The organism is Psychrobacter sp. HII-4, assembly GCF_904846595.1.
Classification (GTDB): Bacteria; Pseudomonadota; Gammaproteobacteria; order Pseudomonadales; family Moraxellaceae; genus Psychrobacter; species Psychrobacter celer.
Genome location: NZ_CAJHBJ010000021.1, coordinates 1 through 45,511, shown reverse-complemented (window position 1 = coordinate 45,511; position 45,511 = coordinate 1). Strand labels below are relative to the sequence as shown.

31 protein-coding genes and 2 tRNA genes are annotated in these 45,511 nt (G+C 37.6%); 22 read left to right on the top strand and 11 right to left on the bottom strand.

What is annotated here, in order from left to right; all coding sequences use genetic code 11:
• Positions 1-218: 218 nt before the first annotated feature.
• Positions 219-1,874: a cardiolipin synthase gene (locus tag JMX98_RS09995; RefSeq protein ID WP_227680126.1), complete on the bottom strand. Its 1,656-nt coding sequence runs from the start codon at positions 1,872-1,874 to the stop codon at positions 219-221.
• Between the two features lie 211 nt (positions 1,875-2,085).
• On the opposite strand from JMX98_RS09995, the gene JMX98_RS09990 reads away from it, so the two are divergent.
• A tRNA-Val gene (locus JMX98_RS09990) sits at positions 2,086-2,161 on the top strand.
• A gap of 50 nt (positions 2,162-2,211) precedes the next feature.
• Positions 2,212-2,288: transfer RNA gene (locus tag JMX98_RS09985), tRNA-Asp, on the top strand.
• Positions 2,289-2,580: 292 nt separating this feature from the next.
• On the opposite strand, the gene JMX98_RS09980 is transcribed toward JMX98_RS09985, so the two are convergent.
• Entirely contained in the window at positions 2,581-3,888 is a 1,308-nt protein-coding gene (locus JMX98_RS09980) for a 5-methylcytosine restriction system specificity protein McrC (protein WP_201586284.1), read from the bottom strand.
• Positions 3,881-5,827, bottom strand: coding sequence for an McrB family protein (locus tag JMX98_RS09975; RefSeq protein WP_201586283.1), 1,947 nt, complete (start codon positions 5,825-5,827; stop codon positions 3,881-3,883). The genes JMX98_RS09980 and JMX98_RS09975 overlap by 8 nt, the downstream gene beginning before the upstream one ends.
• A 212-nt stretch (positions 5,828-6,039) precedes the next feature.
• Between JMX98_RS09975 and JMX98_RS09970 the strand changes: the two genes are divergently transcribed.
• The 5 genes from JMX98_RS09970 (at position 6,040) to JMX98_RS09950 (ending at position 18,585) form a co-directional block, all read left to right on the top strand.
• Positions 6,040-8,874: a DEAD/DEAH box helicase family protein gene (locus JMX98_RS09970; protein WP_201586282.1), complete on the top strand. Its 2,835-nt coding sequence runs from the start codon at positions 6,040-6,042 to the stop codon at positions 8,872-8,874.
• On the top strand, positions 8,871-10,487 hold the full coding sequence (locus JMX98_RS09965) for a restriction endonuclease subunit S (RefSeq protein ID WP_201586281.1): 1,617 nt from the start codon (positions 8,871-8,873) through the stop codon (positions 10,485-10,487). The genes JMX98_RS09970 and JMX98_RS09965 overlap by 4 nt, the downstream gene beginning before the upstream one ends.
• A gap of 67 nt (positions 10,488-10,554) precedes the next feature.
• Entirely contained in the window at positions 10,555-12,081 is a 1,527-nt protein-coding gene (locus JMX98_RS09960) for a class I SAM-dependent DNA methyltransferase (protein ID WP_201586280.1), read from the top strand.
• A gap of 49 nt (positions 12,082-12,130) precedes the next feature.
• Positions 12,131-17,185 (top strand): AAA domain-containing protein, encoded by a 5,055-nt coding sequence (locus JMX98_RS09955; RefSeq protein ID WP_201586279.1) that lies wholly within the window; start codon positions 12,131-12,133, stop codon positions 17,183-17,185.
• Positions 17,185-18,585: a hypothetical protein gene (locus JMX98_RS09950; RefSeq protein WP_201586278.1), complete on the top strand. Its 1,401-nt coding sequence runs from the start codon at positions 17,185-17,187 to the stop codon at positions 18,583-18,585. Before JMX98_RS09955 ends, JMX98_RS09950 begins: the two co-directional genes overlap by 1 nt.
• 101 nt (positions 18,586-18,686) lie before the next feature.
• Here JMX98_RS09950 and JMX98_RS09945 read toward each other — a convergent pair whose 3' ends face one another.
• The 4 genes from JMX98_RS09945 to JMX98_RS09930 all read right to left on the bottom strand — a co-directional run bounded on the left by JMX98_RS09945 (position 18,687) and on the right by JMX98_RS09930 (position 25,041).
• Positions 18,687-19,076, bottom strand: coding sequence for a hypothetical protein (locus tag JMX98_RS09945; protein ID WP_201586276.1), 390 nt, complete (start codon positions 19,074-19,076; stop codon positions 18,687-18,689).
• Between the two features lie 74 nt (positions 19,077-19,150).
• Entirely contained in the window at positions 19,151-23,833 is a 4,683-nt protein-coding gene (locus JMX98_RS09940) for a hypothetical protein (protein ID WP_201586275.1), read from the bottom strand.
• Between the two features lie 492 nt (positions 23,834-24,325).
• Complete coding sequence (locus JMX98_RS09935; RefSeq protein WP_100749156.1) at positions 24,326-24,604, bottom strand: hypothetical protein; 279 nt, start codon at positions 24,602-24,604, stop codon at positions 24,326-24,328.
• 227 nt (positions 24,605-24,831) lie between these two features.
• On the bottom strand, positions 24,832-25,041 hold the full coding sequence (locus JMX98_RS09930; protein ID WP_020442990.1) for a helix-turn-helix domain-containing protein: 210 nt from the start codon (positions 25,039-25,041) through the stop codon (positions 24,832-24,834).
• A gap of 136 nt (positions 25,042-25,177) precedes the next feature.
• Between JMX98_RS09930 and JMX98_RS09925 the strand changes: the two genes are divergently transcribed.
• From JMX98_RS09925 to JMX98_RS09905, 5 genes are all read left to right on the top strand, one after another.
• The gene (locus JMX98_RS09925) at positions 25,178-25,393 is read left to right on the top strand and encodes a hypothetical protein (RefSeq protein ID WP_100749155.1); all 216 of its coding nucleotides are present in this window, start codon (positions 25,178-25,180) and stop codon (positions 25,391-25,393) included.
• Positions 25,394-25,395: 2 nt separating this feature from the next.
• Complete coding sequence (locus tag JMX98_RS09920) at positions 25,396-26,571, top strand: site-specific integrase (protein WP_201586274.1); 1,176 nt, start codon at positions 25,396-25,398, stop codon at positions 26,569-26,571.
• 118 nt (positions 26,572-26,689) lie between these two features.
• A complete protein-coding gene (locus JMX98_RS09915) occupies positions 26,690-29,245 on the top strand; it encodes a hypothetical protein (RefSeq protein WP_201586272.1) in 2,556 nt (851 codons plus the stop codon).
• A gap of 2 nt (positions 29,246-29,247) precedes the next feature.
• On the top strand, positions 29,248-32,340 hold the full coding sequence (locus JMX98_RS09910; RefSeq protein ID WP_201586270.1) for a tyrosine-type recombinase/integrase: 3,093 nt from the start codon (positions 29,248-29,250) through the stop codon (positions 32,338-32,340).
• Complete coding sequence (locus tag JMX98_RS09905; protein ID WP_201586268.1) at positions 32,337-32,963, top strand: hypothetical protein; 627 nt, start codon at positions 32,337-32,339, stop codon at positions 32,961-32,963. Before JMX98_RS09910 ends, JMX98_RS09905 begins: the two co-directional genes overlap by 4 nt.
• Before the next feature lie 189 nt (positions 32,964-33,152).
• On the opposite strand, the gene JMX98_RS09900 is transcribed toward JMX98_RS09905, so the two are convergent.
• Entirely contained in the window at positions 33,153-34,052 is a 900-nt protein-coding gene (locus JMX98_RS09900) for a DMT family transporter (protein ID WP_201586265.1), read from the bottom strand.
• A gap of 96 nt (positions 34,053-34,148) precedes the next feature.
• A complete protein-coding gene (locus tag JMX98_RS09895) occupies positions 34,149-34,904 on the bottom strand; it encodes an AraC family transcriptional regulator (protein WP_201586262.1) in 756 nt (251 codons plus the stop codon).
• 273 nt (positions 34,905-35,177) lie between these two features.
• Between JMX98_RS09895 and JMX98_RS09890 the strand changes: the two genes are divergently transcribed.
• From JMX98_RS09890 to JMX98_RS09845, 10 genes are all read left to right on the top strand, one after another.
• Entirely contained in the window at positions 35,178-36,533 is a 1,356-nt protein-coding gene (locus JMX98_RS09890; protein ID WP_201586260.1) for a serpin family protein, read from the top strand.
• A 15-nt stretch (positions 36,534-36,548) separates the two neighbouring features.
• Positions 36,549-37,067, top strand: coding sequence for a hypothetical protein (locus tag JMX98_RS09885; RefSeq protein WP_201586258.1), 519 nt, complete (start codon positions 36,549-36,551; stop codon positions 37,065-37,067).
• A 34-nt stretch (positions 37,068-37,101) separates the two neighbouring features.
• Positions 37,102-37,635, top strand: a complete 534-nt coding sequence (locus tag JMX98_RS09880; RefSeq protein WP_201586256.1) for a hypothetical protein — start codon at positions 37,102-37,104, stop codon at positions 37,633-37,635.
• A gap of 73 nt (positions 37,636-37,708) precedes the next feature.
• A complete protein-coding gene (locus JMX98_RS09875) occupies positions 37,709-38,185 on the top strand; it encodes a hypothetical protein (RefSeq protein WP_201510200.1) in 477 nt (158 codons plus the stop codon).
• A 61-nt stretch (positions 38,186-38,246) separates the two neighbouring features.
• Positions 38,247-39,461: an SEL1-like repeat protein gene (locus tag JMX98_RS09870; RefSeq protein WP_201586254.1), complete on the top strand. Its 1,215-nt coding sequence runs from the start codon at positions 38,247-38,249 to the stop codon at positions 39,459-39,461.
• A gap of 692 nt (positions 39,462-40,153) precedes the next feature.
• Positions 40,154-41,548, top strand: coding sequence for a serpin family protein (locus JMX98_RS09865; protein ID WP_201586252.1), 1,395 nt, complete (start codon positions 40,154-40,156; stop codon positions 41,546-41,548).
• 48 nt (positions 41,549-41,596) lie between these two features.
• Positions 41,597-42,067: a DUF4825 domain-containing protein gene (locus tag JMX98_RS09860; RefSeq protein ID WP_201586250.1), complete on the top strand. Its 471-nt coding sequence runs from the start codon at positions 41,597-41,599 to the stop codon at positions 42,065-42,067.
• Between the two features lie 112 nt (positions 42,068-42,179).
• On the top strand, positions 42,180-43,526 hold the full coding sequence (locus JMX98_RS09855; RefSeq protein WP_201586247.1) for a serpin family protein: 1,347 nt from the start codon (positions 42,180-42,182) through the stop codon (positions 43,524-43,526).
• Between the two features lie 26 nt (positions 43,527-43,552).
• Positions 43,553-44,026, top strand: a complete 474-nt coding sequence (locus JMX98_RS09850; protein WP_144296572.1) for a hypothetical protein — start codon at positions 43,553-43,555, stop codon at positions 44,024-44,026.
• Between the two features lie 33 nt (positions 44,027-44,059).
• The gene (locus tag JMX98_RS09845) at positions 44,060-44,737 is read left to right on the top strand and encodes a hypothetical protein (protein WP_227680125.1); all 678 of its coding nucleotides are present in this window, start codon (positions 44,060-44,062) and stop codon (positions 44,735-44,737) included.
• 44 nt (positions 44,738-44,781) lie between these two features.
• Here JMX98_RS09845 and JMX98_RS09840 read toward each other — a convergent pair whose 3' ends face one another.
• Positions 44,782-44,988 carry a hypothetical protein gene (locus tag JMX98_RS09840; RefSeq protein ID WP_144296573.1) on the bottom strand — a complete coding sequence of 69 codons (207 nt, stop codon included), beginning with the start codon at positions 44,986-44,988 and terminating at the stop codon, positions 44,782-44,784.
• Positions 44,989-45,172: 184 nt separating this feature from the next.
• The coding region (locus JMX98_RS09835) for a transposase (RefSeq protein ID WP_227680124.1) at positions 45,173-45,511 on the bottom strand (339 nt) is incomplete at its 5' end.

Sequence of the window (45,511 nt, the reverse complement as noted above, 5' to 3'; positions counted from 1 at the left end):
ATGCTAAAATTGCCCCATACTGCGTTACAAATCTCGCTAAGGCATCTGCATTATCGTCGCTTTGTGCCTTGTCTGGAACAATTTTAGCGATCAGCAGTGCCTATTTGCGAATGTTCAACACGCCCTAGTCAAAAATCGGTAACACAGCGCATTTATCGACCAGCTCACTTACTAAGCGGCAGCGAGCGCCTGCTTACCTTATCCTAAAACACCACAGGCTACAATAACGGACTAAACAGACGCACCACGTTATCAAACAGTCGCTCCGCACCATGCCGCTGCTGCCACGCCTCAAGACTCACATAGCGACAGCTTTGTAAATACACCTCTTGACAGTCTGCCACCTGTGCGACCATCTCTGGCGTATAAATCGCCAAGCTGACCTCCATGTTTAAATAAAAGCTGCGCATATCAATATTTACCGTCCCAAAGAGACAATAGTCATCATCGACGACCACCGTTTTGGTATGCAACAGCCCGCCTGTAAACAAAGCTATGTTGACCCCCGCCTCTAGCAGCTCTTGATAATACGCTTGTGAGGCGTGCTGCACCAAAAACGAATCGACCTTTTCCGGTACAATCAGCGTCACCTCGACCCCGCGCTTTGCGGCGATGGTCAGCGCTCCTGATAGCGCCTCATCAGGCACAAAGTACGGCGTGGTAATGCGAATACGTTTATTGGCGCGATGAATGACCGTCACCAAAGTGTTATAAATCACATGCGCTGTGACTTGCGGTGCTGAGGGTATGAGCTGCGCCAACACGCCTTTTACGATTGGTTTTTTGGGTATCACAATCGACGTCGAGCCAATATCTGGCTGCTCGTGATAATCAATGTGATCGCTCAATACTTTTACGCGACTGTTTAAGTCGTTGATGGTCGGATCCATCACATAGAGCTTTCGCGTATAGTTATTGACTCGCTGATTGAGCGCATCTAGGTTTTCGTTGTTTTCGGCGCCGATATCGGTCGCCACCACTTTTGCCATCGCCGTCGCGATACTAATCGGTTGCTGACTGGTCGCCCGAATCGCCACATCAATCCATTGACCGACGTTTTTGTTTTGTTTAAAAAACCTTGGGTCCACCAGATTAAAGCTACCGATATAGCCAATATACTCATCAATCACCACAATCTTGCGATGATTGCGCAAATCAGAGCGCTTAAAGAGCGTCTTAAATAAGCCCACAGGAAGCGACTGATGGACAAACACCCCCGCCCGCTCAAGCGTACGATGCGCGCTACTATTAAAAAAGCTAAAACTGCCCACACTATCGGCCAACAGATGACACTCTACCCCGCGCCGCGCCGCCGCAGCCAGCGCCTCTATCAGCTCTAGTACCTGCCCCTTTGGATAGACAATATAAAACTCCATCAAAACAGTCCGCTGAGCGGCATTGATATCATCGATTAAGCTGTTAAAGATCGCGCTCGGCTCTGTCAACAGCTGCATATTGTGACCTGGAAACACGCCAAACCCTGTCCAGCGCGTTCCTATCTGACTGACACCGCGATAGTTGGGCGGTAGCAGCTCTTGACCTTGATCAAACACCAAATGCTCACGCCGTGCCATATCATTCATCAATAGACTGGCTTGATCCACCCGCTCACGATAACGGCGGCCAATCATCGGCTCACCCAACAAAATATAGGCGATAAAACCAAACACCGGCAATGTATAAAGAACCGCAACCCAAGCGATAGACACGCCGATATTACGCTGCACAGATACGATACGCAGCGTCATTACTATCATCAGCACAATATGCAATACCAGACCCAACCCGGCAAAATCGCCCCAAGACCAAGTCGTAAAGTACTGTTCAATAGTAAAAGTATCTATGCTCGCCTCCAACCATTCAGATAAAATCAATGACCTTTATAAAACATTCAGTAGTATAGTCGCTTTTAATCTTCAAACAACAGATAACTATCATAAGTGTTTTACAGAAAACACTGTTGTTTTTTTAGATTTTATGACAATAAATCAACTGCTTAAAAATATATTTTCGATTATTTGCTAAAATAATCGAAATATCGTTTGACAGCCATATCTAAATCTATATAATACACACCCACAGAGCGGGTGATTAGCTCAGTTGGTAGAGCGTCTGCCTTACACGCAGAATGTCGGCGGTTCGAATCCGTCATCACCCACCACTTTTTAGCAAGTGGACCTTTTATAAAGGCAAGATGCTAAAACGACCTAAGCAGCGGTAGTTCAGTTGGTTAGAATACCGGCCTGTCACGCCGGGGGTCGCGGGTTCGAGTCCCGTCCGCTGCGCCACTTTTAAAACTTAGTTTTAATACAAAAGTTTCAACCTCAAGCATTAGATTGTTTGGGGTTTTTTTGTGTCTGAAATTCCGCTTAAAACCTTTATCCGTAAGGGTTGGTTATTCTGTCTTTATTAACTCCTAAGAAGCAATCTACTCTTTAATAATGTATTCTCTATAAGTCTGCGTGCATGTACTTTACCTTTTGAAAATCGGTGACCAAGTACTCAGTGACCAAACGGTGACCATTTTGTGACCAAGATTGTGAAAAGTTGGTTGTGGTAAACGATCCCGTTTGACAGAGTTTATTCAACTGTTTGATTTTTGAGAACAGGAACAGAGATTGGCACCTTATAGAACTTAGTAAAGCCTTCAATCGATTTACCAGCGGTTAAACTGTTTGGTAGCTTATCGCCCTCATCTTGATCAGTGTAGATAACGACACAACTGACAACACTTGATGACTGCTCCTCTACCGTATGATAGCCTAGCTTATCTAATATACCCACGTCTCTTGCATAACCGCTTATCTGTCTAATATCTTCAATGATATAGCTTAAATTCTTGTCTTGTTGATAAGTAGGTCTGTATTTCGCATCTATAATAAGTGGTTGCATGTCATCTATCAGCAAATAGTCTGGATTCCCGTAGCTACCTTTCGCTTGAAAAAGTATCTTATCCCCATATTTATCTTTAAGAAGTCCCAAGATGTATAATTCGAAGAGCTTTGACATATCAATCCAGAACGGCGGTACTGATATCTTTTCGACGGTATGATGGTTGACTTCAATGACATGATAACCAAAGCGCTTAAGAATGATCTTAGAGAGCTTTAGCGCTTCCTGATACTCTTTATAAAAAGAGTTACGCTTGACTGCTTTAAGCTCATGTAAATTGACTTCATCACTGATATTTTCAAAAGCAGGTGTGCAATAGTCGATTAAACACTTCATTGGTCCAAGGTATTCGGGGTATTGAGATAAATAACGTCTAACAAAGCTTAGCGTATGCTTTAAAACTCTATTCTCAATGCTATCAAAGCCAAACTCTTCATAACTACAAAAGGTATTCGTAACTCTATTTCGAACTATGTTTTTTTTGATATTTTGAGCAGTTAAGACTTTACCTTTAATTCTGCTATTAAGATTACGCTCGACTTTATAATAGGATTGCTTTAAGCCTTTCTTTACCAAGGTTTTTAGAGTTTGAAGAAACTGCATGACCAGTAGTGGCGTTAATAAGTCCATCTGCTGATCAATTTCGATAAAAGGTTCATTTAGCTTAATGTGGTATAGGTCTTTGGTATTCTTAGCAATGTCACCGTGCGTAAGACATGATTGAAGCATACCTAGATAGTCAACTTCTTGCAGCCCTTTGTTAATTTTCGGTGCGACATAGATGGCTTGTTGGTTCTTTACAAGCCAGTCTGCACCAATAAAGTATGACATTTTGAGCGAAAGGCTTTCTCTACCATAAACAACTTGAACGCAACTCTCATTTTTTATATTGTCTTGAAAAAATATATCTGAAACCTCTACACCTTCACAATCAAAGTCTATCTGATTGTGTTCGCGTATAGTTTCTAAGTGGTTTGATCTTATTAGCTTAGACATTTAGGTTTTCGACTACCTCTCTAGCACTATCTAATAAAATACCGTCTTTTATGTACTCATGAAGAATGGGCTTGATCTCATACTTAAGCTTTTGTTTAAGCTCAACATCGAATTCATCTTCAGTCATTTTCTCATCAGATGGGATGAAGTAACTATGACCTATTTGAACATCATTAGCGTCAAAATCCGATGATAAGTAAGAACTACTATCAAACAGCTCTGATACTCGTTCAAAGAGCGTTCTAGCTTTTTCAAACATAATTACTTCTTTCGATGGCAGTACATCATAAAATGCAAAGCGCCTACGAATAGCATAGTCAATATGACCGACTGAGCGATCAGCTGTATTCATAGTGCCGATGATATATAGATTTCTCGGTAAGGTAATATTTCGTCCAACATTTTGCGATTTCATATCTTCAGCGTCTTTGTCTAACAGCTCGTACATTGATTCAACAGGTTTGCCACGGTATTCAAGTGTATAAATTAATTCACCCAATACAGAAGGTAGGTTAGCGCGATTAATCTCGTCAATTATAAGAACGTATTTACTATTAGGGTTTTCAAGAGCTTCTTTTGCAAACTCAGCAAGAATCTTATTCTCAACCTTATAACTTATAACTCCTTCGTGACTACTAGCAACGATACCCCTTACAAAGTCTTCATAGGTATAGGCAGGATGGAATTGAATGACTTTATATTTTCCACGAGTCATAACTTCATCAGTCTCTGATAAATTCTCGCCCTCTTTTAAATTGAAGTTATTCCAAATCAGACCTGCAAACTCATTAACTGTTATGTCTTTGTTAAATTTCTCTTTTTTATCATGATAAATGGAATATAATTTCTGATTTTTTTCGATCAAGCTCATTTTTCGGTTATATACGCCAAATAGCTTTAGTGCGTTGTTTAATGAGTTTTCACTATTTATAGGAAAATATCTGTCAGGATAGTAGCTATTTAGCACTTTTAGCGTAAAGCTTTTGCCCAATAATGCTATTGATGCCTCTAAGTCAGTTTCTTGAACTAGTTTGAACAGATGATCTGCAATAATTCCCATTGCTGTTTCTGCATCTACGTCGTCACCAACCTTTTTGTTAATAACGTAATCTTCTTTATCCTTACTCCAGTATATTGGATAATTGTTAGAGCTACCTGGAGAGAAGCGTCCTAATTCATGTAACTTGACTTCAAGCCACCAACAAAAAGAGTCATTCTCGCCCGTCCCAATCGCAAACTCATTTAACGTCATACCTTTTAATGAATCAGCAGGAAAAGTATTTTGAAATTCTGTGAGTAGCTTTTTGTATAAAGTGCGATGTGATTGAATATCGTTAGCTGAGGAATCAAAATTTTGTATTAGTCTATCTAAGATATCTTGTGGCTTACCTTTTTGTTCTGTATGCGTTAAATCTTCGGCAACCAGTTTAGCCAGTCTTGTTTTACCGGTGCCTGGTGGACCTTGTAATATGACTTGATGCTTATATTTCAGGAGTTTAGACACTTCGTTTATCTGACTTTCACTCATAACTTTCTCATACCATTTTTTAATTGAGTCATTAGTTCGTACACTATCATTAAAAGCCATATTACATCTTGTTAGAGCTGCTGTCGGAGCTATATAATAACCATACTCTTCACTATACCAATCTAATATTTCAACTTTTCGTCTTCGTTGAAACCAAGCTAAATCCCGATCAATATTCTCCTCAAACTCACAGTCGCCGACGACTTTAGTTAAAGCTATTATTGTACCTCCTCTTTTTATAGCAACAACATCTCCAATTTTCATTTGTTTAGCAAATTTGCGTTCTTGTATCTTATCCTCGTCTGGGTCTTCCCAAATCCCAATCCCAATCAACTTGGTTTTTTTTAAGATATCTTTTTCCTGTCCTAAGCTAGAGTTATCAGGGTGCAACTGCATATGCCAAAAATTCATTCTATCACCTTATTTTTATCGAATAGTTAAACGTTTTTGCCTATTTACGGGTTTAATGGCTAAAATATTTGTTTACAAAACAATATTTGGCATAGTATCACTAACTCTTAGCGTTGAATAATACTTATTCCAACACTTGTTGGTCTTAGCTTTATCAACATTTTTCAGCTATATTAGACTATTTAAATTCAACATTAAGATTGAACGTGAATATGACAACAAATCAGCGTCCAGAAGACATCGCCCGAGACAATATTGATCGCCAACTTAAACAAGCTGGCTGGTTGGTACAGAAACTCAAGGACTATAATCCTAATGCCGGTCTAGGGGTTGCGGTTAGGGAGTATCCAACTAGCACGGGCCCTGCTGATTATGTGCTATTCATAGATAGAGAAGCTGTCGGTATCATTGAGGCAAAAGCTGAAGACTATGGGCAGAAGATAACGACGGTTGAAGAACAAAGCGCGCGCTATGCCACTAGCGACTTTAAGCATATTGATGAAGCAGATATTGCTTTTCTGTATGAGTCTACTGGTGTTATTACTCGCTTTACCAATCAAAATGATCCCAATCCGCGCTCACGAGAAGTCTTCAACTTTCATCGCCCAAAGACGCTAGAAAAATGGTTTGCCGAGGGCAAGAATACCTTACGTAAGAAACTAAAATCTATTCCTCCGTTAAATCCAGACAACTTACCAGCGTCAGAGCTTGACCTACGTGATTGTCAAGAGCGTGCTATTGTCAATATAGAAAAGTCACTTGCTGAGGCTCGCCCGCGTGCATTGATTCAGATGGCGACAGGTGCGGGTAAAACTTATACCGCTATCAGTATTATGTACCGTTTGCTCAAATATACTGGTAAGCGCCGTATTTTGTTTTTAGTAGATACTATCAACTTAGGTGAGCAAGCTGAACAAGAGATGATCGTATTCTCGCCTCATGATGACAATCGTAAGTTTACAGAACTGTATAACGCGCAAATCATTACCTCGCCGCATGTCCCGTCAGGTGTTCAAGTTTATATCTGCACCATTCAGCGCATGTACTCTATCCTCAAAGGTGAGCCGCTAGACCAAGCATTGGAGCAAGAAGGTCTAGAGGAGTACGAGAAACATATCAAAGAGCCATTGCCTGTAGTTTACAATAGCGCCATTCCTCCTGAGTTTTTTGACTTTATATTTATCGATGAGTGTCATCGCTCTATCTATAACCTGTGGCGCCAAGTACTCGATTACTATGATTCGTTTTTGATTGGTCTGACAGCAACTCCTGATAGTCGTACCTTTGGCTTTTTTAACCAAAACGTCGTTAGTGAATATACCCACGAAGAAGCAGTCGCTGATGGGGTCAATGTAGGCAATGAAGTTTACTTGATAGAGACCAAAATCACTAAGGAAGGCGCAAAACTGACGGCTAAAGAGCTGATAGAACACAGAGAAAAAGTCACTCGTAAAAAACGCTGGCAGGCACAAGACAGCGATGAAGCGTACTCTTCTAAGCAGCTAGATAAAGATATTGTCAATCCCAGCCAAATTCGTACAGTTATAAAAAGCTTCAGAGACAGCTTACCTACCATCTTTCCTGCACGTAACGAAGTGCCTAAAACGCTAATCTTTGCCAAAACTGATAGTCACGCTGACGATATCATCAATATTGTCCGAGAGGAGTTCGGTAAAGGCAACGATTTTTGCAAAAAAATTACTTATAAAGCAGGTCAAGATAGAGTCGATGATGAAGGTGAAATCACTGAAGAAGGTGAAGCGGCCAAAACCGTACTGGCTAACTTCCGTAATAGCTATAATCCTCGTATTGCAGTCACGGTGACCATGATAGCCACAGGTACAGATGTAAAACCGCTTGAATGTCTGCTCTTTATGCGTGACGTCAAAAGTCGTAATTTCTTCGAGCAAATGAAAGGCCGTGGCACACGTACCCTCGATAAAGAAGGTCTCCAAAAGGTCACCCCTAGTGCTAGGAGTGCTAAAACGCATTACGTCATCGTCGATGCTATCGGGGTCACTAAATCGCTTAAAACCAGTAGTAGTCAATTAGATACCAAGAAATCGGTCAGCTTTCGTGATCTCGCTACGGGTATCATGATGGGTCAATCCGACACCGATACGGTAAGCTCATTTGCCAGCCGCCTAAAACGTCTTGATATCGCTTTGGAGCCTGAGCAACACGCTACGGTAGAAAAAGCCACTGGTGGAGTATCGTTAAGTGAGTTGGTTAAACGCTTATTCACGGCTATCGATGTCGATCTCGTGCATGAGTCCGCTTGCCAGCTTGAAGGCATCAGTATTGACGAGACGCCTAGTGATAAGGCTGTGAAGAAGGCGCAGCATAAACGGGTGAAAGAAGCCAGTAGATGGCTCAATGGTGAGTTAATTACAGAGCTTGAAGAAATCAGACGAGAAAGTGAGCAGAAGATTGATCACCTGAACATCGATGAAGTAACTAATATAGGTTGGGAAACTGACCAAGTCGAAAAAGCTGAGAGCCTTGTCAACCGATTTACTGATTATATAGAAGCCAATAAAGACAATATTACGGCGCTACAAATCTTGTATAATCAGCCGCATCGTCGTCAGGCACTCAGCTTTGCGATGATAAAAGAGCTATATGAAGCGATTAAAGCAAGCAAGCCACCCTTAGCCATATTCAGTGTTTGGGAAGCGTACTCCATCATCGATGGTGTGACCTCTCAAAAGGTGGAAGACGAATTAACGGCGCTGGTCAGTTTGGTGCGCCGTGTGGTCGGTATCGATGATAAGCTAACGCCTTTTGATAATACGGTACGTAAAAACTTCCAAGACTGGGTGTTTGCCCACAACGCAAGAAGTAAGTCTGCCTTTTCCGATACACAGATGGAGTGGTTACGTATGATTCGTGACCATGTGACGACCTCTTTTGCGATAACTTCTGATGACTTTGAGCTAACACCGTTTAATCAATATGGCGGTCTAGGCGAAGCTTATGAGGTGCTTAGTGAAGGCTTGGACTTTGACGAATTACTAAATGAAATAAATATTGAGTTGATTGCATGATAAATGAAGTAGAGTTACCGACTGGTTGGGCGCAAGTAGAATTAAACGATATTTGCCATATCGAAATGGGACAATCACCTAGTAGTCAATTTTATAATAATAACAATGAAGGTTATCCATTGGTTGGTGGTGCAAGTGATTTTGGCTCTCAAACGCCTGAGTCTAAAAAGCATACAACGGATTATAAGAAGTTGAGTTCTGAAGGAGATATCTTAATCTGTATTAGGGCTACTATAGGTGATTTGAACTGGAGTGATAAAACCTACTGTTTAGGTAGAGGTGTGGCTGGTTTAAAGGCATTTCAGAATATTGTACCTAAATATATATGGTATAGCTTGATTAATGCGATGCCGTATTTTAACGCTAATACTACAGGAACCACGTTTCCACAAGTATCGAGTATTACACTCAAAAAAACACCATTATTACTCCCACCACTTAACGAACAAAACCGCATTGTCGATAAAATTGAAACGCTGTTTTCAGAGGTCGATGCAGGTATTGCAAATCTTACTTTAGCCAAACGGCAACTCGAGCAATATCGTCAGTCGCTACTTAAGCATGCTTTTGAAGGCAAGCTGACGGCTAAATGGCGAGAAGATTATGCCGAGAAGCATGGCAAACCCTTGCCTAGTGCTGATGAGTTGCTAAAGCAGATTCAAGCCGCTCGTCAAAATTACTACGATCAGCAAATGGCGGATTGGGAGCAAGCGGTTGAAGCTTGGGAAGAGGAAGATAAGGAAGGAAAAAAACCTAGAAAACCAAATGCTTTAAAAAAACTTGAATCAATAGCTGATTTAAATGAAATAAATCTACCTAAACTACCTTCATCTTGGTTATGGGAGCGTTTGGGATTAATGACATTAAGTGTCGAATATGGCACCTCTACTAAATCTGAAAAACAAGGTCTAGTCCCTGTACTTAGAATGGGTAATATGCAAAACGGTATTATTGATTGGGATGACTTAGTCTTTACAAGCGATACTGATGAAATTGAAAAATATGCCTTAAAAAAGGGTGATGTCTTATTTAATAGAACCAATAGCCCAGAATTGGTCGGTAAGACTTCTATTATATTAAGTGACACTAAGGCAATCTTCGCTGGGTATTTAATACGTGTAAATCAGCTAGATTCTATTGTTTATAGTAAATACCTTAACTACTTTCTTGGCTCACATATAGCGAAGCAGTATGGAAATTTTGTAAAAACTGATGGAGTGAATCAATCAAATATTAACGGGCAAAAACTGATGAATTACCCCTTCCCATACTGTTCACTTGATGAGCAAGTATTGATTGTAGCTGAGTTAGATAAAAAAATTGGGACAGCTGATAAGTTCAAAGAGGAAATTGAAAGTACAATTAAAAAGCTGGTCAATCTCAAAACCTCAATCCTACATAAAGCCTTTCAAGGTAAGCTTGTACCACAAGATCCTAATGATCCGCCAGCCAGCGAATTACTAGCGCAAATCAAAGCCGAGCGCGAAGCCAAAGCACTGGCTGAAAAGCAGGCAAAACAAGATAAGGCTACGTCAAAAAGCAAAGAGAAGATAAAGTCTGCTAAAACATCAAAGAAATCTAAAAAAGATGAGCAGATAACCTTACCGCTTTGAGTCTTTATGCAAAAACCATTTATTTATAATTTATCAATACCAGATAGCATCCATACGAGAGAAAGCCATGAGCGACACAGCAACCCCAAATATTTTATCAAGCAATCAACAAAGTAACCAAGCCAGCTCTATCGTCTCCAAAGTCTGGAGCTTTTGTAATACCCTACGTGATGATGGCGTCAGCTATGGCGACTATCTAGAACAAATTACTTATCTTATCTTCTTAAAGATGGCTCATGAATATAGCCTACCGCCATATAATAGAGATATTGGCGTTCCCAAAGGCTTTGAGTGGGACAGTTTAACCAGTAAGTCAGGCGCAGCACTTGAGTTGCACTATATCCAGTTACTAAGAGAGCTTGGTAAGCAAAAAGGCTTACTGGGGCAAATCTTTACCAAAGCACTGAATAAGATTCAAGATCCCGCTAAGCTTGGTCGTCTCATTGACATGATAGACAGCACTAAATGGGTACGCTTAGGTACGGATGTCAAAGGCGATATCTACGAAGGTATCTTGGAGAAAAATGCTGAGGATACTAAGTCTGGTGCGGGTCAATACTTTACCCCAAGGCCTCTGATTCAAGCTATCGTTGCCTGTATGGAACCTAGTCCTGATATTACTATTGCCGACCCAGCAGCGGGCACAGGTGGCTTTTTGCTTGCGGCTTACGACTATATAGAGCAGCATCATAAGCTTGACGTCGAGGAAAAAGAAAAGCTAAAGCATAATACCTTCTCAGGTAATGAAATCGTCGCCAATACTCGCAGACTGTGCTTAATGAATTTATTCTTGCATGGTATCGGGGAGATTGATGGTGATAGCCCTATCAGCTCAGATGATGCTTTGATTGGATCAGCAGGTAAAAGTGTCGATATGGTACTTGCCAACCCACCTTTTGGTAAAAAAAGCAGCATCACCGTCACCAATGATGAAGGCGAGCAAGAAAAAGAAGACTTTGTCTATAATCGCCAAGACTTTTGGGCGACGACCTCTAATAAACAGGTTAACTTCCTCCAGCATATTTACACCATGCTCAAGATTAATGGGAAAGCTGGCGTTGTTTTACCTGATAACGTCTTGTTCGAAGGTGGTGCTGGCGAGATTGTGCGTAAGAAACTACTAGAAGTAACTAACCTGCATACGATTTTGCGTCTGCCAACAGGCATCTTTTACGCCAATGGCGTTAAAGCAAACGTCTTATTCTTTGACAACCATCCTGCTCAAGAAGACGCCGTTACCAAAGATGTATGGATATACGATTACCGTACCAACGTTCATCACACCCTTAAACGCAAACCGATGACGCTTGAGCATTTGCAAGATTTCATTACTTGTTATAACGCTGATAATATCCATGAGCGTGTTGAAACCTATGACCCTGAAACCAATCCTACTGGCCGCTGGCGCAAATACAGTATCGAGGACATTAAGAAGCGTGATAAAACTAGCCTAGATATTTCATGGTTAAAAGACGACTCACTAACAGACCTAGATAACCTACCTGACCCTGAAGATCTAGCGAGTGACATTATCGATAATATAGAAGCTGGGCTGGCAAGCTTCCGTGCTGTATTGGATGAGCTTGAGGGTTAGTTGTTTTAATTTGCAGTTTTAATTTATTTAGAAAAGTTAAGGATGAGTAATGGAAGTACAGGATTGGGGTGGCGGGCTTACACAGCATGAAGTTGAGGCTATTGAAAAAATTAAAGCAAACTTTCAAGCATCAGATGCATTAGCTGAACTTGATAGGAAAGATAGCAAAACTATTAGTTTTGATGAATTTAAAAAGAGCGCCCCTAGCAATCCTATGTTTCCATGGAAAGGATATTCTGGATTTAGATTGGCTGATCCTAAAGGCAATAAAGAAGGTGAGTTTGATTTAGTAATCATCACTCATTGCAATGTGCTAATAATAGAACTAAAAGACTGGAACAAATATAAAGTTACGAGCAAAAATAATCGCTGGTATCTTGGCAGTAAAGATATGGGCAGATCCCCAGTTTCTATTACACGTGATAAACAGTATTTAATGGATCGTATATTAAAGAGGTACAAAAATAAATTCACTAATAAAGTCCGTACCCCAATTATACATTTTTTAGTCGTAATGACAGGCAATGCAGATTACAGTAAATTAGATGACAATGAGAAAATACACACTTTAAGTCTGAAAGAGTTCTTACAACTTAAAGATGAAAAAAAATTTAATGATCGTTTTAGACCACACCCAGATGCTAAGGTCTTGAATAAAGATTTTGCAGTATTTGATGAGGTTTTTGGTGGAAGTAACGTAAAGCCTAAAAGTATTAAGGTAAATGGCTACGTAGCAGAAGATGACCCTGCATTTCAACATCCGAATAAGATCTATAACGAGTATTTTGCTTATTCAGAGCATTCAAAGAATGACCAAGTCTTATTACGTCGTTGGGATTTTTCAAAGATAAAAAATCCAGAGGCGCAAACATCAGACGGTAGGTTCAAATTAGTCAGCCGAGAGTATGAGGTTTTACAACACTTAAAGGGTGTTAATGAAGAGCTTTACTCTGCCTGTTTGAATTATAAAACAGTCCCTCAAAAATCAGAGATGACCGTAGACCACACCGACTTATTTGACTTGATGCCATCTCAACTTAGATTTAATCAATTTATCGGTCAAACAGCCAAACAAATCGCAATTAAAGATCGCGCTGACTATGTAAAACTACTATTGCATAAATTTGTTGATCTGCACGATGCTGGAATTGCTCATAGAGATTTGGGTACACACAGTCTATGGCTATCTGCTGATAAGAAAATTTCGATATCCGGTTTTGCTACTGCTTTTTTTCCTAAAAAAGGAACTGTGGGAGATATTAGAGACATACTCACTGTATCAACAGATCTAGTAGAAAATACTTATCCTATTGAAATCTATACTGCTTATCAGTTAGACGTACGAGCTTTAGCGGTATTATCTTGGCATATTCTACAAGCAAAGCGCTTATCTAACGATAGTATTCAGTCATTTAAGCAGGATTTAGAACGAGATGATGAATGGTACTCAATTGTCATCAAACAAGCTTTATCTGAAAATCCCTATATAAATGCAAAGGATTTTCTAGAAGCGTTCAATGAAGCTAGGCCCACAGATGAAAAAGACTTTTCATTTGATAAGGATCAACTAGAACCTTTTTATCATAATATTAGTCATTATCGTCAATTTAGAGAGGATGAGGATGAAGATTTCATCGTTGAAACTGACCAAAAGGAAGTTTACTTATCTAATGGTCGAATAGTTAAGGCGTGGTTGAATACCTTTCCAGTTAATGAAGATTATAAAGCTCGTGCCATATTTGATTGGCTACAAAGAACTTCTAACTTAAAACAGCTTTCACCAAAATACATACCTAATATTCACGAGTTTGGTGTTGCTACTAAGTCTGGTAGTTTATATATGGTTAGCGACCTTGTAGAAGGTTTCGCGTGGTCAGAGTTAAAAAGCTTAGATGACAAGTTAACTCTTGAACATAAACTTGGAGTCATTAATCAACTTATTCATGCTATTGAGCATCTTCATGGAATTGGTGTTACGCATGGTGATTTACATCCTGAAAATATAAAAATAAGTCCAATTGCTGCTGATTCTGATGATATCGATTATCAGTTATATCTATTTGATGCTTTAGACTTTACTTCAAATGGTAGTAGCAACTTAAATTATGAATACGCTCCTAGCCACGCTGAAAACGCTACGACTCAAATGCGTGATATTTTTGCAGTTATGAAAATGAGTTGTGAGCTATTAGGAGTTGCTTGGGGTGAAGACTCTACTGAATTTCCTGATATTGCTGAAGTCGTATCTACTGAGTTATTAGACCTCAAATCAGGTTTTATTTCTCTTGAACGTTTTAAAGACGCTCTTCAACCAAAATCTGAAGTTCAAATGATTGAGGTAGGTATTGGCAATAGAGATTCTTTTGACACGCTTGAAATATATCCAGAAAACGATGAGCTATTTTTTCAGTTCGAAAAAAGTAAAAGTAAAGAAAAGAACGACATACTAGTTAAATTTATAGGTTTAGGTGGTTTGTTTAAAGCTTTTTACTCAATAACAGAAAAAAAGTTTACGCATGTCCTACCGCCTATTAGCCGAGACCATATATCAGCTAAAGACAGAAGAGATAGCCAATCAATTATTTCTGTAGGAGTTCGGCTAACTAGCAAGCATCGTCATGATTTAGCTGATTTAAACAAAGTACTATTAAAGGACGCTCATTTTACTAATGCAGTTGACGACTTTATTAAAGAGTTACAAAGAACGGATGACACTACTAATCAAAATGTAGAACCTGAATCTGAGCCTGATTTTACTTCTGAAATAATTGAGTTTACTGAAGAGCCTTCAAAGAAGGAAAGTTCATACTTCTTTACAGTTAAAGAGTTATGGCAAGCAATTTTAAACACCGAAACCGAGGCGCTTCCATATATTACCGCCACTGACTCAGTTATTTGGCAGAATGAGGATAAGGTTTATGTACCCTACAATGGAGAAGTAAGCCCTTTAGACCAATTCAATAAAGACGATATTGTACAAGCTTTAGGCAAAGATACTGCTAATAATAAGACCTTTGTATATGGAAATATAGATGTTAAAAGGAGCTCTTTAAACGAGCTTCATTTTAAGCCAGGTAGTGTCAAGCGTAATAACTCTATAGTTGAAGACACAATAGTCTATATACAAAGTAAACAGAGTAAGGTTTCTTTTAACCGTCGTAAAAATGCGCTATCTAGAATTTTAGATGGCGAGGCCGTAATCAATAACCTTTATGAATATTTTGATGCAACTTGTAAACTACCCGCTACTCATTACGACTCTACTATTGGTGAAGATGACTTCAAACGATATGATCGCACTGATGAATATGGGCAGACGATAAGATTAAATGATCCCCAAAAAGAGGCGTTTGAAAAACTATTAAAAAATGGACCTGTATCTCTCCTACAGGGACCTCCTGGGACGGGTAAAACTGAGTTTATAGCAGCATTCGTACATTATTTATTTGAAAAACAAAATACTCAGAGCATTTTGCTAGTAAGCCAGTCTCATCAAGCAGTTAATACAGCAGCTGAACGTATACGTCGCCACTGTCGTCGGCTTACTACAGAACTGGATGTTGTACGTTTTAGTAACCGTAGTAGAACTGTTTCAAGTGAATTGCAGGATGTATTCTCTGAGAACTTGCAAAATTCAAAGTACGAGTTACTTAAAGCTGAAAAAATTGAACGCATTCAAAATCTTGGTTTATTATTAGGACTCGAAGAAGCCTATTTACGTAAAAGAGCTGAAATACACTTTGATATAGGTAAACAAATTAAGCGTTATAATTTATTGATGAGTGATAAAGACAATAAGAAAAAGGATATAGATAATAAAGAGGAAAAAGATCTTCTTAAAGCTATTGAGCAAGATATCGAATCTAAGATGGCTCAAACCAATTTTAATATAGATTTCAACATTAAGCAGTCAAGTATTGAAGATATTTATACCAAGTTAGTTTCTGAAATCAATAAAGAATACTCCGTTGAACCAAAGGAAAGCTCAGAAGCTAGTGATTTAATTCAACTTACTGAAGATATGCTTGATTCATTATCAAATGAGCGTACTAACTATGCAGAGTTCCTTGCTAGATCGCGTCAGTTAGTAGTCGGGACCTGTGTTGGTATGGGACAGTCACATATCGGTATTAACGAAAATGTCTATGATTGGGTTATCATTGACGAAGCAGCAAGATCAATCTCTAGTGAGTTAGCCATCGCCATGCAGTCTGGGAAGAGAGTACTATTGGTTGGTGATCATAAACAACTACCTCCCATCTATTCACAAGAACACAAGTTAGCTTTAGCACGACGACTAGGTATTCCTAAGCGAGGTGAAGAGTTAGATGATGCTTTAGGTAGTGACTTTGAGCGTGTATTCCAGTCTGAATATGGAAAAAATACTTGCGCTACACTGAAAACTCAATACCGTATGGCACCTGCTATTGGTAATCTTGTTTCATACTGTTTTTACGACGGTTTGCTTGAAAACGGTAAACAAGAAGAAGATATTCCTGATATATATAACAGCGTACCCAAAGAGATCGAGTCCTGTGTCAGTTGGCTTGATACATCCTCTATGCCTAATGCGTATCATACAGGTGCATCTAATGGGAGTTCATCTAATCGGGTTGAGGTTGATATCATCATCAAATTACTGCAAGACATCCAAAACAATGATGAACTTTTAAATAGTGAGACGGCCAAAAAGTGTTTGAAAGAAGGCGATCACTTAATAGGAGTGATCTGTATGTATGCGGAACAAAAACGACTATTACGTAAAAAATTCAATGAAAATACTTGGGATGACAGCTTTAGACAGCTGATAAAGATCGATACGGTAGACAGTTATCAAGGTAAAGAAAATAGAATCATTATTGTATCTCTTACACGTTTTGATAAACAACTGACAACGGGATTCTTACATTTGCCTAACCGTACTAATGTATCGCTATCACGAGCTATGGATAAGCTCGTGATTGTTGGAGCAACGAAAACTTGGGAAAGTCCAAAAAATAAACATACACCGTTAGCAAAAGTTCTTAGCTATATCAAAGAGTATGATGACGCTTCAAAGTACAGCCTTATAAAATTATCCTCAAATAAGCGAGGACGCAAATAATGAATAATTCTGAGAGCATAGTGTTTAATCAAATTGATTTTGCCATCAAATCACCTAGCTTTAAAATCATATTTTCCTATATGGATGAGCGGGGAATTCCTTTTGTCAGAGAGTTTGTCCTACGTTTACTAAAGTTAAATTCGTGTAAACCTAAGCATCTAGCTGATTATTTTGACTTTACTCAAAGAGAAGCTGAAATCGCCATACAAGACTTGACTGATAAAGGATGGGTTAGATGGAATGAGGATGGTACTATCGGACTGTCAAGCAAGGGTCAACTCTTATTTGATCAAAACAGTAAAGGCCCAAAGATACCTAGTTTGCAAGAAAGAACCCAACGTTTGCATTTAGAGTTATTAGATAGAAACTTTATACCAAAAAAAAGGACTTCTAAAGATAATCGTAACGCGCTGGAGTTAAATGTACCAAACAAAGACTTGTCAGAGAGTAAGGATGTCGCTAAACGCCAGTTTCAAGCAGACTTTATGAACCTAAAGGAAGATAAGGTAATCGAAAATATTTCGGAGGACATTGAGCTGTACAAGATAGATTTAATTGAACAGCTTTATACTGACTTTTTTAGATTTACCCAACCTTTCGAAATTAATGCTGAAGACGGCACTCAATTAGAACGTAGCGAACTTGATCTTACTAGGTCCGATAACATTCAACAAATGATTACTGAAACGCTGAGCAACCACAGATCGGAGCAAAACAACTTATATGACATCGTGCAAAGTATGGAGTCTTTAAAAGATCCAGAGACTTTAAAAATTATTGTAGGCGGTAAGTTTGATTTTAATAAGTTTTTAGACTTAGAATTAAATAGTAATCACGAAACATATTTCGTCGGACAAACATATCATCAAAATAAAATAATTGATAAAGTTACTGAGCTAGCTAATAATCTAAAAACAACTAAAAACTTGACTTGGATTGCGCCGAGCGACTTTTACTGGGGCAAGCAAACGAAGCTAATTGAAGTAATTAACTCAATTTCCAACGGTGCTATGGTGAAACGCAATAAAGAAAAGGTTAGATTGTATAACTTTAAAACTTATTTACCGTTACCTGAAGAAAGTAGAAGCCTACGCAATGAAGTTCGTGATTTAAAGCATCAGTTCAAAGAAGTGCCTCAAGATAACCTTTACGGGTTTTCTGAAGGTTTTCTGGAGGGCAATACCGAAGTTATAGTATTAGAAGATACACTTGCTGTTGTTTGTTATCATGTTCAACTCCCTGATCAATACGATGTCACTTTACCTGTAGGATTCATGACTACCGATATCGAACAAGTGAATCATATTACAACAGTCACTCAAAGCTATTTAAACTCACCTATTTTTGATGATGATAGTAAGTTTGATAGTTATGATTTTGGTTCTTTTAAAAACCTGTAAGTGATAATGAGATTGTTAATAAGGACCTTATTGTATTATAAGGTCCTTTTTTTTGCTTTAAATTTTCTTTGAACTCTCACAATTATCAACTATACCATTGATTATTTACAGAACTTAGCGAACAAACCATTCACTGCTGGGCGAGGAATAGTTCCATCAGCCATAGCGTCTTTTAGACTTTTGTAATCTATATCACTCACTATATTTGAGCTTACTGGGCTTGAACAAGAAATTCTCACGACACCTCTAAAATCACTTGTTTTTCCATCTGCAGTTAGAGCAATTAATAGACTATCTGGTTTTTTATAATTTGGACCAGTATAACCTTCTATAGTCATCGGATATGCTCTCCAGGAAGTAGAATATACGCCGCCATCTTGGCTTTCGTATACCTCAATACCATTCGAGAAGCCAGGAGCTGCTATAGCAACAGTAGAAATAACAGATGAAAGCGTTAAAGCAGCTATAGATAGTATAAAAGGCGATTTCATAGTCACTCCAATAGTAGAATTAATGTTACGCAATTATTGCTCAGTAAATATATCATAATAGAAGTTGCTAAACTTTAATTTAGCAATCCATTTTCGATATGCCTAGTTGCTTGCTTCACTTCATAGCTATCTGACTTTAATAAACTATCCCAAACATCTAAGCATAGACTTAGAGTAACGTCGTCCTCATCATCGACCGCTTCATCGTATATTCTCTGCAATATTTTGGTTAATTTGTCCATTTCACTGTAAACAATTTGTTTAGTTTCATCAGATAGACTGGCTGTAGCTATTTCAATAAATAACTTTAATAACATGCTTTTAAAATCATTTAAACATAAAACGTAGTTTTCTAAAGCATAGAATAAATAGTATAGCTTTTTGTTCACTACTTGAGAATTCATATAAATATCAAGTAGTTCTTCAGTAATACCTTTATTCCAAAAGTTCTTTTCTCTAATACAAGATAGCAACTCATCTTTAACTTCCTGAGAACTATCGCTGATTAGAGATTTATATACTTTGACTAATTTTTGCTCTTGCTCTGCGTAATCGTCCACCGTTAGAAATTGAACTAGAACTTCGGCAATACCTAGCTTAACTGACTCATCAGCTGTTAAAACAGATGATAGCTCATTCTCAAATAAACCATTAAAAAAGTAGCGTGCAAAAACTTGTATGCCAGCCTGCTTACGAACCTCTTCATATTCAGAAATAAGCATGAGTTTAACTAATGCCACATACTGCTCTCTAAAATCATCTGTAAAAGCTGAATTAAAAAAATGATAAGATTCATAAGCACAGCTCATTCTTAAATCAGATTTACATAAATCTAGAAACCTTTGCAATGCATAATTTATGTCGTAATTTAAGAAAGGAGTCAATAATCGGACTGCTACTATTTTTACAGCCGGATGAGGATCATTTATAGCAGAGTCAATCAAACTCAAATTATCCCATGCATACTCTTCATTATCCCAAAATATTTTGGCAATACCACCGTATGCAATCCCTCTATAACAGTTTATAGAGTTTTGCATCAGACTCTCAGCAGTAGTATGCTCAGCATCATCTCCCTTTTTAGGGTCATATAAATCGAGCTTGTTATTATTAGGATTAGATGAGTGAAGAGCAATTTCAATAAGCTTATCCAGCATATCAGAATGGTCTATAATCTTTGGAGTATCTACTAATAATCTTGTCAGTGCTTGACTCTCATCAAAACCTTCAAAATGTCTAATAACTTTGTAACGAAGTTCTAATGAACAAGGTTGCCAGCTCTCCTTGAAACCTTCCTCTAAATTAAATGAATTGTTATCTGCCAGTCCATATAAAATATTCTCAATAAACTTTTCATTGATATCTTTTGGTAGTGTTAATGCTAGTTTTGCGAATCTCTCAGGTTCATTTTTTACTGCTGTACTTAGACTAGTAGCAAATGCACGTACACTGGATTCTGCGATAATGTCACTGCCTAAAGGTTTCATTTTCCAAGTACTGAAACGTTCTTCGTTTGTGAGTATGAGCTTTGTCCATGCTCTATCAGATAATGTATTCGCTTGTGGTAAAGGTGAAACAACTGCACCGCCATATGAGGAATCATGTGAATAAAAATAAGTGTCACTACAACCTTTAAATCGTCTTTGTAAAACTCTATGCAAGTCTACAGATTGTTTACTGGTTCGATTACTATCAAGTTTATTGAGTAAGAAGTATTGAGCTTCTCCCCAGTAACTTGTCCAAAAGTTTCCAAATTTTCTTCTCATTTCTAACGCATATTTTATACTCTCAAGATTTTTGCTAAGCCCGATATCTGATATTGCAACTTCAAGATGATTAAAAATCTCGTCCTCACAATGTGGTGAATACTTCTCAATCAATTTACTAGGTAATATCCATTTTGGCTCTTCATAACCATTACCACAAGCCAACCTAGTAATTGAGTTATCAAGTAACCATTTAATAATGTGATCAGAATATTCAATAGGTAGATTGAGCAACAGATTTGCAATAATGTGCTCAACAACTGGATGCTTATCCGTTAGATACGGTGTTAGTAAATTAAATAGCTCATTTGGTTTATCTATATATTGTTTACCTGCCTTAAAAAAGATACTTAATACACCTCTTACTAAAAAATCTCTATGCTCATTAAATAAAAGTCTTCCTCTGTAGAGCCATATTCTTGTATAAGAGCTTTCATTAATTGAACTATTAATTATTTCAAAGACCTGAGGCATTAATTCCTCAAGAACGTCGTGAGGCAAAGCTTCTGAAATATTTTCTAAGTTTTCGATCTGACCTTCTCTCCATACCTTTCGATTTAGATATTTGACTGACTCTTCTGATTCTTTTATCTCAAGACTGGAGTCTGTTAATTCTTCTCTATAACCTTCTAAAATTAGCTGTATTAATTTAATTGCCTTTCTCGGATGGCTCTTTGCTAACTCATCCCAATTGATATAATTAACTGCACAACCTAGTTGTAAAAGCTTTTTGCGTACTGCAAACATCTCTTCTGAATCATCTTGAATGTTCCAGCTCAAAGCAGAGTAGCATCTATTGTTCCACTCCTCGGATACACCGATAAATGGCTCAATTTCCTTTATAACAATGCTAGGTGCTTTGTCAGCTATAGAGCTTAACAATCGAATAGCCAAGTCAATTTGCGAGTCAGATCCATTTAGCCATACAGAAATCACATTTTGTTCTGAAAGTACCTCGACTATTTGCGAGTGTCCAAAACAAGCATGATCAATAAAAGGTTGGTTTAGTTCTGAATCATTTATAAGGTTTATAATTAAACTACGCAAAGGGGCTTTAATAACTGTAATCTCTCTGATCACATTAATAGCTAAATATTTGATGTGAAATCGAATATTAGTGCTATCAAATAATGCTGAAATATTTTGGCAAAACACTGATTGTTTAGATTGCGCTAATAGCTTTAAGGCATATTTAATATGCTCTCTTCGCGTCAGTGTTTGTTCAGATCTAGAACCAATTTCTTTAAGAAAAGCATCGCTTGACTGTCGAGCAATATCAAAAAGGCGTTTCCCTAAATGGTAATCGAATAGTGCTTGATGCTGGAAGCTAACTTGATTACCTGTCTTATTAAAAATACCGACAGATATTATCGCCTCAAGAACGTTGGGATTGTGATTGCATAAAGCATTAATTGGTATAGAAAACTGCATATCTCGGCTTGCTTTCTCTATAAAGTCATCAATAATGCTGTTAGCCGAACTCAAATCAGTTATAACTCCGTTTAATTGCTTCAATCTATCAACCCAATACAAACTTATAAGATCGCTTTTATTGGTAAAGTCGAGGCTGCCCTGATCATTTTTTATAAGCTGTATGTAGAAACTTAACCATATTGGAATTTTCAAAATAGTCTGTTTGACAGGCGATAACGAATCATAATTCTCGTATGATTCAAGTGTTTTTTTAACTTCTTCAACAGATAGCTCTTTTAAGGTTATATGCGCTACTTTATTATTTAGGCTTGAAATCCAACTTTGTAATTGAATGTCTTCGTTTAAATCAAAGTCTCTACAAGCTAAAACCAGACTAATATCATATTTATCTTCCCTTAGTTGAATCACTTGATACGCAATTTGTTGACAGACTTGTAAGGCACTGCTTGAGTGACTAGCTGTCCAACGTATGGCGTCTAGTTGATCCAAAATAATAATAGCTTTTTTAGCGCCTGCGAATTTATTTAAGCTAAATACAGGTGAATGGCTAAAACCTAAATCATTTCCAAAAGCATCTGCATTTTTTTCAGGACGGTTTCGATCTAATCGTATCGGTAGACATATATGACCTTTTTTGTGCATCTCATCGCACAACTGCAATAGAAAGGCACTTTTACCCATACCCGCTTCTGCTTTAATCAAGGTAATTGGATAGTTATTTATTGAGTCAATACAATTTGCTATTTCCGAACGCTCAATTAAACTATCTTCAATTAGAAAGGGTGTAATTGAATCTCGAAAAGCCTGACTGACACGCTCTACAATAGGGAATAACCTTGTATCATTCTCATAAATTCTTTGGTTAAAACCTTGGCATTTCATACTTTCGAGAAGTTGAAACGATGTAATTGATGAGCGCAAATGATTATTATCAGTAGGATAATTTTTTAAGTAGTCAATTATGTTATTAGAGTTACTACTAAAATTCTTATCAATTTTTCCAAGAATATTACGTTGAGATTCAGAGTTAACAGAAAAAGCGATAACCTCAAAATTTTTCAAAAATTGAATAGCTTTTGCAACATCAATCTCTACATTAACGTTTAAACCTAACTTATGACATAAGTCTTCAAAAAACTTTCGACGTTTATCGCTTTGGCCAACCTGATGTTCGATAAAATCTTGAGGATTAGGTGTTGTATTTTTGGCGCTCAAACTTAGTTGGGATAGTTGAGTGAATGATAATGGAGATACGACTTTAAAGGTACAATCTGTTCTCTGTATTTGATTAAACGCTTTTATCAACACACCTGAAATCTCTAGTGATGATAAGGTCCATACATCGGAATTGTTGTGACTAGATTTACATTGATGAAATTCTCTAGATCCGTTTGATTTTTCAACAATCAAATCTACGCCTGTTTCGTCTTCGCCTAATGGCTCTACAGTTATGGAAGTTATCTCTTCTTCAACTAGTCTTAATAATTGCTCAGCAACCCAATTTGACTCGTAGCTATTGCCAAACTTATCTGCGAACCCACCACCTTCTAATGCCATAGCTGAACTACCTTCACTAATATCAATATATTGAAAATAGTAGCATGAAAGAATGTTTAGAGAATATAAATATAAAAATCTTCAACCACAAAAAAACCAGAGAGCATTAGCAATCTGGTTATTAAATACGTTCTAAATTATCACCTACCTATTGTAAGCTGCCCGCCAGAAAAGCTAATACATGATTCGCAGAACCAAGATGACTGTTTTCTGATATAAGGTATATCCGCTGGTACATCAAGTTGATAGGGTCGTCCACAGTACTCACAGTGAACATCATCTAAGTAAGCCTGGCACTCCGCTAATACGCCAAACAAAATATGATAATCGATATGATACTGTTTACAGAGTATCTCTATATGCTCTACATACCGTCCATCATGCCCGTATGCCCAATAGTCTTCACATAGTTGTATGTCGCACTGATCTGCATTAGCGCTAAAAATAAGTTTTAAGCTCATGGTTATCTCCAAACCAAGTAGTTGACGTTAATCACAACGAATAAGGAATCTCGTAATGATTCATAATGGTCAAAAACTTGGTCTCAAGATTCGTTAAGGTATAACGATTCATCGCTAATCCTTCATTTAGCTCTCGTTGCACCCATATCCTGACTGCTTCATTATTATAAAATATCGGATTGACGCCTAGCATCTTTGCTAACTGTGAACCCTGTTGTATTTGCAGGTTTATCATAAGCTTGGTAGATAGAGATATCGCTTCGGCGCTTAACCAGATTGAAGCATGCGGCGGTTTAATAAATGTGTTCATGTATAATCTCCTGTAGATTAATATTTATTTCTGTTAGTCGTAATGACTTCCTACAGATTAAATTATACATACATTTTGAGCTATTGCAACTTAAAATAACCTTCTATAGAACTTTTTATTACTTAATAGAGCATTTAACCTATTTGAGCAACTATAGTCTGCTGTGTATTATATGGTGTAATAACCGTTAATCGCGGCGTTATCTTATACTTTAAAAGGAGGAACGTTTATTGTTCTTCCTTAACTATCTCATAAAGATCGCCCACTTCAATATCCAAATATAAACATAGCTTCTCGACAACTTCTAGATCTACTCTTGTGGCTTCTTCGTTATACATGCGTGTAATTGTGCCTCTATTAACATCCGTGTCCCTAGACACATCAGCAATCTTAAGTCTTTTCTCACCCATAATTCTAGATAAATTGCACTTCACCATAACCTCCTCCATATTAAAATAATCTACTGTAGATAAAAATGTCTTGCAAAAGATTATTTTTAGTGTAAATTATGTTCTATAGCAGGTCATAAAGCTATCAGATAATAACACTTTAATCTTTAGTAAGGATTTTACTATGAGTTATACCTATTTAACAACCGAAGAGCTGTCACAACGCATTAAATATGACAGCAAGACCATACGCAACCAGCTTAAGGATGCGGTATTCATTGAGGGTATTCATTACATCAAACCATTTGGAGGTAGAAAAATCCTTTTTATATGGCAAAAGATTGAAGAACTCATGCTGACAGGCTATGACGATACCATTCCATTTGCAGCGGGAGCGTAATCATGGCGAGTATCAATAGCCGTAATGGCAACTTGTATGTAGATTTCCGATACATAGGTCAGCGCTGTAGAGAGCAAACCTTACTAACAGACACTAAGCCCAATCGAAAGCGTCTAGAAAATTTCGTTAGCAAAATGGAGGCAGACATTCAATTAGGTAGTTTTCGCTATGAAAACTATTTTCCGCAAAGTAAAAAGCTTGAGCAGTTTCAAAGCTTAGAGCTTATGAGGTCAACAAATAGTCATAAGGATTCAAGCTCAGGCTTTGATAGTTTTAGCAAAGTTTGGTTAGAGGAAAAAAAGCCGGAATGGCGGGACTCTCAAATAAGTAATGTGGAAGATATATTTAGAATTTACTTAATTCCTCATTTTGGTAATGTACCGCTAAATACCATTAGCAAAGCCAAAATCATGACTTTTCGGGGCAAGTTAGTCAAAGATGGTAATAACGGACGAACTTTATCAGCGTCTCGCATTAATCATATCATGACGCCATTACGTATGGTGCTGACCGAAGCCTCTGAGCGTTTTGATTTTGACAGCCCTTGGAAGAATATAAAACCACTCAGTGAGCCTAAAAGTAATGTCAGTCCTTTTACTCTAGAAGAGGTCATGCTCATTATCAATAATGTGAGAGCAGATTATAAGCCTTACTATATCGTACGCTTCTTTACAGGTATGCGAACAGGTGAGATTGATGGCTTGCCCTGGAAGAATATAGATTTTGAGCGCCGACAAATCATCGTTGATCAGGCAGTCGTTAATGGTGTCATAGGTGAAACTAAAACTTCAGGTTCGAATCGTATTATTCAGATGAACCAACTGGTTTATGATGCATTAATTGGTCAGCAGAGCCTGACTAAACGTCAAAGTGAGTTCGTGTTCTGCACAAAAGCGGGTACTCCTTTGAATCATCGTAATGTGACAAAGCGAGTTTGGTATCCATTACTACGATATTTAGAGCTTGATAAACGTAATCCTTATCAAAGTAGACATACCGCTGCGACGCTTTGGCTTGCTGCTGGTGAGTCGCCTGAGTGGATTGCTGCTCAAATGGGTCATAGCAACACAAAAATGCTATTCACAGTGTATTCTCGATATGTGCCAAACCTAACTCGTCAAGACGGAAGTGCTTTAGATAAGTTACTGATAGCACGAGGAATACTACAAAACGTATGAAAAAGCCTATACTTAACAAAAAGACATCCAAACAGGTGTCTTTTTTCATTTTTATAGCTGGATGCTTTATATAAATGGAGATACAGTTAAGGAAATAGTTTGCAATGGTTACAGAACAATGACTGATGAAGATAATCGCTCTAAAAATATCGAAGAATGGCTACAAAAAAACATTGTTGATTTTTCTGATCCTAACAGCGATGAAGCTTCATCCTTAATAATTGAGCTAAGGTTCTTGAAAAACACCTTGCCTGCACAATTTAGATCTGTCTTTAACAGTCAGTATAGTGCTTTAACTGAATGGATAAAAACAAAGGATATAGTTTCTACTTTAACTGAATCAGAGAAAATACAGATATACGAAAACGGTATTGACCAGAAAAACTTCCTAAAAAGCTTAAAAACACATCATAAGTATCTCAAAAATCTCTACCTCATTACTTTTTTAGCCAGTCGTTCAGACTCACCAAAAATAAATAACATTCGTTCTCTCTACTTTTTTCTCTGTCTTAAAATGGTTGAGTTGACTGATTATAATAGTAGGATTGAAACCACACTTGATGAATGCCGGTTTTTAACCAGTAATATTCGTGAATTCTTAGTTCCATTTTTGCCAGACATAACACAGTTTGAGAGTCTGCGACATATTCAGGATAATCTCATCCAAGCCCAAAATAACGACAATTACACCAGATGGCTTAATAACTCCCCTGATACCTTTGAGTCGGAAATAAAAAGGTATGGAAGCAAGTTACTGGATAAAAATACATTATTTCCTTCCAACGATGCTAGAAATGATATTAATGAGCGTATAGCCCAATATCTTTACGAGTATATTCTACCGATTGACAACTACTTCAAAAATGATTCTGGTATTACTCGAGTAACCAGTACCCCTTATCGGGTTGTTAGTGGTCCCTCATATTATGACGACACGACAGGAAACATAATCAATGATCTAGCAAATATCTCTGAATCTACAAGTAATACAGATGCTTTTGAAGCTGGTGAACGCCAAGATAATGAGCAGGAATCCTTTGAGCAAGTAACTATAGATAATCCAAGCAACTATTATTTAGATCTGGTAAAAGCAGAAGGCCAATCAAACAGTCGTCGAAAAAATGCGATGAATCAGGTCACTGATGTTAATACAGCACATGAAGATGAAATAAAAAGATTGGTCGAATATATAGCTAGCAAACTAAGCAAACTTGATTTTTTATCTATTGGTAAAGAGTACGAATACGAGCATGAGTATGAAGAGGGAAAGTTTAAATTCGATATATCTGATCAATCCGCATTGTATCTATACATGCTCTTACTGACAGGTATTCATGACATATATACTTCTGAGCAGTTAAAGCTTGGGTCTAACGGTTATCGCTACCAACTCACGTTTTGTCCAGCACGTAGCCATATTGATGATGACTGGGACAAATCGTTATGTGCCTATAAACTAAATAAATTTAATAAGCCAGACAAGCTATATGTTTTCATGCCGTATCCGTTAGGTGCGATGCATATTGAAATGATTGAAAGTACTGATGATAAAATAAGAGATTCTATTCATGAAGAAGCAAAAGAGGACCTCCGTAAACTCAATAAAGAGTTTGGAATAAGACTGAGCATAAATAAGGTTAAAAACTATTTACCTCACTATTTAGCTCAAACCAATATAGATAAAGCGCTTATAGAAGTACTAACTAACTGTCCTGTTCATCACCTCTCAGCACTACCTTATTATAATGTCAGTCAATATGATTTATTTCGATGCCAACGGGACTATATGGATCACTTGATAGGGCTACTTGAAAATAAGTATGAGCCAAATCAAACTAAACTATATATGCTTTTCGAACTACCCGATGAAACATTAACAGATTATTGGGATAAGACTATAGGGAGCGCATTAGCTGTTAATGAATTTAGACTAGAAGAGATCGTGGTTAAACTAAGACAAAAAGTAGAAGCCGCTACTGCAGGTTTAAAATTAAGTAGTTTGAATTCATTGGTTTACCTTCATAACAGCTTTATGGACTATCTATATGTTTTGATGTCTGTTGCAAGTGGTTATCGACCTGTTACTGAGCCATTTGGTAGATTGTCAAACATAGATACCAGAACTGGAGTCTACTTTATCAGCGATAAGGAAATGCAAGATGATACTATTGGCAGATTAATCTATCTACCACATACCGTATGTCAGCAAATCAATGAGTATGAAAAATTTATTAAAAGTAATGGCATTCTTTTTAATAAACTAGGAAGTAATATTGGTCAAATATACATGGATATTTTAGACAGCCGTATTGGACTGATAAATTATCTAAAATTAGATGAGATAACCAATACAGTTATTCAGTTAAAGTTAAACAAAGCACTCATAAAAGAGCGCATGTCACAATATATATCGCTACCTCTTAATTGGCATCGACATTTTATACGCTCGCTAAAAAATATACACATCGGCAAATATTCATACAACTCAGACTTCAATGAAAGACCCATTGGATATGACGTTATTAGTGCTTGGATGGGACATTCTGATGAACTGGGATTCAGCTTTTACGACCCTTTTAGCGGTTTGAAACAATCTGAACTTAGAGAGTTTGCAAATACACTAGATGAGCTTATCAAAGGTATTGGCTTTACAGTCATTCAATTGGAGCGCTAAGGATGGCACGTCAAAAAAAATCTGGTATTAAGATACGAGAAGAAAAACGAGATAAACTAGAAGAAAAGCGCTTTTCGTTAGCTTGCGAACTAATAGACAAACACATCGACCTGACAAAAATTGCAGCTTCTGAAGATAAACAGCGAACGTTTGACCTGATGTGGCTAAAGTTTGATACTAATTTATCTACTAATAAATATTTTAAAGATGTTAAGAGATATTCTACCTCATACAATCACGCCGTAAAATACTGTCAAAGTCGAATAGAAGATAAAAATATTGATATAGGTTTTCCTAAACTTATCATTCAATCATCTCGTGCCAAATCTTTTCGTACACAAGAATGGTTCAATGATGGTAAGCGTGTACTAGATTTTTATCTAAACTGGGCTAAAGGTTTAGAAAATAAAAAAACTGTTGATATAACTGTAAGTGATATCTTATTCACTCTAATCTTTCACAGTGCAATCCTAAAGGCTCCTGTACTACAGGAGATATTAGATCAAATAATTGGGAAACGTTTAAAACTTGAACAAATTTCAGGTTTGCCAACCATCACTGTGATCGTCAAGGACAAGGCCTATCATACAAATACTTATAAAGCGTCAGAAGCGGTTCACCAAGCACAGGTTTTTATCTCTCCATTATCAGCTCATATTATTCAGTCCTATAATAAAGAGCAGAAAAACACCGTTATGGAACGTGATAGAAATCTCACAATTTACAAACGGTATCAAAGCATACAACTGATACAAGCAAATCAGGGTAATGAGATAGAACTTGGTTTGAAACGTTTTTTAATGGGTGCGGTATATGTGCTAGAGAATCATTTTTTCTTCGATCTCCCTGAACATACTTGGTACATTATGACGGGTAAAGAGAATACCTATAGCCTGGCAACTTCTAATTGGCAGTCTCTGATCTATAATATTCAACACAATGAGAATCAGAAACAAGAAGAATTTAATAGCATTTTGACTAACATTGACAGTAATAGCCAGGCAGAAAGTAGTCCTTGCTTAGTAGTGGAGATAGCAAAGTTACTTAGGAAAGACATTAAAGACAATAATGCTAAATTATCTGAAAAGAAATTAATTAAAGAGCTAGATGAAATTTATAATCGATTAAAAAGTGGTCAAAGCACTTTGCAAGAAAAAGCAATAGTTGGCTGGCTATTATCAAAAGCACGTACCTGTAAAGTGAGCAGTGTTCAAACATATAGTAATACCATCACTAGTCGCTGGCTAGCACTTACTCAAGACACAAACCTAAAAAGTTATCAGGAAGAAGATTTTATAACGCTATATAGTGAGATGATTGAACTCAGTAAGACCACGAAAGCAAAGAATTCAGTCGCTACATTAATTAATGAAATACACCAATACATGGTTAAACACTACCATACAAAACCTATGGCTCCATTGATTACAAGCGATAAACCCCATCATAAAGTTGGTTATATATCAGAGCAGATGTTTCAAGCTATACTTGATAAGATTAATAGCCTTACTACAAATGTAGATGAAAAGCAGGCTTTGAGCTTAGCGTTAATATTAGGACATCGGTGCGGGCTAAGAATTGGTGAAATAGTTAAAATAAGATTGCGTGATGTAGCCGAAACTCAGAATTATCTAGAGATTAGAAATAATAAGTTTGGAAACAATAAAAGCCTCTCTGCTTTACGTCGTGTATTACTTGCACAACTATTAACAGAATCTGATATTAAGTTAATTAAGCGTGTTTACATCAAACGTTCAGGCGATAAAGGTCAAACGCTTATAGCCAGCCAAGATGGCATGTCTTACAACGCTCAAACAATATCAAAAATGCTTACTCATCTTATAAAAGAGGTTACTGGCTTAAGCTATCTTACTACACACCACCTACGCCATAGTTGTCTAACTAATTTTCAGTTGATGTCATTTTTATACGATAAAGACTATCAATTTAATGGCCATCCAAGTACAACGTTTTTAAAAAGCTTGCTACCCTACGAATCAGCTCAAGCTGCTAGCATCGTCAATCATTTTGAAACCAATCTTGCATACAAGAAAATATATGCTTTGGCAGGAATAGCAGGGCACGCTACCCCTAGTACAACATTTTCATCATATGTACATTTTACGGACATTCAGGTGGGATTATTATTATGGCAGACCAATTTTAAGATAGCTATGAAGCACAATCAGATACTAAAAATACCGAGAAGACAAAAATTTGAAACTGAAAATATGCATTTAAGCATAAATGAATATCTCATTGATAAGCTTAAACTGCCTTATTTTCCGAAACCTATGCACAGTAAAATACTTAATGATGATTTTGATAAAAAAATTGTAAAAGTTAAGAAATATTCTTTCGATGAAGTACATCAAGTTCTTGAAGCTTATACTCAGAAAGGTGATTATGAGAACCTCATGCATATCTATGATGTCAGTCAAGAAACTTTTGAAACATGGCATCATAATGCAAAGCGACTAAGAGACGCTTCAGAGTTTCAAACAAGGAAAGGTAACCCTAGGTTATTTGATATCAATAATAAAGGAGGCTTATTACCTATTAAGGACAGGTATAATGATGATAGAAAAATCATGATGCGAATGACAGAGAAATTTCGTAGCCTTTACTTAGAGAGTGATGACAAAAAACCTATCCATCAATTTATATATCATACACTTACTCATTCTCAAAATAATAAAAATTTTATTAAATTCAACTGCGCAGTAGACCTCTATAACTACCTTCAAGTTATTCGTAAACTAGTCTATAAAAAAGATATTCGACTCAGCTACTACAACTATGCACAAGCTGCTGAAAAAGATCAGAATGCTTGGGACGACGCTTTAAAAGATATACCTATTTCACAGAGAAGAAATATGGATAATGCGCAAGAAGACAGTTTTTGTAAAAATAAAAGGCAGATCCGAGTAGAGCTATCACTCGCTAGTCAAACTGAAGTTACAAGAATTAAAAATAGAGCAAACTCTGTTATACCTATAAAGCAGTGGAATGTGAGAACAATACAAATATTTAGCCATTATGTATTTATTATGATAGGCGAGAGGGTAAAACCAACTCAAGGATTAATATTATGAAACTATCTGCCAAAACGATTAGTTTGAATAGCAACTCAACCGTAAAACTCCATCCTTTAGCCAGAAGGCTTCATCAAGTACTGATAAAAGCCTATATTAGTAGCGATAAGGGTACTTACCTCAAAAACGTACATAACTATTTCGGTGACATAGTTGAGATACCTATTCATAATATTTCTGTCATATTTAAAGACAGATCATATGAAATCATCGGGGGCTGTTTTTCTCCTATATTTGATCTAAATGACATTTCTAATGAGAATACTGTGATTCTAAGTTATACAACATCTCAAGGCCATGATACAAAGAATAAAACTGATGAACAGGTAAAAAGAGTAAAAAAAAGAATTCAAGATAAGTTTGACCAAGACGTAATAGACTTTATATATATGGATTATATTAGGGCGATTTCTATTCTTTCACTTTCAAAACCCGGTCTCATGTATTCAGAAATTAGAGAGCTATCACACACTAAAAGCGAATATAGTAGCGCTGTTTGGAACGAAATATTTGGCAATGAAGACGAGTTGCCAATAAATTATTTGAGTCAAAAAGACTTTTCAATGCTTATCGATAAGACTCGAGGTACTATAAATAATCATAACAAAATCAAAAACGATTAAAAGTGTTAATCTGACTTATTTAATGCCGATGAGTACTAAATCACGTTTAAAATATGATGGACTTGCTGTTGATATGGAAATATCTTTTACTTTTTTAAACCAAATATCTAAAGCAACACCAAATCTCCACCGCGACTTTATCAAAGGCTGATTTGCTTGAATCAGGCTGCAATACCTGATCAGATTAAACTATAACTTGCTAATTTCAGTGGGTTTTTGAGTCTGATAAATGAACAAACTTGCACAGACCAATATGACACCAAAAATAGTTAATACACTCAAAGTAGTATCAAAAATCAGACTCTCCAAGATCATTGTCAGTAAAGGCAATAAAAAGAATAACGTGCTTACTTTATCTGCGGAGCTATATTTGAGCATAAGCATTAATAGCAAATAAGCACCTACAGAAACGACTGCACCCATCCATACCAATGACAGCAAAGAGTAAGCAGTGACCTCAAAAAACAATCCTTGATAAACAATCACAGCCGAGAATATCAAGAATGAAAAAATAGTCTGGATCAATAGGGTTAAAATAGGCGGCGTTTCAACCTTAGCTTGAGCTATAGTACCAAACGTGATGGATAGCAACGCCAGTACAGAAAGGACGATACCTGATACATTGATTTTATCGACGCTATGATAGCCTAATGTAGACAATACCAAGCCTGAAAAACAAATCGCTAATAGTATGACGTTTTTAACGCTAACCGTGTTTGCACTTAATAGTGACGTTATAATCGGCTGTATGCCAAGCACAAGTATAATGATGCCAAGGGATAGCCCTGTGTTAATAGCTGAAAAATAAAACGTTAAATAGAAGACTTGCAGCAATAGACCTGAAAATATAATGACTTTGAGCTGATCTTTATTAATCTCAGTGATAGCTGTTTTTTTATGGGTAGATTTTAGATATATGGCTAGAAGTAGTGATAAAGCGATTGCTGATCTTAAAAATAAAAAGCTCCAAGAGTCGGTATATTGCAAACCAACTTTTGCAAAGATGGCACCGCCACTCCATATTGCCAAAAATCCTATAGAGGCAACAAGATTTACAATGTCCTGCTTTGATTGGGTATGAATATTCAATGGCACTTCCTTACCTAGCGTACATTTATATCATGTGGCTATGGTAATGAAATTGATGCTCAAAGGTTTGTCGGAATGGATTGAAATATGTGCTGATTAGCTGATTGTTGGCTGCTTCATATTCTGATTGTGACAGCGAAGTCTATAAGGAGTCTGGTGATAGACAGTAGAGAAACGACGTATAAATGCAGATACGTTATCGTAACCGCACCTCTCAGCCACAATCGTAATAGGTATATCGGTATTTAGGATGAGACCAAGAGCAGCTTGCATACGAAGGTCGGTAATATAAGCATTAGGGGTACAACCAAGATGTTTTTTAAATAAGACTTTGAACTGACTTTCGCTCAGACAAGCGATCTCAGCAAGTGATTTCACCGTATGATTGGTGGCAATATTACTTTTTAAGGTATGAAGGACCGCAGTTAAACGAGTATCCAATCGCTTACTCATTTTAATGGTTCCAAGAAGCTCTTGTAATAACTCAAACATCATCCATTCTATATTTTGATTGTGAGCAGAGATCAATTGCTTTTCAACGAAAGAGATATATAACAACGTTTTTTCGTCCATTGCAAAATGGATCTCACTCAGTGGCAGTTGTAAAAATTCGATGTCCTCTATATTTGCTACTAAAAAACGAAAGTCTTCTCTTGCCTGAAATTGATGATAAACACCTTTTCTAATAACTAAAGCCTCTCCATAAGAAACTTTAATAGCCTGATCACCAATTATCATTCTAATGTCACCCATTAATGGCATGAGAATTTGATGATAATCATGAATATGACCTTCCAGCTGGCTACCATATGTCCTAATAAATAAATGTTTTATTAACTCAATATCTTTCATAAGGTCTATCCACTGTTTGGAATATTTGTTAGTAACAGGGTTTTATAAGAGTGTAGCAAGAAAACCAACTAGGCTATTAGTAAAGCCTATTTTTTCACCATGGTTTGGTTTTATAAGCCTGCACTTAAACCCCCATGTTCAAAGCAACAGCTATTGCTATGTACGAGTTTAATCTAACCCGAGCCATCAATTTATTAGCATATGTTTACTAAATCAGCCTAAACCCTTGTATATAATCAGGACATCATTCGAATTACAAGAGGGTACAATGCCATGAAAAATCGTAACCAATACATCTATAAAAAGCCTGCAATTAAATTCAGCGTCGGTACGCTTGCTTTAGGCAGTTTACTGGCAATTGCTGGTTGTAATAATAGCTTGGTTGATAATCAACCAATAAAACAAGCAGCTGAAAAACCTATAGTCAGCAAGACTGAGAAGCCTTCAAACCCAAAGACTGATAAGAACTATATCGCTGCTGACGACTCTGCTTCAACGCCTGAAGGTATCAGAAAAGTCGTCGATGCCAACAATCAATTTGCTATAGATCTGTATCAGCAAATAAATAAGCAAGCTAAACAAGTAGAGAACAACATATTTTTCTCGCCCTACAGCTTGTCTACGGCGATGGCCATGCTTTATGCTGCAGCAGAGGGTGAAACAAAGCAGCAAATCCAAAAGACCTTTCACTATCCAGCACCAGCTATCCTCAATCCCAATAGTGCAGCACTCTACAATCAATTCAATAAGCCTAATCCAAACTATGACTTAAGCACAGTTAATGACTTATGGATGCGTCAAGGCCTAAGTCCCAATCAAACCTATTTGGATACCGTAAAACGCTACTATGGTGGTCAAGTCACCAATCTTGATTTTGCGAGCCGTCCCGAGCCATCACGTCAGACCATCAATAAAACCATCGCTAATTATACCAAGCAGATGATTCCTGAACTACTGCCAGAAGGGAGTATCAAGTCATCTACCGCTGCTGTATTAACCAATGCTGTTTATTTTAAAAGCCAATGGGCACAACCTCTAGGTCTACGAGGTAGTACTCAACCCTTTTATAACCTCAATGGCACAATCACCGATACGAATTTTATGTATAGCATAGAAAACTCTAATTACACGGAAGATGAGCAAGTACAAGTGGTAGAGCTGCCTTATAAAAGCGATGACCTGTCGATGCTGATCATCTTGCCAAAATCAAAAGAAGCCGCTGCTATGCAGGCATTGGTTAAGAATTTAAGTGCCGATCAAATTGGTCAGTGGACTCACAATATGAAAATAAAAGCAGTCGACCTGCAGCTGCCTAAGTTTAAAATGGAACAAGATTATAAAATGGATGGGCTACTGGCTGAAATGGGAATGCCAATCGCTTTTGATAGTCGCGCTGACTTTAGCTTATTCAATGACGAGCAGTCATTAGCGGTAGATTCTATTATTCATAAAGCGGTGGTTGAGGTTGATGAAAAAGGTACAGTGGCGGCAGCTGCTACAAGTATAGTGCCAGTAGTCGTCTCAGCTAATTATGACGTTGAGTTTAATGCCAATCGTCCCTTTATGTTTATGATTAAAGACAATAAAACCGATGCGATATTGTTCTTAGGTCAGGTGAATAAGCTATAGCTTGAGGATGCAAAAATGATGACCATAAAAATGACGCTGATATCGTTAGCAATGCTACTGACTGCTTGTCAAAACCTATCAGCGCCACAGCCTGACTTGAGCCAAACCATTAAGATAGAGCAACACTCAGAGCCGCTAATACATTACCGTACATCAGGTAATGAGAGTTTATTTTATACCTATCCCTTTGAGTTCTCTGATCTTGATAAAAGTGATGTTATGAATGAGGTAAACGTACGACTCGCCTATGAAGAAGGCTGTGTCTATCTCTATTATGGGCCGTATAAAACCATTCCTGTTCTACCGAATGGTCAAGCAAGCTGGGATGACAAAAATAAAACGCTCAAATATTTTAATGTCGTTTATGAGGTGGGCGACATCATAGAAAGCGGTGGCTATAAACTTAGGCCGTCAGATCGGGAACGATATGCCAAAGAAGGCTTTGCTAATCAAGCCTCAAGTCGCTGTGATGTCAAAGAGATGATGATGTTATCGGGTTTACCGCGTGGTCAGGCGGCTAGAAAAACTCTATAAAAGTTCTGATAATACTAAGCAACGAGACCAATGAATGAATAATTTAAAATTAAAAAACGGCTTATCATTAACCGCTCTTGGAGTTTTTATACTTCCAATTTTATTTGGTTGTACTAACTTAAAACCTTCTCAAGTAACACCAACACAAGAAAGAACTGCCATTATCAATGAAAGTCCCTCAGATTCTCCAAAACGAGACTCTAATAAACCCCTGTCCGACATATTTAGTTATCTATCTACGGGCGGTCAAATGCCAGGTATCGTAAGTGGCAAATTCGTTATTAAAGATAATTGTCTTATGTTGCAAGTCGCCAAAGATAAATATATGACGCCCTTATTTCCTCCGCATAGTGTTACTTATTTAGAAGAGCAAAAAACTATTGTACTTAAAGGTATCAAAATTAAATTGGGTGAGAAAATATTTACTGGCGGCATAACAATACCAACGACAAATCTTGAGTTTGCGACTCAAGGAGATGCCGCTTGTCTGACCAAAATAGGCATGGCTATCGATGCCGATATAATGGAAGTCTCTGAAGAGATTAAAAGGAAATTGGATACCTACTAAAAAATAGGTGCAGAAGCTGTTTTCCCTGCTTACATTCAAAATACGAGCTTTCTGCCTAAACTGGAGCGCACAGATGAGAAAAGCATTTTTTATTTTAACAGGCCTAGTGATAGTCGGTTGTACGACAACCCCTGTAGCAACCCCACCTGAACCAATGGCAGCGATAAAACCTATTCCAGAACTCGTAGAGCCTGAGCTAAAAACAAGCATTTTTACTTATTATGTTGACCCTGTTCATCATTCTCAAGCCTTATCAATCGTGAGAGGCAACTTTGTATGGAGTAATAACTGTCTTTATCTAATAGGTAGTAATCGTAAATTTACTACCGCGATGTTCCCCGAATTTCCAAAAGGTATCGTGAAATGGGATGAAGTCACTAAAACATTAAATCTCAATGGTCGGGTTTTTAAAATGGGCGATTATATAAAGACGAATGGCGCCTACTTGCCTTATCACCCTAATACGCCAGGAGGTGCTGAGTTTGAAAAACAGGGCGATAAAAAATGCTTAACGCCCTATGTTGCACTGATAGGCACTTTTTTCGATTAAAAATATTTCTATACCTATATATCTTACCAATATTAAATTCAACGACCTAATAAGCAAAACTATGAAATTACTGAATAGCATGTTCATTTATCCATTTATGATTTCAGGGTTATCTTTCGGGCTGTCTGTATCCGCTATAGCAGCTGATTATATAACAGAAGAGTCAACTGAACAGCTAGAAGACAATTACACTCAGCAACAGCTTGCCAAGCTATATTTAGAGAATTTAGACTTGCCCGAAGATAGTAGGAAACCGTATGAATGGTTTGCCATTCGAGGATATGCTCCTGCTCAATTCATGCTAGGTGTCCAAGCTTATGATCCTGTAAACAAGATCAAATGGTATCAGATAGCTGCTGATAACGGGCATACCTCTGCAATAGCCAATCTTGCCTATATCTATTATGCGGGTAAGTATGGCGTACCTCAGGATTACACCAAGGCTTTTAAATTATATAAAAAATTAGCCGATACTGATGACATGCAGGCTCAGTATCAACTTGCAGAGATGTACTATCATGGTGCAGGTACGCCTCAAAGCTACAGTCAGGCTTTTACCTATTATCAGAAGGCCGCTGATAATAAAAAGATGGAGGCTAAATACACAAAAATGTATGCTGAATATAGCTTAGGGCTTATGTATTATGGCGGTTTAGGTGTCGCCCAAGATTATGAAAAGGCCTTTGATATTTTTGAAAATCTTGTTGCTCAAGGCAATACTAATGCTGAGTATAACTTGGGAGTGATGTATGATCGCGGCTTAGGGGTTATTCAGAATAAGATGAAAGCAAAAGAATGGTTTGAGATAGCGGCTAGTCGGGAGAGTTATACCGGTCTTGGAAAGACACATGCCGAATACCGTCTAGGGAAAATGTACTTTGAGGGAATAGATGTTGTACAAGACTATGATGCAGCCTTAAGCTGGTTCAAAAAAGCGGCGAGTAATAGTTACTTCTTGGGTCGTGGAGAGATGAGTAAAGGGCATTTACTGACACAATATCAGTTGGGTGATATGTATTATGATGGGATTGGCGTCACTCAGGATTATACTCAAGCCTTCAAGTGGTATGAACAAGCGGCCAAAAATAGATACCGTAGTACGGTTGATGGGTCATGGAGCAAAGGTAGTGAACGCGCTCAGTATCTTATAGCGCTGATGTATTATAAGGGGTTGGGTGTTAATAAAGACAAAGCTATGGCAAAAGAGTGGTTAGAAGTATCTTGCGATAACGATTACCAAGCGAGTTGTGATTATCTTCAGAAACTCTCTAAATAAGGAATTTAGTTTTTAAAGATGATGGGTTTTAGGTTATTGAGATAACATCAGTGTACTCTACCGTATCCCTATTAAGCCGATTAAGCGCTTTTTAACTCAATGCCTAACATCCATTACTAGTCTTGTTAAAGCTATCTCATCTTGCTGGATAGACCATTTTTATCTTATAGTAAATGTATATCGTTCTTTATCGTATGAAGCGGCATAGGGCATTGCATCTCTAGAATAGGTCTTCTTATCCTGATCAGTATAGTCGATAGATATTGAATCTTCATAGCTTGTATATTGGATAGCGTAGCGATAGGAGGAGTTGGGCGGCAAATCTCCGATTAAGTCCACTCTCTTGGAGCTGGTATATTTGACGCGTACGTCAGATATGAGATAAGCGCTTTCGTTATTTATGATAATTTTGCCTTTATCCTTCTCAAAATATGAGCAAGATATTAAAAGCATGCTCATCAATCCTATTAGAACATTCTTATTAAAAACCATATTTCTCTCACTTTTACGATTGACTAATACCACTACAAGTTTATTAGAAATCGTGCAAAATCAGTAATGTATCTCTCCGCTAATCACTTTTAGGCATTCTTAAGTTCAGTACAGCACGCTTACCAAACTACACTAAACGATTGTATAGAGATGATACTAGAATGGCATCATCTTAACTCTACATTATTAGTGACGCAGATATGAAGAATAACCAGTATTGTTATCTTAAAAAAGCACGTGGTAACCGTATCATAAGTGCATTGGCTATCAGTAGTCTATTACTTGTGGTCAGTGGCTGTGACAGCACTATGAAAGAGTCTAAACCTACCGACACAGTAACCAATACCGCACCAAACTTAGACAACCCATCCTTGTCAGATAAGAATAAAAACAACTCTGATTATAAGGCTGTTAGCAAAGACGGCTTTATTGCCGCTGACGATTCCGCTTCAACACCAGACGGCATCGAAAAAGTCACGACTGCTAACAACCAGTTCGCTGTTGATATGTACCAACAGATCAACGGTCAACCTGATCAAGCAGATGACAACGTGTTTTTCTCACCCTATAGTTTGTCTACGGCGATGGCCATGCTGTATGCCGCAGCGGAAGGGGAAACGAAAGCGCAAATTCAAAAGACCTTTTATTATCCGTCGATGGATACTCTAAACCCTAATAGCGCCGCGCTCTATAATCAATTTAATAAACCCAATCCTGATTATAAGCTCGCCACAGTCAATGATTTATGGATGCAACAAGGGCTAACGCCTAACAAGTCCTACGTCGACACCGTTCAACGCTATTATGGTGGTCAAGTGACCAATCTTGATTTTAACGGCAGTCCTGATCCTTCACGCCTCATTATTAATAAAAAAATCGCTCAGCATACCAACCAGCTGATCCCTGAATTACTGCCAAAAGGCAGTATTAAAAAAAATACGGTCGCCGTATTAACCAACGCCGTTTACTTTAAGGGCGATTGGAAAACGCCATTCAATATTCAAAGCACCAGTGAGCAGCCTTTTTATAACCATGTGGGTACAAGTCCTAATATAAAAATGATGCATACACAGGCGGATTTTGGTTATAGCGAGGACAAACAGGTGCAGGTCGTGCAATTGCCTTATAAGGGTGATGACTTATCTATGCTGGTGATATTACCAAAATCTAAAGACAAGACAGCCATGCAGCAGCTGGTGCGTGATTTAAGCGCTGATAAGATTAAAGAGTGGAATAAAGACTTAATTACGCAAGAAGTGAACCTTCACTTACCAAAGTTCAAGCTTAAAGAACGCTACGACATGAAAGATATGCTGTCAGATATGGGCATGCCCATTGCTTTTAATCAAGACAAGGCTACTTTCAAACTGTTTGATCAGCCTTTATCTACATGGATAGATGATATCTATCATCAGGCGGTGGTCATCGTCGATGAAAAAGGCACCGAAGCAGCGGCAGCGACTGGCATTGTAGTATCTACTGAATCTGCCTCTGCTCCACCACCTGTTTTTAAAGCCGATCACCCGTTTATGTTTATGATTAAAGACAATAAAACCGATGCGATATTGTTTTTGGGTCAGGTGAATAAGCCTTAAGAGAGCGAATGACGGCACTAAGACTTAACTGACTGTTGATGAGACATTATGAAAAAAAGGCTTAAATTATTATCGTGTTCACTGTTGGTGATTTCAGTCGCTAGTGGATGTAATACGAAGACCAATGAAGAAGATGTGTTTCAATACAAGAATGCCTATGTTGGTGATAATAGTGCAGTCATAAATATTGTCAACCACTCTATGCAATCAGATAACTTCAAGGGCCTCGAGCTCAAAACGAAAGAGACACCCTATGGGATTATCTTAAATTATGATGGGTCAGAGTCAGAAAAGAATGATAAAAAGACAGTGATATATAACGCCACTTACTTATTTGCGTTGATTCAAAATGCAGAGTGGATAACGTTTAATTTTGATCATCAAGAATACAAAATAACAAGAGAAGCTCTGATAAAGTGGTACGGGAAAGATTTCAGCAAATTACAAAGTGAAAAGGAGCTAAAAACGTTAATACAAAAGAACTGGGATGATGAATACAGAGTAAATCAGTTATTCTAAAACCGCCAAATATATATGTGCGGCTCCCTATACAGCAACTGAAAGTGTGGCTATTACAGTCACTACTGAGCCTTGGATATTCTTATAATTATAATTTATTGTTGAGCCTGATATGCAAAATGACCCACTTCGCTATTTTAGATATGCAGCCCATAATCGTGTTATCAGTGCCTTAGCTATTACCAGCTTAGTGTTGGGTGTTAGTGGCTGTGACAACGCCATAAAAAATAATAGAACGGGTGCTGTTACAGGCATGGTTACTCCTAATCAGTCAGCTATTAACCATCAAGCGCCTCCTATTGAGGTAATGACTACTGTCGCAACGCCTGAAGATATAAAAGAAGTCATCACTGCCAATAACCAATTCGCCTTTGATATGTACCAGCAGATAAATGGGCAACCTGACCAAGCAGATAAAAATGTATTTTTCTCACCGTACAGCTTATCTACTGCGATGGCCATGCTCTATACCGCAGCGGAAGGGGAAACGAAAGCGCAAATCCAAAAGACGTTTCATTATCCGACGCCGACTACCCTCAACCCTAATAGCGCCGCGCTTTATAATCAATTTAATAAACCCAATCCCGACTACAAGCTTGCTACGGTCAATGACTTATGGATGCAACAAGGGTTAACACCCACTAAATCTTACATAGACACCGTGCAACGTTATTACAGCGGCCAAGTGACCGCCCTTGATTTTGAAGGCAGTCCTGATCCTGCGCGTCAGACCATTAATAAAAAAATTGCTGAGAAAACCAAGCAAATGATTCCTGAATTACTACCTAAGGGTAGTATTAAATCTGATACTGCCGTGGTGCTAACCAATGCCATCTATTTTAAGGGGGATTGGACCCTGCCTTTTACAGCTGAAAGAACCAGTGCTAAGCCTTTTTATAATGCTATAGGCAGAGCCTCTACCGTCCAGATGATGCAGCAACAGTCTTATTTTAGTTATTATGAGGACAAACATATACAGGTCGTGCAATTACCTTATAAAGGCGATGACCTATCTATGCTCGTAGTATTACCCAAACTCAATCATAAACTTGCTATGCAGCAATTAGCTAAGAGTTTAAATGCAACTAAGATTAAGCAATGGAGTGCAGGCTTAGTAAGACAAGAGGTGGACCTTCAACTGCCAAAGTTTACGTTAGATGCGCGTTATCAGATGAAAACGTTGCTTGGTGATATGGGTATGACAAAAGCGTTTAATAATGAGGCTGAATTTAACTTATATGCTGATGGTACACCGATAAAGCTCGATGAGGTTTATCATCAAGCGGTGGTCACCGTCGATGAAAAAGGAACCGAGGCGGCAGCCGCCGCCGGTGCTGTAGGTATGTACGTTGGTATGTCTTATCCTGTGGAATTTAAAGCCGATCATCCATTTATGTTTATGATTAAAGATAATAAGACCGATGCAATACTGTTTTTAGGTCAGGTGAATAAGCCTTAGCAATATCTAATTTGGAGTGATTGAACATGCCGCGTTTTCAATTGAATACCTTAAGTTGTTTGGCCGTTGTGATGGTTTTATTGTTTTCAGGCTGTGCCGCTAAAAATGAGCCTGTAGATAAATCATCTGAGGGAAAAGAAAAAGTACTGACTAAAGCTATTGAGGAGAAAGTAGAGATTTTAGAATATAGCCCTCCGCTTTATGAAAGCTCAGTAGATGGCGGTATTACAGTCGCTGATGGCACTTTATTGGTCGAAAACGGCTGTTTAATCATTAAACATGACAACTATAAAAACGAGGCGGTAATTAAAAGTGCTTTAGTATTTCCAGAAAACACGACCAGCATCAATGCTGGCATTCTTTTTCATCAAATCAGCGCCTATGACCAATATAAGATTGGTCAAGATTATCGTTTTGGTGGTTTTAGTGGCACGCTTAATGACAAGCGTATTAAACCTCACTCTAAGTGCCAATTAAATAAGGTATGGTTTGTGGCCTAAAAATGGAATGCTAGAGATAAGGAAAAACACGAAATGCATTTTTTATATCGCTTACCTATTTCGATCATACTATTTTTGTCCATGCAAACCGTATGGGCTTGTATGCCGCATTCAACAAATGATGTATTTATTGCTCGTCTGCAATCATCGCAGCCTACATTAATGGATAATCAGCAAAAAGGCTTCGACTTGCAATTTAGCAATCCACGCTTTGTCTTTCGCACGCTTAAAATGTGGTTTTTCTACAAGACCCCTGAATATTGGCAAAGTGATTTTGAGCTAAAAAGTATCAAGCCAAATGACCTAGTTATTGGCTTAGCATATGCGGCCAGCGGTAATGAGCCAGCAAACTATACGGTGACATCACTAGCGACACTGAGCTGTGAAAATAATGAATTAATAGTTGGTAAACCATTAGTGCCATTTCTGGCTTGGAATCGAGAGAACGGCAGTTGTCGCCATAATAGCCACGATGCTATAGGAATATTAGACGGATTTATATACAAAGATCAGGAATATTATTTACAGCAGTTACAAGCCAAATATCCTACCTGCAATAAGCTAAACGCTGCGTTCCCTAGCGATGCTAATAAAAATGAGTTGAGCAATAGCACTGAGTCAGCCAGTACGCATAGTGCATCCAAACAAGACAGCCACCCTCAAACATCATTTTGGGGAAAGATTAGATTATGGTTTGGGCAATGGTTGTAGGTCATTACATAAGATTTTGGGTTGATTTTAAAAAAGGCATTCAACTATATATGTAAAGCACAATAAACCTTCTCGCTTTTATGAGGCTTATTGTCATCAAAGCCCTTACTGACAAGTTTTACCGAGTTAAAAGTTTTGCCTTCATCATTAGTGACCATAACGACTAACTCTTGATTTTCAAAGCTTTGCAATTCTTTGATGAGTTGCTTGATTGTTTTTGTTCTGGCTTCCCACTCTATTACATCGCTCATAAATCAGTCTCTGTTTATTTTTGATTCACATCACAATTATTCTTAATAATTAAGCAGAATACCGTAAAGCACGAAGAGTAATTACAATCAACATTCCAAGTATTAAATATAGAGAATACTGTCCAAGTCCATTAGGATGATTTTTCTCAAAATAAAGATGCAAAATTAATACCAAACCCAACAATTAAAGTTGTGTCCAAGCACGAGCAGTTAACGACCGAATTCTTTGTGGCTGTTTAAGCAAATTATTCCAAGCCAAGCAAGTGGCATCGACAATAGCCTCATAACTGTCATAACAACGATTAGATAGCTCATTTTGCTTAAGGTACTGCCATACTCTCTCAGAGGGATTGAGCTCAGGTGAATAAGGCGGTAGTTTAAGCATAGTGACATTAGCCTGATTCAAGCTTGGTTGATGCCATAATGCGCCATCCATCACCACCACCGCATGACGTCCTTTTGGAACGGCTTTACTAATCTCTTGCATATGCAATAACATGGTGTGTTTATTAACGAAAGGCAG

What these genes read in the sequence shown, in the direction of transcription:
- JMX98_RS09890 (WP_201586260.1), top strand. Translation starts at nt 35,178, where the DNA reads ATGAAAAATCGTAACCAATACATCTATAAAAAGCCTGCAATTAAATTC.
- JMX98_RS09980 (WP_201586284.1), bottom strand. Translation starts at nt 3,888, where the DNA reads ATGTCTAAGCTAATAAGATCAAACCACTTAGAAACTATACGCGAACAC.
- JMX98_RS09860 (WP_201586250.1), top strand. Translation starts at nt 41,597, where the DNA reads ATGAAAAAAAGGCTTAAATTATTATCGTGTTCACTGTTGGTGATTTCA.
- JMX98_RS09855 (WP_201586247.1), top strand. Translation starts at nt 42,180, where the DNA reads ATGCAAAATGACCCACTTCGCTATTTTAGATATGCAGCCCATAATCGT.
- JMX98_RS09915 (WP_201586272.1), top strand. Translation starts at nt 26,690, where the DNA reads ATGACTGATGAAGATAATCGCTCTAAAAATATCGAAGAATGGCTACAA.
- JMX98_RS09845 (WP_227680125.1), top strand. Translation starts at nt 44,060, where the DNA reads ATGCATTTTTTATATCGCTTACCTATTTCGATCATACTATTTTTGTCC.
- JMX98_RS09945 (WP_201586276.1), bottom strand. Translation starts at nt 19,076, where the DNA reads ATGAAATCGCCTTTTATACTATCTATAGCTGCTTTAACGCTTTCATCT.
- JMX98_RS09950 (WP_201586278.1), top strand. Translation starts at nt 17,185, where the DNA reads ATGAATAATTCTGAGAGCATAGTGTTTAATCAAATTGATTTTGCCATC.
- JMX98_RS09930 (WP_020442990.1), bottom strand. Translation starts at nt 25,041, where the DNA reads ATGGTGAAGTGCAATTTATCTAGAATTATGGGTGAGAAAAGACTTAAG.
- JMX98_RS09975 (WP_201586283.1), bottom strand. Translation starts at nt 5,827, where the DNA reads ATGAATTTTTGGCATATGCAGTTGCACCCTGATAACTCTAGCTTAGGA.
- JMX98_RS09935 (WP_100749156.1), bottom strand. Translation starts at nt 24,604, where the DNA reads ATGAACACATTTATTAAACCGCCGCATGCTTCAATCTGGTTAAGCGCC.
- JMX98_RS09885 (WP_201586258.1), top strand. Translation starts at nt 36,549, where the DNA reads ATGATGACCATAAAAATGACGCTGATATCGTTAGCAATGCTACTGACT.
- JMX98_RS09895 (WP_201586262.1), bottom strand. Translation starts at nt 34,904, where the DNA reads ATGAAAGATATTGAGTTAATAAAACATTTATTTATTAGGACATATGGT.
- JMX98_RS09840 (WP_144296573.1), bottom strand. Translation starts at nt 44,988, where the DNA reads ATGAGCGATGTAATAGAGTGGGAAGCCAGAACAAAAACAATCAAGCAA.
- JMX98_RS09960 (WP_201586280.1), top strand. Translation starts at nt 10,555, where the DNA reads ATGAGCGACACAGCAACCCCAAATATTTTATCAAGCAATCAACAAAGT.
- JMX98_RS09970 (WP_201586282.1), top strand. Translation starts at nt 6,040, where the DNA reads ATGACAACAAATCAGCGTCCAGAAGACATCGCCCGAGACAATATTGAT.
- JMX98_RS09965 (WP_201586281.1), top strand. Translation starts at nt 8,871, where the DNA reads ATGATAAATGAAGTAGAGTTACCGACTGGTTGGGCGCAAGTAGAATTA.
- JMX98_RS09955 (WP_201586279.1), top strand. Translation starts at nt 12,131, where the DNA reads ATGGAAGTACAGGATTGGGGTGGCGGGCTTACACAGCATGAAGTTGAG.
- JMX98_RS09875 (WP_201510200.1), top strand. Translation starts at nt 37,709, where the DNA reads ATGAGAAAAGCATTTTTTATTTTAACAGGCCTAGTGATAGTCGGTTGT.
- JMX98_RS09920 (WP_201586274.1), top strand. Translation starts at nt 25,396, where the DNA reads ATGGCGAGTATCAATAGCCGTAATGGCAACTTGTATGTAGATTTCCGA.
- JMX98_RS09850 (WP_144296572.1), top strand. Translation starts at nt 43,553, where the DNA reads ATGCCGCGTTTTCAATTGAATACCTTAAGTTGTTTGGCCGTTGTGATG.
- JMX98_RS09905 (WP_201586268.1), top strand. Translation starts at nt 32,337, where the DNA reads ATGAAACTATCTGCCAAAACGATTAGTTTGAATAGCAACTCAACCGTA.
- JMX98_RS09865 (WP_201586252.1), top strand. Translation starts at nt 40,154, where the DNA reads ATGAAGAATAACCAGTATTGTTATCTTAAAAAAGCACGTGGTAACCGT.
- JMX98_RS09870 (WP_201586254.1), top strand. Translation starts at nt 38,247, where the DNA reads ATGAAATTACTGAATAGCATGTTCATTTATCCATTTATGATTTCAGGG.
- JMX98_RS09940 (WP_201586275.1), bottom strand. Translation starts at nt 23,833, where the DNA reads ATGGCATTAGAAGGTGGTGGGTTCGCAGATAAGTTTGGCAATAGCTAC.
- JMX98_RS09910 (WP_201586270.1), top strand. Translation starts at nt 29,248, where the DNA reads ATGGCACGTCAAAAAAAATCTGGTATTAAGATACGAGAAGAAAAACGA.
- JMX98_RS09880 (WP_201586256.1), top strand. Translation starts at nt 37,102, where the DNA reads ATGAATAATTTAAAATTAAAAAACGGCTTATCATTAACCGCTCTTGGA.
- JMX98_RS09925 (WP_100749155.1), top strand. Translation starts at nt 25,178, where the DNA reads ATGAGTTATACCTATTTAACAACCGAAGAGCTGTCACAACGCATTAAA.